52 protein-coding genes (2 of these 52 running past the window's edge) are annotated in these 57,671 nt (G+C 70.6%); 41 read left to right on the forward strand and 11 right to left on the reverse strand.

Annotated features, from left to right (window positions below):
* The 14 genes from RIF65_RS08940 to RIF65_RS09005 form a co-directional block, all read left to right on the forward strand.
* Positions 1–276: the 3' portion of a hypothetical protein gene (locus RIF65_RS08940; RefSeq protein ID WP_309065177.1), read on the forward strand. The gene continues 219 nt to the left of window position 1, outside the view; the window shows 276 of its 495 coding nt (coding positions 220–495); its start codon lies off the left edge, out of view; the stop codon is at positions 274–276.
* Positions 277–382: 106 nt separating this feature from the next.
* On the forward strand, positions 383–1,216 hold the full coding sequence (atpB, locus tag RIF65_RS08945; protein ID WP_309065178.1) for a F0F1 ATP synthase subunit A: 834 nt from the start codon (positions 383–385) through the stop codon (positions 1,214–1,216).
* A 42-nt stretch (positions 1,217–1,258) separates the two neighbouring features.
* Complete coding sequence (gene atpE, locus RIF65_RS08950; RefSeq protein ID WP_067198640.1) at positions 1,259–1,495, forward strand: ATP synthase F0 subunit C; 237 nt, start codon at positions 1,259–1,261, stop codon at positions 1,493–1,495.
* A gap of 27 nt (positions 1,496–1,522) precedes the next feature.
* Positions 1,523–2,080, forward strand: coding sequence for a F0F1 ATP synthase subunit B (locus RIF65_RS08955; protein WP_309065179.1), 558 nt, complete (start codon positions 1,523–1,525; stop codon positions 2,078–2,080).
* The gene (locus RIF65_RS08960; RefSeq protein WP_309065180.1) at positions 2,080–2,868 is read left to right on the forward strand and encodes a F0F1 ATP synthase subunit delta; all 789 of its coding nucleotides are present in this window, start codon (positions 2,080–2,082) and stop codon (positions 2,866–2,868) included. The genes RIF65_RS08955 and RIF65_RS08960 overlap by 1 nt, the downstream gene beginning before the upstream one ends.
* Before the next feature lie 54 nt (positions 2,869–2,922).
* Positions 2,923–4,563 carry a F0F1 ATP synthase subunit alpha gene (atpA, locus tag RIF65_RS08965; RefSeq protein WP_309065181.1) on the forward strand — a complete coding sequence of 547 codons (1,641 nt, stop codon included), beginning with the start codon at positions 2,923–2,925 and terminating at the stop codon, positions 4,561–4,563.
* A gap of 18 nt (positions 4,564–4,581) precedes the next feature.
* Positions 4,582–5,481, forward strand: coding sequence for a F0F1 ATP synthase subunit gamma (locus tag RIF65_RS08970; RefSeq protein ID WP_309065182.1), 900 nt, complete (start codon positions 4,582–4,584; stop codon positions 5,479–5,481).
* Between the two features lie 22 nt (positions 5,482–5,503).
* Positions 5,504–6,958 (forward strand): F0F1 ATP synthase subunit beta, encoded by a 1,455-nt coding sequence (gene atpD / locus RIF65_RS08975; protein WP_309065183.1) that lies wholly within the window; start codon positions 5,504–5,506, stop codon positions 6,956–6,958.
* A 2-nt stretch (positions 6,959–6,960) separates the two neighbouring features.
* Complete coding sequence (locus tag RIF65_RS08980; RefSeq protein ID WP_309065184.1) at positions 6,961–7,221, forward strand: F0F1 ATP synthase subunit epsilon; 261 nt, start codon at positions 6,961–6,963, stop codon at positions 7,219–7,221.
* Between the two features lie 98 nt (positions 7,222–7,319).
* Positions 7,320–8,066, forward strand: a complete 747-nt coding sequence (locus tag RIF65_RS08985; RefSeq protein WP_309065185.1) for a YaaA family protein — start codon at positions 7,320–7,322, stop codon at positions 8,064–8,066.
* A gap of 146 nt (positions 8,067–8,212) precedes the next feature.
* Positions 8,213–8,707, forward strand: a complete 495-nt coding sequence (locus RIF65_RS08990; RefSeq protein WP_309065186.1) for a DUF4870 domain-containing protein — start codon at positions 8,213–8,215, stop codon at positions 8,705–8,707.
* Between the two features lie 95 nt (positions 8,708–8,802).
* The gene (locus RIF65_RS08995) at positions 8,803–9,786 is read left to right on the forward strand and encodes an aldo/keto reductase (protein ID WP_309065187.1); all 984 of its coding nucleotides are present in this window, start codon (positions 8,803–8,805) and stop codon (positions 9,784–9,786) included.
* Positions 9,787–9,858: 72 nt separating this feature from the next.
* Positions 9,859–10,650, forward strand: coding sequence for a PP2C family protein-serine/threonine phosphatase (locus RIF65_RS09000; RefSeq protein ID WP_309065188.1), 792 nt, complete (start codon positions 9,859–9,861; stop codon positions 10,648–10,650).
* Between the two features lie 60 nt (positions 10,651–10,710).
* Complete coding sequence (locus RIF65_RS09005) at positions 10,711–13,392, forward strand: FtsK/SpoIIIE domain-containing protein (RefSeq protein WP_309065189.1); 2,682 nt, start codon at positions 10,711–10,713, stop codon at positions 13,390–13,392.
* Between the two features lie 7 nt (positions 13,393–13,399).
* On the opposite strand, the gene RIF65_RS09010 is transcribed toward RIF65_RS09005, so the two are convergent.
* The gene (locus RIF65_RS09010) at positions 13,400–14,395 is read right to left on the reverse strand and encodes an asparaginase (protein ID WP_309065190.1); all 996 of its coding nucleotides are present in this window, start codon (positions 14,393–14,395) and stop codon (positions 13,400–13,402) included.
* 39 nt (positions 14,396–14,434) lie between these two features.
* On the opposite strand from RIF65_RS09010, the gene RIF65_RS09015 reads away from it, so the two are divergent.
* Complete coding sequence (locus RIF65_RS09015; protein WP_309065191.1) at positions 14,435–14,935, forward strand: OsmC family protein; 501 nt, start codon at positions 14,435–14,437, stop codon at positions 14,933–14,935.
* On the opposite strand, the gene RIF65_RS09020 is transcribed toward RIF65_RS09015, so the two are convergent.
* Positions 14,904–15,683: a lysophospholipid acyltransferase family protein gene (locus RIF65_RS09020; RefSeq protein ID WP_309065192.1), complete on the reverse strand. Its 780-nt coding sequence runs from the start codon at positions 15,681–15,683 to the stop codon at positions 14,904–14,906. The two genes, RIF65_RS09015 and RIF65_RS09020, sit on opposite strands and share 32 nt — an antisense overlap.
* 123 nt (positions 15,684–15,806) lie before the next feature.
* Here RIF65_RS09020 and RIF65_RS09025 point away from each other — a divergent pair, with 123 nt between their 5' ends.
* Positions 15,807–16,751 carry an FKBP-type peptidyl-prolyl cis-trans isomerase gene (locus tag RIF65_RS09025; RefSeq protein WP_309065193.1) on the forward strand — a complete coding sequence of 315 codons (945 nt, stop codon included), beginning with the start codon at positions 15,807–15,809 and terminating at the stop codon, positions 16,749–16,751.
* Between the two features lie 28 nt (positions 16,752–16,779).
* A complete protein-coding gene (gene dxr / locus RIF65_RS09030) occupies positions 16,780–17,862 on the forward strand; it encodes a 1-deoxy-D-xylulose-5-phosphate reductoisomerase (protein WP_309065194.1) in 1,083 nt (360 codons plus the stop codon).
* A gap of 79 nt (positions 17,863–17,941) precedes the next feature.
* Here the strand turns inward: dxr and RIF65_RS09035 are convergent, their stop codons facing one another.
* Entirely contained in the window at positions 17,942–19,549 is a 1,608-nt protein-coding gene (locus tag RIF65_RS09035; RefSeq protein WP_309065195.1) for a Mur ligase family protein, read from the reverse strand.
* A gap of 90 nt (positions 19,550–19,639) precedes the next feature.
* Here RIF65_RS09035 and RIF65_RS09040 point away from each other — a divergent pair, with 90 nt between their 5' ends.
* On the forward strand, positions 19,640–20,923 hold the full coding sequence (locus RIF65_RS09040; protein ID WP_309065196.1) for a M50 family metallopeptidase: 1,284 nt from the start codon (positions 19,640–19,642) through the stop codon (positions 20,921–20,923).
* Between the two features lie 70 nt (positions 20,924–20,993).
* Here the strand turns inward: RIF65_RS09040 and RIF65_RS09045 are convergent, their stop codons facing one another.
* Together RIF65_RS09045 and RIF65_RS09050 are read right to left on the reverse strand one after the other, a co-directional pair.
* Positions 20,994–22,865 (reverse strand): chorismate-binding protein, encoded by a 1,872-nt coding sequence (locus RIF65_RS09045; RefSeq protein ID WP_309065197.1) that lies wholly within the window; start codon positions 22,863–22,865, stop codon positions 20,994–20,996.
* 164 nt (positions 22,866–23,029) lie between these two features.
* Entirely contained in the window at positions 23,030–23,653 is a 624-nt protein-coding gene (locus RIF65_RS09050; RefSeq protein WP_309065198.1) for a pyroglutamyl-peptidase I family protein, read from the reverse strand.
* A gap of 56 nt (positions 23,654–23,709) precedes the next feature.
* On the opposite strand from RIF65_RS09050, the gene ispG reads away from it, so the two are divergent.
* The 3 genes from ispG to RIF65_RS09065 are packed head-to-tail and all read left to right on the forward strand — an operon-like array spanning position 23,710 to position 26,453.
* Positions 23,710–24,861: a flavodoxin-dependent (E)-4-hydroxy-3-methylbut-2-enyl-diphosphate synthase gene (ispG, locus tag RIF65_RS09055; protein ID WP_309065199.1), complete on the forward strand. Its 1,152-nt coding sequence runs from the start codon at positions 23,710–23,712 to the stop codon at positions 24,859–24,861.
* Positions 24,858–25,733: a hypothetical protein gene (locus tag RIF65_RS09060; RefSeq protein ID WP_309065200.1), complete on the forward strand. Its 876-nt coding sequence runs from the start codon at positions 24,858–24,860 to the stop codon at positions 25,731–25,733. Before ispG ends, RIF65_RS09060 begins: the two co-directional genes overlap by 4 nt.
* 3 nt (positions 25,734–25,736) lie before the next feature.
* A complete protein-coding gene (locus RIF65_RS09065) occupies positions 25,737–26,453 on the forward strand; it encodes an alpha/beta fold hydrolase (RefSeq protein WP_309082541.1) in 717 nt (238 codons plus the stop codon).
* 104 nt (positions 26,454–26,557) lie between these two features.
* Here the strand turns inward: RIF65_RS09065 and RIF65_RS09070 are convergent, their stop codons facing one another.
* Both RIF65_RS09070 and RIF65_RS09075 read right to left on the reverse strand, forming a co-directional pair.
* Entirely contained in the window at positions 26,558–28,282 is a 1,725-nt protein-coding gene (locus RIF65_RS09070; RefSeq protein WP_309065201.1) for an HNH endonuclease signature motif containing protein, read from the reverse strand.
* A gap of 161 nt (positions 28,283–28,443) precedes the next feature.
* Entirely contained in the window at positions 28,444–29,880 is a 1,437-nt protein-coding gene (locus tag RIF65_RS09075) for an RNB domain-containing ribonuclease (RefSeq protein WP_309065202.1), read from the reverse strand.
* A gap of 101 nt (positions 29,881–29,981) precedes the next feature.
* Here RIF65_RS09075 and RIF65_RS09080 point away from each other — a divergent pair, with 101 nt between their 5' ends.
* Positions 29,982–31,739 carry a proline--tRNA ligase gene (locus tag RIF65_RS09080; protein ID WP_309065203.1) on the forward strand — a complete coding sequence of 586 codons (1,758 nt, stop codon included), beginning with the start codon at positions 29,982–29,984 and terminating at the stop codon, positions 31,737–31,739.
* Between the two features lie 33 nt (positions 31,740–31,772).
* On the opposite strand, the gene RIF65_RS09085 is transcribed toward RIF65_RS09080, so the two are convergent.
* Positions 31,773–32,162: a hypothetical protein gene (locus RIF65_RS09085; protein ID WP_309065204.1), complete on the reverse strand. Its 390-nt coding sequence runs from the start codon at positions 32,160–32,162 to the stop codon at positions 31,773–31,775.
* A gap of 177 nt (positions 32,163–32,339) precedes the next feature.
* On the opposite strand from RIF65_RS09085, the gene RIF65_RS09090 reads away from it, so the two are divergent.
* From RIF65_RS09090 to RIF65_RS09130, 9 genes are all read left to right on the forward strand, one after another.
* Positions 32,340–33,323: a response regulator transcription factor gene (locus RIF65_RS09090; RefSeq protein WP_309065205.1), complete on the forward strand. Its 984-nt coding sequence runs from the start codon at positions 32,340–32,342 to the stop codon at positions 33,321–33,323.
* A 30-nt stretch (positions 33,324–33,353) separates the two neighbouring features.
* Complete coding sequence (locus RIF65_RS09095) at positions 33,354–34,388, forward strand: TIGR00730 family Rossman fold protein (RefSeq protein ID WP_309065206.1); 1,035 nt, start codon at positions 33,354–33,356, stop codon at positions 34,386–34,388.
* A gap of 92 nt (positions 34,389–34,480) precedes the next feature.
* A complete protein-coding gene (locus RIF65_RS09100) occupies positions 34,481–36,547 on the forward strand; it encodes a PhoX family protein (RefSeq protein WP_309065207.1) in 2,067 nt (688 codons plus the stop codon).
* A 169-nt stretch (positions 36,548–36,716) separates the two neighbouring features.
* Positions 36,717–37,706, forward strand: a complete 990-nt coding sequence (nusA, locus tag RIF65_RS09105; RefSeq protein WP_309065208.1) for a transcription termination factor NusA — start codon at positions 36,717–36,719, stop codon at positions 37,704–37,706.
* Between the two features lie 50 nt (positions 37,707–37,756).
* The gene (locus RIF65_RS09110; RefSeq protein WP_309065209.1) at positions 37,757–38,047 is read left to right on the forward strand and encodes a YlxR family protein; all 291 of its coding nucleotides are present in this window, start codon (positions 37,757–37,759) and stop codon (positions 38,045–38,047) included.
* Positions 38,048–38,106: 59 nt separating this feature from the next.
* The gene (gene infB / locus RIF65_RS09115; RefSeq protein ID WP_309065210.1) at positions 38,107–40,923 is read left to right on the forward strand and encodes a translation initiation factor IF-2; all 2,817 of its coding nucleotides are present in this window, start codon (positions 38,107–38,109) and stop codon (positions 40,921–40,923) included.
* A 170-nt stretch (positions 40,924–41,093) separates the two neighbouring features.
* Complete coding sequence (gene rbfA / locus RIF65_RS09120; RefSeq protein ID WP_309065211.1) at positions 41,094–41,525, forward strand: 30S ribosome-binding factor RbfA; 432 nt, start codon at positions 41,094–41,096, stop codon at positions 41,523–41,525.
* Between the two features lie 256 nt (positions 41,526–41,781).
* Complete coding sequence (locus RIF65_RS09125; protein WP_309065212.1) at positions 41,782–42,240, forward strand: hypothetical protein; 459 nt, start codon at positions 41,782–41,784, stop codon at positions 42,238–42,240.
* 34 nt (positions 42,241–42,274) lie between these two features.
* Positions 42,275–43,696: a multicopper oxidase family protein gene (locus tag RIF65_RS09130; RefSeq protein ID WP_309065213.1), complete on the forward strand. Its 1,422-nt coding sequence runs from the start codon at positions 42,275–42,277 to the stop codon at positions 43,694–43,696.
* Positions 43,697–43,713: 17 nt separating this feature from the next.
* On the opposite strand, the gene RIF65_RS09135 is transcribed toward RIF65_RS09130, so the two are convergent.
* Positions 43,714–44,610, reverse strand: coding sequence for an A/G-specific adenine glycosylase (locus tag RIF65_RS09135; protein ID WP_309065214.1), 897 nt, complete (start codon positions 44,608–44,610; stop codon positions 43,714–43,716).
* A gap of 39 nt (positions 44,611–44,649) precedes the next feature.
* Here RIF65_RS09135 and truB point away from each other — a divergent pair, with 39 nt between their 5' ends.
* The 6 genes from truB (at position 44,650) to RIF65_RS09165 (ending at position 50,954) form a co-directional block, all read left to right on the forward strand.
* Entirely contained in the window at positions 44,650–45,543 is an 894-nt protein-coding gene (gene truB / locus RIF65_RS09140; RefSeq protein ID WP_309065215.1) for a tRNA pseudouridine(55) synthase TruB, read from the forward strand.
* Complete coding sequence (locus RIF65_RS09145) at positions 45,540–45,908, forward strand: hypothetical protein (protein WP_309065216.1); 369 nt, start codon at positions 45,540–45,542, stop codon at positions 45,906–45,908. Before truB ends, RIF65_RS09145 begins: the two co-directional genes overlap by 4 nt.
* Before the next feature lie 73 nt (positions 45,909–45,981).
* Positions 45,982–46,374, forward strand: coding sequence for a hypothetical protein (locus RIF65_RS09150; protein ID WP_375142143.1), 393 nt, complete (start codon positions 45,982–45,984; stop codon positions 46,372–46,374).
* Positions 46,371–47,318, forward strand: coding sequence for a bifunctional riboflavin kinase/FAD synthetase (locus RIF65_RS09155; RefSeq protein WP_309065218.1), 948 nt, complete (start codon positions 46,371–46,373; stop codon positions 47,316–47,318). The genes RIF65_RS09150 and RIF65_RS09155 overlap by 4 nt, the downstream gene beginning before the upstream one ends.
* Before the next feature lie 221 nt (positions 47,319–47,539).
* The gene (locus tag RIF65_RS09160; RefSeq protein ID WP_309065219.1) at positions 47,540–49,699 is read left to right on the forward strand and encodes a DEAD/DEAH box helicase; all 2,160 of its coding nucleotides are present in this window, start codon (positions 47,540–47,542) and stop codon (positions 49,697–49,699) included.
* A 226-nt stretch (positions 49,700–49,925) separates the two neighbouring features.
* Positions 49,926–50,954 (forward strand): ATP-dependent 6-phosphofructokinase, encoded by a 1,029-nt coding sequence (locus RIF65_RS09165; RefSeq protein WP_309065220.1) that lies wholly within the window; start codon positions 49,926–49,928, stop codon positions 50,952–50,954.
* A 63-nt stretch (positions 50,955–51,017) separates the two neighbouring features.
* Here the strand turns inward: RIF65_RS09165 and RIF65_RS09170 are convergent, their stop codons facing one another.
* The gene (locus RIF65_RS09170; RefSeq protein WP_309065221.1) at positions 51,018–53,120 is read right to left on the reverse strand and encodes a S9 family peptidase; all 2,103 of its coding nucleotides are present in this window, start codon (positions 53,118–53,120) and stop codon (positions 51,018–51,020) included.
* 194 nt (positions 53,121–53,314) lie between these two features.
* On the opposite strand from RIF65_RS09170, the gene RIF65_RS09175 reads away from it, so the two are divergent.
* From RIF65_RS09175 to RIF65_RS09190, 4 genes are read left to right on the forward strand one after another with little or no spacing between them, the layout of a single operon-like run.
* The gene (locus RIF65_RS09175; protein WP_309065222.1) at positions 53,315–54,652 is read left to right on the forward strand and encodes an inorganic phosphate transporter; all 1,338 of its coding nucleotides are present in this window, start codon (positions 53,315–53,317) and stop codon (positions 54,650–54,652) included.
* Positions 54,649–54,984, forward strand: a complete 336-nt coding sequence (locus RIF65_RS09180; protein ID WP_309065223.1) for a peptidase — start codon at positions 54,649–54,651, stop codon at positions 54,982–54,984. Before RIF65_RS09175 ends, RIF65_RS09180 begins: the two co-directional genes overlap by 4 nt.
* Positions 54,985–55,030: 46 nt before the next feature.
* Entirely contained in the window at positions 55,031–55,948 is a 918-nt protein-coding gene (locus RIF65_RS09185) for a phosphodiesterase (protein ID WP_309065224.1), read from the forward strand.
* Positions 55,949–56,004: 56 nt separating this feature from the next.
* A complete protein-coding gene (locus tag RIF65_RS09190; RefSeq protein WP_309065225.1) occupies positions 56,005–57,483 on the forward strand; it encodes an aspartate ammonia-lyase in 1,479 nt (492 codons plus the stop codon).
* Positions 57,484–57,544: 61 nt separating this feature from the next.
* Here the strand turns inward: RIF65_RS09190 and RIF65_RS09195 are convergent, their stop codons facing one another.
* Positions 57,545–57,671: the 3' portion of a fumarylacetoacetate hydrolase family protein gene (locus tag RIF65_RS09195; protein ID WP_309065226.1), read on the reverse strand. It continues 743 nt past the right edge of the window; only the last 127 of its 870 coding nucleotides appear in the window; its start codon lies beyond the right edge, outside the window; its stop codon occupies positions 57,545–57,547.

Here is a 57,671-nt window from a genome sequence, read left to right on the forward strand (position 1 = left end):
CCCATCTACGTGCAGCTGTTCTTCGCGATCGTGCTCGGCGGCTGGCTGCTCAAGCTCGGCATCTTCGTCGTCGTGATGATCGTGCTCAGCGGCCAGCCCTGGATCGTGCCGATGGTGTTCTTCCTGTCCATCGTCGCGGGCATCGCGATGTCGCTCGTGGTCGACGTGATCGTGCTGACCCGCATGCGTCTGCCCAGCGTCAGCGACATCTCCCTGCCCACCGAGGCGCCCGAGGACAGGGCCCCCGGGACCGGCCCGGGGGACCCCCGCGGCTGACTCGGCGCGCCGCCGATTCTGATAGGGTGGAGACCGTGCCCGCCGCTCGCCCTCGCGAGCGCTTGCGCTGTGAAGCACACGTCCGTCGTCGCCCCGGCTTCCGCCGGTGGCCCCGAAGCTGGAGCCCGCGCTGTCTAATCTCGCTGCGACCCTGATCCCTCGAACGGCCGCCGACAACGGCGGGTTCCACGGCCCGTCGATCGACGAGTTCTTCCCCGACGCGATCTTCACCATCGCCGGCATGGAGTTCAACCGAATCCACCTGGCGCAGCTGATCTCGACCATCGCCGTCGTGCTCATCCTGTGGCTCGGCACGCGCCGCATGACCGTGGTGCCCGGCCGGTTCCAGAGCCTCGTGGAGATGGGACTCGGATTCGTCCGCACGGGCATCGGCCACGACCTGCTCGGCCGCAAGGACGGCGAGCGGTTCGCACCGATCCTCGTGACGATGTTCTTCATGGTGCTGTTCATGAACATCACCGGCATCATCCCGTTCATCAACATCGCCGGCACCAGCATCATCGCCGTCCCGCTGCTGCTCGCCGTGATCAGCTACGTCACGTTCATCTACGCCGGCATGAAGAAGAACCCGCTCGGGTTCTGGAAGAACTCGCTGTTCCCGGCCGGTGTGCCGTGGCCGGTGTACATCATCGTCACCCCGCTCGAGTTCATCTCGACGTTCATCATCCGCCCGGTGACGCTCACCCTGCGACTGCTGATGAACATGGTCGTCGGGCACATGCTGCTGGTCCTCTGCTTCGCGGCCACGCACTTCTTCTTCTTCACCGCAGGCGGCGGGTGGGCGGCGCTCGGCGCTGGAACCCTCGTCTTCGGCGGCGCCTTCACGGTCTTCGAGATCCTCGTCGCCGTGCTGCAGGCCTACGTCTTCACCGTCCTGACCGCGATCTACATCCAGCTCGCGGTCGCCGAAGAGCACTGAGCGGGTCGGCCCCGGCCACCCACCCAACGAAAGGAAAAACCCGTGGACGCTACTACGGTTCTCGCTGACATCAACGGTCACCTCGCAGCGGTCGGCTACGGCCTCGCAGCCATCGGCCCGGCCATCGGTGTGGGCATCGTCGTCGGCAAGACCATCGAGGGTGTCGCTCGTCAGCCCGAGCTGGCCGGTCGCCTTCAGGTCCTGATGTGGATCGGTATCGCCTTCACCGAGGCGCTTGCGTTCGTCGGCATCGCCGTCGGATTCATCCCCTTCCCGTAATCCGCACCGACTTCTGAAGGAGACAGGATGCTGAACGCTCTTGTCACGAACCTCGCGGCGGAGGGGGAGCAGACCAACAACCCGCTCATCCCCGCCTGGTACGACATCATCTGGTCGGCGCTGTGGTTCGTCGTCATCCTCTTCGTGGTGTGGAAGGTCGCGCTGCCGCGTCTGACCGCCATGCTCGACGAGCGCTCGGCCGCCATCGAGGGCAACATCGCCAAGGCGGATGAGGCGCAGAAGCAGGCCGAGGCCGCGCTGGAGGAGTACACCCGCCAGCTCGCCGAGGCTCGCGCCGAGGCCGGTGAGATCCGCGAGGCCGCCCGCGAGGACGGCAAGAAGATCGTCGCCGAGGCGAAGGATGCCGCAGTGGCCGAAGCCGCTCGCATCACCGCGGCCGCTCACGCGCAGATCGAGGCGGAGCGTCAGGCGGCGTTCGTGTCCCTCCGCAGCGAGGTCGGCACGCTCGCGATCGACCTCGCCGGTGGCGTGGTCGGCGAGACCCTCTCCGACGACGCACGCGCCACGGCCGTCGTGGACCGCTTCCTGGCGGACCTCGAGGCCTCCTCGAAGGCGGCGCAGTAATGGGCAGCGCGACCACTCAGGCCCGGGCGGCATCCGTGAACGCTCTCGGCGCGACCTCGGGGATCACCCTCGACGGCGCGGCGGAGCTGTTCGCGGCCGCCCGCGCTCTCGGGGAGTCGTCCCAGCTGAGCGGCGCGCTGGCCGACCCCACGGCACCGCCTGCGGCCCGCACCGCGCTGATCGACAGCGTGTTCGCCGGCGCTTCAGCGCCGGTGCGCGCGGTGCTGACCGCCGTGGTCGCCGAGCGCTGGTCGTCCGCGTCCGACCTCATCGACGGCGTCGAGGAGCTCGCCATCCGGGCAGCCGCCATCGCATCGCCGGGTGAGGACGTCGCCGGGGAGCTGTTCGGCTTCTCTCGTACTGTCGCGGCGAATCCGGAGCTCGAACTCGCCCTGGGCAGTCTGGTCGGCGGAGCGGACGCCAAGCGCGCGCTCGTCGAGCGTGTCCTGGGCGGCGCGGCCGGACCGGCCGCCGTGCTCATCGTCACCTCTCTGGTCCGCCAGCCACGCGACCGCCGCGTCCGCCGCCTGCTGCGTCGTGCGATCGACATCGTCTCCGCTCAGGCGGGACGCACCGTCGCCACCGTGCACACGGCGACCGCGCTCACCGACGCTCAGCAGGCCCGCCTGCGCGACGCGCTCTCCCGCCGCTACGGGGGCGAGATCTCCCTCAACGTGGTGACCGACCCGAGCGTCGTCGGAGGCCTGCGCGTGCAGATCGCCGACGACGTCATCGACGGCAGCATCTCCGCCCGCCTCGCCGACCTTCGCCAGAAGCTCGCGAGCTGACAATGACTTGGCGCGGGGAACCGCGCGGACTCTCTCACATACAAAGGGAAGACAATGGCAGAACTATCGATCAGCCCCGACGTCATCCGTGACGCGCTGAAGGACTTCGCCGCCGCCTACGAGCCCACCGGGGCCGCGGCGACCGAGGTCGGCACCGTCATCGACGCCGCCGACGGCATCGCGCACGTCGAGGGCCTGCCCGGCGTCATGGCGAACGAGCTCGTCACCTTCGCCGACGGCACCAAGGGCCTCGCGCTGAACCTGGACGAGCACGAGATCGGTGTGGTCGTCCTGGGCGACTTCACCGGCATCGAGGCCGGCATGGAGGTCACCCGCACCGGTGAGGTGCTCTCGGTCCCGGTCGGTGACGGCTACCTCGGTCGTGTCGTCGACCCGCTCGGCAACCCGATCGACGGCCTCGGCACGATCGCCACCGAGGGTTCGCGTGAGCTCGAGCTGCAGGCACCGGGCGTCATGCAGCGCAAGTCCGTGCACGAGCCGCTGCAGACCGGCATCAAGGCCATCGACGCGATGATCCCGGTCGGCCGCGGTCAGCGTCAGCTGATCATCGGCGACCGCCAGACCGGCAAGACCGCGCTCGCGATCGACACGATCATCAACCAGAAGGCCAACTGGGAGTCGGGCGACGTCAACAAGCAGGTCCGCTGCATCTACGTCGCGATCGGCCAGAAGGGCTCGACCATCGCCGGTGTGAAGGGCGCGCTGGAAGAGGCCGGCGCCATGGAGTACACCACCATCGTGGCAGCTCCCGCCTCCGACCCCGCCGGCTTCAAGTACCTCGCGCCGTACACCGGCTCGGCCATCGGCCAGCACTGGATGTACGGCGGCAAGCACGTCCTGATCATCTTCGACGACCTGTCCAAGCAGGCCGAGGCCTACCGTGCCGTGTCGCTGCTGCTGCGCCGCCCGCCGGGGCGTGAGGCCTACCCGGGTGACGTCTTCTATCTGCACTCGCGTCTTCTCGAGCGCTGCGCGAAGCTGTCCGACGAGCTGGGTGCGGGTTCGATGACCGGTCTGCCGATCATCGAGACCAAGGCGAACGACGTTTCGGCGTACATCCCGACCAACGTGATCTCGATCACCGACGGCCAGATCTTCCTGCAGTCCGACCTGTTCAACGCCAACCAGCGCCCCGCGGTCGACGTCGGAATCTCGGTGTCCCGAGTCGGCGGTGACGCTCAGGTGAAGTCGATCAAGAAGGTCTCCGGAACGCTGAAGCTGGAGCTCGCGCAGTACCGCTCGCTCGAGGCGTTCGCGATGTTCGCGTCCGACCTCGACGCGGCATCGCGTCGTCAGCTGGCGCGTGGCGCCCGTCTGACCGAGTTGCTCAAGCAGCCGCAGTACTCGCCGTATCCGGTGGAGGAGCAGGTCGTGTCGATCTGGGCCGGCACCAACGGCAAGCTCGACACCATCGAGGTCGAGGACGTGCTGCGCTTCGAGCGCGAGCTGCTCGACTACCTGCGTCGCAACACCAAGGTGCTCGACACCCTGCGTGAGACGAACGTCCTCGACGACGACACCGTCGCGGAGCTGGAGAAGCACACCGACGCCTTCATCCTGGAGTTCCAGGGCGGCAAGGGGCACGCCATCGGCGCCCCGGGTCACGAGGAGCACGGTGCCGCCGACGCGGAGGATGTCAACCAGGAGAAGATCGTCAAGGGCCGCCGCGGCTGAGCGCCCTGAGGAACTGATATGGGCGCTCAACTCAGGGTCTACAAGCAGAAGATCAGCTCTGCTCAGACGACCAAGAAGATCACGAAGGCGATGGAGCTCATCGCGGCTTCGCGCATCCAGAAGGCGATGGCACGCGTCAAGGCGGCCACCCCCTTTGCGCGAGCCGTGACGAGGGCCGTCTCCGCCGTGGCCACGCACTCCAACGTCGACCACCCGCTGACCCGCGAGCCCGAGACGATCCGCCGTTCCGCGGTCGTGATCTTCTCGTCCGATCGGGGTCTCGCCGGAGCCTTCAACTCGCAGATCCTCCGTGAGGGTCTCGAGCTGGCCGAGCTCCTGCGCGAGCAGGGCAAGGAGCCGGTGTTCTACCTGATCGGCCGCAAGGCCGTCGGCTACTTCCAGTTCCGCGGCATCGCGTCCGCGGGGGAGTGGACGGGTGACACTGACACCCCGTCGTTCCACACGGCCGAGGAGATCTCGCAGTCGCTGCTCGACGCGTTCTCGCGCGGTGGCGAGGCCGGCGGCGTGGACGAGATCCACCTCGTCTACAACCGGTTCGTGAGCATGATGACGCAGACTCCGGAGAGCCTGCGCCTGCTGCCGCTGGAGATCGCCGAGTCCGACGAGTCGGAGGCGGGCAGCCAGATCTACCCGCTGTACGAGTTCGAGCCGGACGCCGAGACGGTGCTGGATGCCATCCTGCCGGTGTACATCCAGAGCCGCGTCTTCAACGCGCTGCTGCAGTCGTCGGCCGCAAAGCAGGCCGCGACGCAGAAGGCGATGAAGTCGGCCAGCGATAACGCGGACAAGCTCATCACCGACTACACCCGCCTGCGCAACAACGCGCGTCAGGCCGAGATCACGCAGCAGATCGCCGAGATCGTCGGCGGCGCCGACGCCCTGGCGTCGAGCAAGTAAGCCTCAAGAGAGAGACGAAGAAATGACCCCCACCGCTACGGCTGAGCAGCCCGCGACCGCGGTCGTCGGGCGCGTCGCACGCGTCAACGGTCCGGTTGTGGACATCGAGTTCCCGCACGACTCGATCCCCGACATCTACAACGCGCTCAAGACCACCATCACGATCGGCGACCAGTCGACCGAGATCACCCTCGAGGTCGCACAGCACCTCGGCGACGACCTGGTCCGCGCCATCGCCCTGAAGCCGACCGACGGCATCGTCCGCGGCCAGGAGGTGCGCGACACCGGCGAGGCGATCTCCGTCCCCGTCGGCGACGTGACCAAGGGCCGCGTCTTCAACGTCATCGGCGAGGTGCTGAACGCCGAGCCCGGCGAGCAGATCGAGGTGACCGAGCGCTGGCCGATCCACCGCAAGGCGCCGAACTTCGACCAGCTCGAGTCCAAGACCCAGCTGTTCGAGACCGGCATCAAGTCGATCGACCTCCTCACCCCGTACGTGCAGGGTGGAAAGATCGGCCTGTTCGGCGGCGCGGGCGTCGGCAAGACCGTCCTCATCCAGGAGATGATCCAGCGCGTCGCGCAGGACCACGGTGGTGTGTCGGTGTTCGCCGGTGTCGGCGAGCGCACCCGTGAGGGCAACGACCTCATCCACGAGATGGAGGAGGCGGGCGTCTTCGACAAGACCGCCCTCGTCTTCGGTCAGATGGACGAGCCGCCGGGGACGCGTCTGCGCGTCGCCCTGTCCGCGCTGACGATGGCGGAGTACTTCCGTGACGTGCAGAAGCAGGACGTGCTGCTGTTCATCGACAACATCTTCCGCTTCACGCAGGCCGGTTCCGAGGTCTCCACGCTGCTGGGTCGCATGCCCTCCGCGGTCGGTTACCAGCCGAACCTGGCCGACGAGATGGGACTGCTCCAGGAGCGCATCACGTCGACGCGCGGTCACTCGATCACCTCGCTGCAGGCGATCTACGTCCCCGCGGACGACTACACCGACCCGGCTCCGGCGACCACCTTCGCGCACCTCGACGCGACGACCGAGCTCTCGCGTGAGATCGCCTCGAAGGGTCTGTACCCGGCGATCGACCCGCTGACCTCGACCTCGCGCATCATGGACCCCCGTTACCTGGGCGAGGACCACTACCGCGTCGCGACCACGGTCAAGCAGATCCTCCAGAAGAACAAGGAGCTGCAGGAGATCATCGCGATCCTCGGTGTCGACGAGCTCTCGGAAGAGGACAAGATCATCGTCGCCCGTGCGCGCCGGATCCAGCAGTTCCTCTCGCAGAACACCTACATGGCGAAGAAGTTCACCGGCGTGGAGGGCTCCACCGTCCCGCTGAAGGACACCATCGAGTCGTTCGACGCGATCGCCCGTGGTGACTTCGACCACGTCGCCGAGCAGGCCTTCTTCAACGTCGGCCCGATCTCGGACGTCGAGGAGCGCTGGGCGCAGATCCAGAAGGAGAACGCCTGATCATGGCGCTCAACGTCCATCTCGTCTCCGCGGACGCGGAGGTCTGGTCCGGGCAGGCGAGCCTCGTCGTCGCGCGGACCGTCGAGGGCGAGATCGGCATCATGTCGGGCCACGAGCCGGTGCTCGCGATCCTCGCCCAGGGCGAGGTCCGCATCACCGAGCTCGACGGCTCGAAGGTGCTGGCCAACGCCCAGGACGGCTTCCTGTCGATGGAGGGCGATGAGCTCACCATCGTCGCCGGGAACGCGGCCCTGATCGCCTGATCCGCCAGATACGCAGTCGAAACGCAAGGCCCCCGAGCCGGCCCGCAGCAGCGGGTGACGCTCGAGGGCCTTGCGTTTCGTACGTCGCAGGAGAACGAATGAAGATCCTCCTCCCGCCGTCCGAGTCGAAGCGCCCCGGCGGCGACGACGCCGCGCTCGATCTCGGTGCACTCGCCCTGCCCCGGCTGCGCCCGCAGCGTGAGGCCGTGGTCGACGCGCTCGTGGCCCTGTCGGCCGACCGTGACGCCGCCCGGCGCGTGCTGAAGCTCAGCGCGCGCCAGCTCGGCGACATCGACGCCAACCGGATGCTGCGCACGGCGCCCACCATGCCCGCCGTGGACCGGTACACCGGCGTGCTGTACGACGCGCTCGGTGCAGACGCTCTCGGCGAGGCGGCCCGCCGCTGGCTGGGCGCGCACGTTCTCATCCATTCGGCGCCCCTCGGTCCGATCGGCGCCCTGGATCCGATCCCGGCGTACCGGCTCGCCGCGGGGACGTCGCTGCCCGGCATCCCGCCGCTGCGCCGGTTCTGGGCGGATGCCGTGACGGCATCCCTCGCCGAGGCGGCGTTCGTGCTCGACCTGCGCAGCGAGGCGTACGTCGCGCTCGGTCCCGTCCCGGCATCGGTGCCGTCGGCGTACGTGCGAGTGGTGACCGCGTCGGGGCGCGCCCTCAACCACTTCAACAAGCGCAGCAAGGGTGAACTGGTCCGCTCCCTCGCGGGTGACCCTCCCCCCGCCGGCTCGGGGCTCGACGAGCTGATCGCGTGGGGCGCCGCGCACGGTTGGACGCTGCGCCCCGAGCCCGGATCGGGTGGAGTGGTGGATCTCGTCATCCCCGGCTGAGTTGCTGGTGAGCGGACACGCCGTGTGGGAGAGTAGGGGTGCTCCGGCGCAGCCCGGTGCTTCACGAGGAAGGACCTTCCATGTCGAACGACGCAACCGGCCCCGCAGATCCGCGCCACGGTGATCCGTCCGGCGCGGCTCCTGGAATGCCGCCCGCACCCCCCACGAACTCCCAGCCGTCCGGGTCTCCTGTCCCGCCGCCCGCGCCGCCCGCGTACGGACAGTCCGCTCCCGGACAGCCCGCTCCCGGACAGCCCGGCTACGGCCAGCCGGCGTACGGGGTACCCGGCCAGCCCGGCTACGCCGGCCAGGTCCAGAGCAACATCACCATCAACCTCTGGCTGTCGGTGTTCTTCAGCTGGGTTCCCGCCCTGATCTTCTACCTGGTGGAGAAGGACAAGGTCCCGGCGAACTACCACCGCGCGAACGCTGCGAACCTGAACTACCAGATCGTGATCGTGATCGCGTATGCCGCGGTCGGCATCATCACGCTCCTCACGTTCGGGATCGGCGCGATCCTGTACCTGCTGCTGCCGATCGCGCAGCTGATCATCGGCATCCTGCACGCGATCAACGTGCCGGGTCAGCTCGCTGCCGGCCAGGAGGGCAAGTTCTACCTGGCTCCGAACTGGGTGAAGTGACACCGGCCGCCGCGGCGGCCTCCCCGAAGGACCCCCGGCTCCGGCCGGGGGTCCTTCCGCATTCCGACGGTGCGGGATTCGATAACGTGGTTGTCATGCTCACATCGCACCGCCGCGTCGGCGCCTCGGGTCTTGTCGTCTCCGCAGCGGGACTGGGCTGCAACAACTTCGGCAGATCAGGCACCGCCACCCAGACGCTGGATGGCACGCGCGAGGTGATCGACGCCGCGCTGGACAGTGGCGTCGTGTTCTTCGACACGGCCGACATGTACGGCGCCGAACCGGGCCTCAGCGAGACCCTGATGGGCGAGGTGCTGGTGGGACGCCGCGACCGGATCGTCCTGGCGACCAAGTTCGGTCACGACCGCGACATGGGCTACGACTTCCCCGGGGGCCGCGGCTCCCGCCGCTACGTGCGCCGTGCGGTGGAGGAGTCGTTGCGCCGGCTGCGCACCGACTGGATCGACCTGTACCAGCTGCATCTTCCCGACCCGCAGACACCGATCGCGGAGACCATCGACGCGCTGGACGAGCTCGTCGCGGAGGGCAAGATCCGGTACTACGGACACTCGAACTTCGCCGGCTGGCAGATCGCCGAGGCGGAGTTCACCGCCCGCGCGCGCTCCACCGGCCGGTTCATCTCGGCGCAGAACCACTACTCGCTGCTGGCCCGAGCCTCCGAGCGGGAGGTGCTACCGGCCGTCGTGCGCTACGACCTGGGGTTCTTTCCGTACTTCCCGTTGAAGAACGGTCTGCTCACCGGCAAGTTCACCCGCGAGGGGGGACCGGAGTCCAGTCGGATCATGGCCACGCGGAAGCACATCTGGGCTGACGCGCCGTGGGACGCTCTCGACGCCTACGCGGGCTTCTGCCGTGAGCGCGGCATCACGATGCTGGAGGCCACCTTCGGGTGGCTGCTCGCGCAGCCTGGCGTGTCCAGTGTCATCGCCGGGGCCACCTCCGCCGCGCAGGTGCAGGCGAACGCGAAGGCCGCCGACGCATGGAAGCCCACGCCCGAGGATCTGGCGGAGATCGACCGCCTCTTCCCGCTGCCCGAGGACCCGGCGGACCGGATGTGAGACCGCTGTCCACTACGATGACTTGGTACCTCGCCGTCGAATCGACGGCCGCCAGCGCGACGGAGACCGCCCTTGTCTGAAACGACCACGCAGACGCAGAGCGTCGGCGACGAGCTGCAGGTGACCTGGGCGGGCACCACCGACCGGGGGCGTCGCCGCGACAACAACCAGGACGCGTTCCTCGCCAAGTACCCGCTGTTCGTCGTCGCCGACGGCATGGGCGGGCATGCCGGCGGCGAGATCGCCAGCCAGAGCACGATCGCGCGCCTGGAGGCGATGGTGGATGCCGGTCAGGTGTCGCCCGGTGCGATCGAGGGCGCCCTGCAGCTGGCCGTGGACGACATCCACAGTCACCCGGAGACCACAGACGAGGGAACGGGCACGACGCTGACCGGCGTGTTCCTCGACCGCACCGAGGAGGGGGAGTGGCGCTGGATCACCCTCAACATCGGCGACTCCCGGGTGTATCTCAAGCGCGACGACCGGCTGCTGCAGGTCACCACCGACCACTCCGTGGTGCAGGAGCTCATCGCCTCGGGCAAGATCAGCCCCGAGGAGGCGGACGGGCACCCGTACAGCAACGTCATCACACGGGCGGTGGGCGCCAGCGAGCTCGTCCCGCCGGACTACGTCGCCGTGGACCTGCGCGCCGGCGACCACCTCGTGGTGTGCTCGGACGGGCTCACCAAGGAGCTCACCGACTACGGCATCCTGCACTTCCTGCGCGAGAACCCCGACCCCGCCGCCGCCGTCGACGCCATGATGGACGCGGCGCTGGAGAACGGCGGTCGCGACAACGTCACGCTGATCGTGATCCGTGTGGACGCGGCCGATTCGTCCTCCACAACGGAGCAGAACGACTGAATCCGGGTCGGGCCTGTGGACAGGCCCCGCCGCGCCGCCGGCGTGCGCTGCAATGGTGCGATGGACGCCACCACGATCGTGCTTCCGGCCGCGCCTGCCGAACCGCCTCGGCCTGGACTCCCGCTGCTCGCCGCAACCGTGCCGGTCATCGCAGGCGTCGTGCTGTGGCTGATCACGGGATCGCTGTACGCGCTCGGCTTCGCGGCGCTCGGGCCGCTCATGCTGATCGCGTCCTTCCTCGACGGCGTCCGCGGCCGGCGGCGGGAGCGCCGCCGCGCGGCGGCCGCTGCCGACGAGGCGTGGCAGCGCGCTGAGGCCGAGCTGCGGCGGCTGCATGCCGAGGAGCATGCGGCGCGCTGGCGTCGGGAACCGGATGCCGCCGGCTGCGTCATCGAACCGCCGCTGCGCGGCCACGAGGAACCGGGCAGGGACACCACCCTGGTGATCGGCCGCGGCACGCGGCGCAGCAGCGTGCGCGCCACGGGCGGAGACGACGATCGGTCGCGGGCATTCCTGGCGCGTGCCGAGGAACTCGACGACGCGCCCATCTCCGTCCCGCTCGGCGGCGGAGTGTTCATCCGCGCCGCGGAGCCGGTCGGCGCAGCGGTGGCCAGGGCGCTCGTCACGCAGCTCTGCCTGCGCTTCGGCGCCGGTCAGCTGGCGCTCGGCGGTGACGGGGCGGAGCGCTGGGGGTTGGCGGCGTTCCCGCACGCGCGGCGGCGTCGAGCTGCATTCGTGCTGCGCCTCGGCGACGGGGGAGCACCCGGCGACGCCGCCGTGCACGTCCGTCCTCCCGGTGAGGAGCCGCCGGACGGGGTGACCACCGTGCTCGACTGCGAGGACCCCTTGCACAGCCGCGTGCGCACGCCGGACGGAACGCGGGAGGTGTCGGTCGAGGCGCTATCCGTGCAGCAGGTCGCCGCGATCGCCGCGGAGTGCGCGGCGCGGACCGCGGAGGAGTCCGTGGTGCCCGACCGCATCGCGCTGTCCGACCTGACACCGGCGCGCCCCGGCGGACTCGCGGCGACAGTCGGGCGCGGTGAGCGCGGCGACCTCGTGCTCGACCTGGTCGAGGACGGCCCGCACGCGCTGGTGACCGGGATCACCGGCACGGGCAAGAGCGAGCTGCTGACGACCTGGATCACCGCGATGGCGGCCGGCCGGCCCCCGAGCGAGGTCTCGTTCGTGCTGGTGGACTTCAAGGGGGGTACCGCCTTCGAGCCGCTGCGCGCCCTGCCGCACGTGCTCGCGGTCGTCACCGACCTGGACGCCGCCGGTGCCCGCCGAGGGGTGGGCGGTCTGACCGCGGAACTGCGGCGCCGCGAGGCGGCCCTCGCCGCCGCAGGATCGCGGGATGTCGCGGAGTGCCCGGGGCTGGGGCGGCTGGTGATCGTGGTCGACGAGTTCGCGGCGCTGCTGCAGGAGCATCCCGACCTGGGGGCGGTGTTCACGGACATCGCCGCTCGGGGCAGGGCGCTGGGCATGCACCTGGTGCTCGGCACCCAGCGCGCCGGCGGGGTGATCAGGGACGCACTCGCCGCGAACTGTCCGCTGCGGCTCAGTCTTCGCCTCGCGGATCCCGCCGACAGCCGGTCGGTGATCGGATCGGACGCCGCAGCCCAGCTGCCGGGGGATGCGCTCTCGCGCGGGCTGGCGCTGGTCCGTCGCCCCGCGGACGCGGAGGCTCACGCCGTACGGATGGCTCTCGCATCCGAGGGGGACGTCCGCGCCGCGGCGTCCAGCTGGCGTGAGCACCCCGTGCCGGAGAGCCCGTGGCTGCCGCCGCTGCCCACCCGACTGCCGCTCGCCGCCGCGCGGACCGAACTCCGCGCGGGGACCGGTGCCGTGCTGGGCAGGGTCGACGAGCCCGAACGGCAGCGGCAGCCGTGGGTGCGGCTTGCCGCCGGCGACGGTCTCGCCGTCATCGGCGGTCCCGGTTCGGGCAAGAGCACAGCCGTGCGGATGCTGGCCGCCCAGCTGGCCGATGCGGTCGTCGTCCCCGCAGACCCGGAGGAGGCGTGGGATGCGGTCGCCGAGCTCGCGTCCGGTCGCCACGGCCCCGTGCTGTGCGACGACCTGGATGTGCTGCTGTCCACGTACCCGGCCGATCACTCGCAACTGTTCCTGGCCCGGTGGGAGACGATCGTGCGGGCGCCTGCCGGCGCGGTCATCACGCTGTCACGTGCCAGCGGTCCGCTCGGTCGACTCGTGGACGCCCTGCCACGGCGGGCGCTGCTCCGCCTGGCCAGCCGCGTGGAGCACATCGCCGCAGGCGGCGAGGCCGCCTCGTTCGACCGGGAACGCCCGCCCGGGCGCGCCGTGCTGGACGGCCGGGAGAGTCAACTGTGCTGGCAGCAGGAGCACGACGAGGCACTGCGCGCGGCTCCGGCGGTCACGGCAGCCTGGTCACCCCGCCGGGAGGTCACGGGCGTGGTGACCCCCGCCGTGCGCGACACCGTCGCGCTGCTCGCCGCCGCCCATCCCGGAAGCCGGGTGTGCCCGCTCGCCGACGACCCGGACGGCGGCGGCATCCTGGTCGCCGACGCGGAGGAGTGGCGGGCGCGGTGGGCGCAGCTGCAGCGCGTGCGCAGCACGGGGGAACTCGTGGTGGTCGCCGAGTGCGCTCCGGAGCTGCGTCAGCTCGCCGGAGTGCGGGATCTGCCCCCGTACGCACGGACGCACGCCGGGCGGGCGTGGGCGGTCGAACCGGGGCGGCAGCCCCGGCGGGTGCTGCTGGCGTGATGCGCGGTCAGAGACGCGGGCTGACCCGGATCCGGCCGACCGGCTCGCCGCCGCCGAGGATGTCGAGCCGCAGGTTCGCCTCCAGCTCGGCCACCTGGGTGTCCCCGAGGGCGCCGGCACGGGCCAGCAGCGTCGCCGCGACCACGGTGACCGCACGTCCGGAGCCGTCCAACATCTTGAGGGCGACTGTCGTGCCATTGGGGGCGACCATCACCATCACACCCTCCGCGCCATGCTTGGCGAACACGCCCAGCGACTCGATGGCGACGGTGTCCGGCGCCCCGGGCCCGGCGATGGTCCACGGGTGCTCCCGCACCGCGCGGACCAGTGTCCCAGCCACCCGGTGCAGGGCGAACGGTGACCGTTCGGAGGCGGAGCCGATGCGGTGGACGCCCCGGGCGAGGCCGGTGAGGCTCATGGCGTGCACGGGTGCGCCGCAGCCGTCGATGGCGGTGTGCGCGATCTTCTCACCGGTCAGCCGCTCCACCACCTCGCGGATGTGCACCTGCAACGGGTGCGCCGGGTCCAGGTATCCCTCGGTCGCCCAGCCGGTGGCGACGCACGCGCGCAGCATGAGGGCGTGCTTTCCGGAGCAGTTCATCCGCAGGCGGGACTTGTCGGCGTGGTCGCGGACCAGCTCGCGCCGGGTCGCCGAGTCGGACGGCCAGGCGGGCGGGCACCCGAGGTCGTCCTCGGTGAGTCCACCAGCGGCGAGGATCTCGCGCACCACCTCCACATGGCGATCCGTGCCGGTGTGGCTGGCGGTGCCGAGGGCGAGCTGCTCGCCCTCCAGAGCTGCGCCCGCGGTGACGGCGGCTACGGCCTGCAGCGGCTTCAGACTCGACCGGGGCAGCACCAGCGCCTCGGCGTTGCCGTGTCGGGCGACGACGTCGCCGTCTGGCGACAGCACGACCGCGGCCCCGGCGTGGCGGGATTCCACGAAGCCGCTGCGCTCCACGACGGCGAGTTCGACGGCATCCGCAACAGTCAGGGTCTCCAGCACCCCTCCAGCCTATCGCCGCCGTCGTGACAGACTGTCGGCATGGCTCAGCATCCGCTCGGTGAGCACCACTACGCGCTCACCGCCACCTGGACCGGCGATCGCGGCAGCGGCACCAGCGGCTACCGCGACTACGCCAGGGACGTGACCATCAGCATCGCAGGCAAGCCCGACCTGCTGGCGTCGTCGGACAAGCCGTTCCGCGGCGACCCGACCCGGTGGAATCCGGAGGATCTGCTCCTCGCCGCGCTGTCGGAATGCCATCTGCTGTCCTACCTGCACGCGTGCGTCACCGCGGGAGTCGTCGTCACGTCGTACCGCGACGAGGCGACCGGTGTCATGCGTGAGGACGGCGCCGGTGGTGGGGCGTTCGCGGAGGTGACGCTGCGGCCGCAGGTGACGGTCGCGGAACCGGACATGGTCGAGGCGGCGCAGCGCGCGCACGAGCAGGCTCACCAGTGGTGCTTCATCGCCAACTCGGTCAACTTCCCGGTCCGGCACGAGGCGACCGTCACCGCCGCTCGTGCGGAAGGACCTGCTTGATCTTCTCGATGGGCGTCTGAGCGGGCGGCTCGTTGTACACGCCGGCGAGCTCCTGCTCGCTGAGCCGGTGAATCGCCGCCATGATCTCGTCGGTTGCGAACCGGCGGGCGCGTCCGCTGGACGCAGCGCCGTGCCGGGACAGATCCAGAGGCTCGCCGAACCTGACTGTCACGCGTTCCCGCAGCGACGGCATCTTCGCACCGACCGGCATCACCCGGTCGGTGCCGATCAGGCCGACCGGCACGACCGGCGCGCCGGTCTGCAGAGCCAGGAACGCCACACCGGTGCGTCCCTTGTAAAGGCGGCCGTCCGTCGACCGGGTGCCCTCCGGATAGAGGGCGACCGCCAGCCCCTGCTCGAGCAGCTGGCGCTGCTGGTCGAGGGCGTCGAGCGCCGCCTGCCCTGCGCCGCGGCGCACCGGGATCGCCCCCACCGAGGTGAAGAAGTCACGCGACAGTGCTCCCTTGAACCCGGTGCCCTCGAAGTAGCTGGACTTCGCCAGGAAGTGCACGGGCCGCGGCGCGGCGATCGGGATCGCCATCGAGTCGATGAACGACAGGTGGTTGCTCGCCAGGATGACCGGGCCGTCGAGCGGGACGTTCTCCCTGCCCTCCACACGAGGACGGTAGACGGCGCGGGCCAGGGCGCTGGCGACCAGGCGGCCGACGGCGTAGCGCAAGCCGGCCTGACGCGGTGCGGTGGTCTCCGGTGACGCGATCGCGGGCTCAACCGACTCATCAGAGGTCATTCGAGAATCCTAACGACCGCGGCATGCCAGATCCGGCATGGGGACGGGCCGGTCGCGTTCAGCCGCGACAAAGCCGGATGCGGGAGGATGGGACCTTCTCGTCCGCTATCCAGAGGTCTCATCGTGCGCCTGCGTCCCCTCGCCCTCCTGTCCACCGTCGCCGTCGCCGGTCTGCTCCTGACGGGATGTGCCGGCCAGCCGGACGCCGCGTCCACCACACCAGGAGCCGACACCAAGGATCAGTGCGCCGCGGCCGCCGAGCCGGGCGCGGTCTCCGAATCGGTGAAGATCGAAGGCGAGTTCGGCACCGCGTCCACCGCCACCTTCGAGCTGAAGCAGAAGATCGAGAAGGTGCAGCGCACGGTCGTCACCGAAGGGGACGGCGAGCGGATCGGCGAGGGCGACTACGTCTCGTACGCGGTCAGCGGCTTCGACGCCACCACCGGTGAGAAGCTCGGCGACGCCGGGTACACCGAGGGGCAGATGCTCCCGCAGAACGTCCTCGCCAACCCGAACCTCGCGGAGCTCATCGGCTGCGCGACGGTCGGATCGCGCCTCGCCGTGGCACTCCCCGGCGACCAGCAGAACAGCGCGCAGGTGTACGTCGTGGACGTGCTCGACACCGTCCCCACTGCCGCCTGGGGCGAGGCGAAGCCCGCCACGGAGGGCATGCCGAAGGTCACGACCGCCGAGAACGGTGAACCCGACGTCGCCATCCCGAACACCGACGCGCCCGCGGAGCTGAAGATCGCGGTGCTCAAGGAGGGCGACGGGCCCGCTGTCGCCGACGGCGACACCACGCTGCTGCAGTACTACGGCGTCGACTGGGAGACCGGCGAAAGCTTCGACTCGTCCTGGAGCAAGGGCGAACCGCTCGCGCTGCCCGGCAACACCTACGTCCCTGGTTTCGTGCAGGCGCTGGCCGGCCAGAAAGCCGGATCCCAGGTGCTCGTCGTGATCCCGCCGGCCCTCGCCTACGGCGAGGACCCCGAGGCGCACGACCTGGGCGGCAAGACCCTGGTGTTCGTCATCGACATCCTCGCCACGCAGCACGCTCCCGCCCAGTAGGACCGGCGCGACGGCCTAGGCTGGCGGCATGCGTCGCGTCATCGTCCTCGGCTCCACCGGCTCCATCGGCACCCAGGCGCTGGACGTCATCCGCGCGAACCCGCGCCGGTTCGAGCTGGTGGGCGTGGCCGCCGGCTCCAACGCCGAGCTGCTCGCGCGCCAGGCGGAGGACTTCCACGTCGAGCACACCGCGCTCGGCGCCGCAGAGGCCGAGCAGCTGGTGCGGGACGTGGAGACGGATGTCGTCCTGAACGCCATCACCGGATCCATCGGTCTCGGCGCTACCCTCGCGGCGCTGCAGGCGGGGCGGACGCTGGCACTGGCGAACAAGGAGTCTCTCATCGTCGGCGGTGAGCTCGTGCTCGCCGCAGCCGCACCCGACCAGATCGTGCCGGTGGACTCGGAGCACTCCGCGCTCGCGCAGGCGCTGCGCTCCGGCGGTCCTGGGGAGGTGCGCCGGCTCGTCGTCACGGCGTCGGGGGGACCGTTCCGCGGACGCACCCGCGCCGAGCTGACGGCGGTGACGCCCGCCGAGGCCCTCGCGCACCCCACCTGGGACATGGGCCGCGTGGTGACGACCAACTCCGCGACGCTGGTGAACAAGGGGCTCGAGGTGATCGAGGCGCACCTGCTGTTCGGCGTACCCTACGACGACATCGAGGTGGTGGTGCACCCGCAGTCGATCGTGCACTCCATGGTCGAGTTCGTGGACGGCTCCACCATCGCCCAGGCGTCGCCGCCCGACATGCGGCTGCCGATCTCGCTCGGTCTGGACTGGCCGCACCGCGTCGGTGGGGTGGGCCGGCCGCTGGACTGGACGACCGCGACGAGCTGGACGTTCGAACCGCTCGACGAGGAGGCGTTCCCCGCTGTGGCACTGGCGAAGGCGGTCGGCCGAGCCGGAGGCACGTTCCCCGCCGTGTACAACGCGGCGAACGAGCAGGCCGTCGACGCGTTCCACGACGGGCGGCTGCCGTTCCTCGGCATCGTCGACCTGATCGACCGAGTCGTCGACGCGCACGACGCCCCTGACCGGCTCACGCTCGACAGCCTCGCCGAGGCGGAGCGCTGGGCGCGGGAGAAGGCGGACGCCCTGATCGCCGCCGGGTGACGACAGGGCCGGATGCCGTCGGCCGGCGTGCACGTGCGCACCGGTGCCTCACCGCCGACTTGGCGCCGTACGGCAACCGTCAGTCGTCGTACGGGACGGGCCAGCGCGGCTCGGGCACCGGCCATCCGGCATCCCGCAGCGCCCGCCGGGCGAGCTCGCGCGCCGAGTACGGCGTGCGCACCCCGCGGATGTCGCGGTAGTCCTGATGGCCGGGCCCGGCCCACAGGATCGCGTCGCCCTCGCCGACCATGCCCACGGCGGCGACGATGGCCTTCTCCGGCGGTGAGAACTCGTGGATCTCGGCATCCGGCCTGGCGCGGCGCGCGCCCTCGACGAGGGTGGCGCGGATCGACGCCGGGTCCTCGAAGCGGGGGTGGTGGTCGGTGACCACCAGGATGTCGCTGCCCTCGACCGCGGTGCGGGCCATGTCGAACCGCTTGGTGGCGTCGCGGTCGCCGTCGGCGCCGAACAGCATGAGCACCTTCCCGGGCGTGACCCGCCTGACCGCGGCCAGAGTCTTCTCGAACGCGTCGGGGGAGTGGCCGAAGTCGACGTACACGGCCGGGCCACGCTCGCCGGAGATGAACTCGGTGCGGCCGGGCAGGTGCGCGCGGATCTGTCCATCGCGCTCGAGCGCCGCCGTGATGCGCGCCCAGTCGTAGCCGCCCTCCAGCAGCATCACGATCGCCAGTCCGGCGTTCGCGGCCATGTGCGGTCCGATGACCGGAACCATCGTGGTGATCCGGCGCCCCTCCGGGCCGGTGAGCGTGAACACGGTGCCCTGCTGGCGCTCGTCGTCGATCGTCACCACCCAGTCCGCGCCCGCGGCGGCGTCAGGGTCGACGGCGATCGCCGGCGTGCCGATGGTGACGACCGGGACGCCGGAGCGCTCGACGACGCGGGCTCCGGATGCGGAGTCCAGGCTGACCACGCCGCGGCGGGCGCGCTCGGGGGTGAACAGCGGCAGCTTCGCCTCGAAGTACTCCTCCATGTCGGCGTAGTCGTCGAGGTGATCGTGGGACAGGTTGGTGAAGCCGGCGACGTCGAAGACGATGCCGTCCACGCGGTGCCGGGAGAGCGCCTGCGCGCTGACCTCGACGGCCACGGCCTCGACGTGGCGCTCGCGCATCAGGGCGAGCAGGGCGTGCATCTCGGATGCCTCGGGCGTGGTGAGCCGGGACACGATGACCTGGCCGGCGATGTGGCGCTCGGCGGTGGACGACAGACCGTTGACGACGCCGAGCTGGTCGAGGATCCCCTGCAGCAGATGGGAGACGCTGGTCTTGCCGTTGGTGCCCGTGGTGCCGAACAGCAGCGGCAGCGGATCGCCGGCCCCGGTGCCGTACACCCAGGCGCTCAGCGCGCCCAGCACTCCGCGCGGGTCGTCGACGACGACGACCGGCAGCCCGGATGACGCGGCGAGATCGGCGCCGGCCTCGTCGGTGATGATGGCGACCGCGCCCTGGTCGGCGGCGGTCTGCGCGAGCTCCGCACCGTGCCTGTTCACCCCCCGGATCGCGACGAACGCCTCGCCGGCCCGGAGGTCGGCGGTGGCGAGGGTGATGCCGCTCAGGTGGACGTCGGCGATGTCACCGCGGACGTCACGGGCGAAGCGGTCGGCGAGCTCGGTCAGGGCACGACGGGGTGGGTCGGCGGGACGGAGCACGGGAGGCAGGTGATCTGTCATGTTGGCTCCATGATCTCACGCGGCGGTGGAGCGCCCGCGGCGGCACGTCGGCACAGCGGATTCCTACCCCGCGGGCACTAGCGTGGTCGGGTGGAAACCCTGCTGTACGTCGGCGGCATCCTGTTCATGCTCATCGGCCTCGCGCTGTCCATCGGGCTGCACGAGGTCGGCCACCTCGTGCCCGCGAAGCTGTTCGGGGTGCGCGTCGGCCAGTACATGATCGGTTTCGGGCCGCGGCTGTGGTCGAAGCGGATCGGCGAGACCGAGTACGGGTTCAAGGCGCTCCCGCTGGGCGGGTTCATCTCGATGTCCGGCATGTACCCGCCGTCGCGCGGCCCCGCGAAAGGACTCTTCCGCGCGCTGGTGCAGGACGCCCGATCGGCGAACGACGAGACGATCGCCGAGGGCGAGGAGCACCGCGTGTTCTACCGGCTCCCGGTGTGGAAACGCGTCGTGGTGATGCTGGGCGGCCCGCTCATGAACCTCGTGCTCGGGATGCTCGTCTTCACGGTCGTCGCGTCGGGCATCGGAGTGCAGCAGGGGACGACCACCGTCGCCTCGGTGAGCGAGTGCGTGCTGCCCGCCGGTTCCTCGAAGACCGAATGCGCGCCGGACGATCCTGCGGCGCCCGCGGCCGAGGCGGGCATCCTGCCCGGCGACGTGCTGCTGAGCGTCGGCGGGAAGCGGATCTCGACGTTCGCCGAAGCGTCTGAGATCATCCAGGCGTCCCCCGGGCAGGCGCTTCCCGTCGTGGTGCGGCGCCACGGCGCGGAGGTGCCGCTGACGCTCACCCCCGTGCGCGCCGAACGCGAAGTCCTCGGCGAGGACGGCACGCCGGTGGTCCGCGAGGTGGGGTACGCGGGAGTCTCCGCTCAGGTGGCGTACGTGCGGCAGCCGATCGGCACCGGTCCCGAGCTGGCGATGCAGCAGGCGGGCGCCGTGACGGAGCTGATCGTGCAGCTGCCGGTGCGGCTGTGGGACATCGGCGTCGCGCTGTTCACCGACCAGGAGCGCGACCCGAACGGCCCGCTCAGCGTCGTCGGAGTCGGCCGGATCGCCGGGGAGGTCGCCGCGACGGATGCCCCGGTGCTGAACCGGCTGGTGGTGCTGCTGAACCTGCTCGGCGCGCTGAACATCGCGCTGTTCGTGTTCAACCTGATCCCGCTGCTGCCGCTGGACGGCGGTCACATCGTGGTCGCGCTGTGGGACGGCCTGCGGCGCGCATGGGCGCGGTTGCGCGGCCGGCCCACGCCGGCGCCGGTGGACGCCACGCGCCTCGTGCCGCTCACCGTGGTGGTCGCGGTGCTGCTGATCGGCATGGGGGTGCTGCTGCTGATCGCCGATCTGATCAAGCCCGTCAACCTCTTCGGTTGAGTCCTGCCGCGCTTTTCCCGGTCGTTGAGCGAGCCCCGCCGCAGGCGGAGCGAGACGAAACGGCGCAGCGTCACCCCAGGGCGTGCGCCACCAGCCGCTCGAGGGTGCGGATGCCGTCGCGCGACAGGATCGACTCGAGGTGACCCTGCACGCTCGCGAAGCGCTCGCCGCGCAGCGCGTACACGTCGCCGCTGGCCGCGTCCGCGGACACCTGGGCGGCGCCCGCCGTCGTCGTGCCGGGGGCCACCCGCGCGGTGAACGTGTTGTAGAACCCGATCGAGGCGTCCTCGCCGAAGACCGGCACTGTCTTCTGCACGCCCTGATGCGGTGCGTCCAGCGGAACCAGCTCGACCCCGAGACGGTCCGCCAGGATCTGGTGGCTCAGGCACACCGCGAGCAGCGGCTTCCCGCCCTCCAGGCGGCGGGCCACCACCTGCTGCATGCGCCGGATGCGCGGCGAACCGGCATCCCGCGGGTCGCCGGGACCGGGCCCGGCGACGACCAGATCGGCGCCGTCCACCTGCTCGTCGGTGACTTCGCTCCAGTCGGCGATCCGCACGTCGAGGCCGAGGTGGCGCAGCTGGTGCGCGAGCATCGTGGTGAAGCGGTCTTCGGCGTCCACCACCAGCGCGCCGGTACCGACGAACGGGCCGTCGCCCGCTGCATCCTGCGGCTGGATCCAGAATTCGGCGAGCCTCGTGTTGCGCGAGGCGAGCAGCGCCGCGATCTCGGGGTCCTCGGCGAGGGGTCGGGCCACTGCGGGGGCGTCCGGGTCGGCATCCGGTGGCGCGGGCAGGTCCCGCTCGATCGCGCCGATCGCGCCCAGGACGCCGGCGGCCTTGCCGTGGGTCTCGCCGACCTCGCCGAGCGGGTCGGAGTGCCGCACCAGGGTCGCGCCGACCGGAACACGCACCCGCCCGTCCTCCAGATACGCGGTGCGGATCAGAATCGGCGCGTCCAGGTCGTGTCCGCCCTCGGCGTTCGGGGTGAACAGGGCCGCGACGCCCGAGTAGTAGCCGCGTGGCGTCTTCTCGTGCCGGCGGATCACGGCGCACGCGTTCTGCATGGGTGAGCCGGTGACGGTGGGAGCGAACATCGTCTCGCGGAGGATGTCGCGCGGATCGAGCCTGCTGCGCCCGCGCAGCATGTACTCGGTGTGGGTGAGCCGCGACATCTCCTTCAGGTGCGGTCCGGTGATGCGTCCGCCGTCGGAGCACACGGCGCTCATCATCTTCAGCTCCTCGTCGACGACCATGAACAGCTCCTCGGTCTCCTTCGTGGAGGAGAGGAACTCGGTGAGCGATTCAGCGGTGGCGCCGCCGGCGGGATGCCGGAACGTGCCCGAGATCGGATTCATCGTGACGATCCCGTCGCGCGCGACGACGTGCGCCTCGGGGCTCGCGCCGACCGCCACCAGGCCGGGGGTGACGACCGCGAACGTCCAATACGCGCCGCGTTCGTGCTCGAGCAGCGCCCGGAACCAGGTGAGCGCGGCCGCGCGCTCCGCGGCGTCGAAGGATGCCGTGTAGTCGCGGCGAATGACGAAGTTGGCGCCTTCGCCCCGACCGATCTCGTCGGCGATCACGCGCTCAACGATGCCCGCGTACTCGTCGTCGGTGATGTCGAAGCCGCCGTCGCGCAGCGGGATCGGCGTCGACGGCAGTTCCGCCACGAGGGCGGCCGCGTCGAGGTGCTCGTGACGGTCCACCAGCAGGCAGCGCAGCGGAGCGCCGTCATCGCGGGCTTCGAAGCCGCGCTCGCGTACCTGCCGGAACGGCACCATCGCGAACACCTCGCGGGCCTCAGCTCCCTCGCCGAGGGGGATGTCGGCGAGCACGTCGACGTCGACGACTTCACCGGTCAGCAGCTCCACCGTGTCGGCGCCGTCGCGCGCGATGAGGACGAACGAGTCGGTGTCCGTCAGGTCGGCCAGCTGTGTCATCGATTCTCCTGAGCTCCGGACGGCCAGACGAAAAGACCGCCCCATGGGCGGTCTGTGTTCCGTGGGATCGCGAACGCACCGCCTAGCAGGCGGGCCACCAGCTGCGGTGCGCGATCATGCGCCGAAACTACCATATGGCGCGCGCCCGATCCGCGGTCGTGACGTCACCAGATCGACCCGCCGGCGGTGCGCTCCTCGTCGTCGAACACGTGGTCGACCACGATCCGCACGGCGCGGAGCAGCTCGACGTCCGGCAGTGCCGTGGCGCCGTCGGGTGCGGTGCTGGTCGACCACGGCAGGTGCACGAATCCGGCTCTCGCGCCAGGAGCCGCGGACAGTGCCGTGTAGAAGACGTGGTTGCACACGTAGGAGCCGGCGCTGAGCGACGCGTGCGACGGGATGCCGGCATCCTGCAGCTCGCGGACGATCCGCTTGACGGGCAGCGTCGCGAACCGCGCGGCGGGCCCGCCCTCCTCGCTGGGCCGGTCGACCGGCTGCGCGCCGTCGTCGTCGGGGATGCGCGCGTCCATCAGGTTCACCGCGACGCGCTCGACCGCCACGCGGGTGCTTCCCCCTGCCAGACCGGTGGCGATGACGGCATCCGGCCGGTGCTCCTCGGCCAGTTCGCGAAGGCGCGCGGCCGAGCGGGCGAAGGAGACCGGGAGGGTCTCGGCCACCAGTGTGTGCGGGCCGTCGTAGCCGGCGGCGACCGCCTCGACCGCGTCGGCCGACGGGTTGCGCGTGGCGCCGTCGAACGGGCCGAATCCGGTGAGCAGGATGACGGGCATCCGCCCAGCCTACGGACATCCAGCCTCCGTCGATCCACGCGTCGTAGGCTTGAGGAGTGCCAGCTGTGAACCTTGGGATGCCGCGCGTCCCCGACGTCCTCGCCCCTCGCCGCAAGTCCCGTCAGATCCGGGTCGGCAAGGTGCTCGTCGGGGGAGACGCGCCGGTCAGCGTCCAGTCGATGACGACCACTAAGACCACCGACATCAACGGCACGCTGCAGCAGATCGCCGAGTTGACGGCATCCGGCTGCGAGATCGTGCGGGTCGCCGTCCCCTCGCAGGACGACGCGGACGTGCTGCACATCATCGCGAAGAAGAGCCAGATCCCGGTCATCGCCGACATCCACTTTCAGCCGAAGTACGTGTTCCAGGCCATCGACGCCGGTTGTGCGGCGGTGCGCGTGAACCCGGGCAACATCCGCAAGTTCGACGACCAGGTGGGTGCGATCGCCAAGGCGGCCGCTGATGCCGGCGTGTCGCTGCGCATCGGGGTGAACGCCGGGTCGCTGGACCGCCGGCTGCTGGAGAAGTACGGCAAGGCCACCCCGGAGGCGCTCGTCGAGAGCGCCGTGTGGGAGGCGTCGCTGTTCGAGGAGCACGACTTCCACGACTTCAAGATCTCGGTCAAGCACAACGACCCGATCGTGATGGTCAAGGCCTACCGGCTGTTGGCGGAGCGCGGCGACTGGCCGCTGCACCTCGGCGTGACCGAGGCAGGCCCCGCGTTCCAGGGGACCATCAAGAGCGCCACCGCATTCGGCATCCTGCTCGGCGAGGGCATCGGCGACACGATCCGCGTCTCGCTGTCGGCGCCGCCGGCGGAGGAGGTCAAGGTCGGGCACCAGATCCTGCAGGCGCTGAACCTGCGTGAGCGCAAGCTCGAGATCGTGTCCTGCCCGTCGTGCGGTCGCGCACAGGTGGACGTGTACTCGCTCGCCGAGAACGTCACCGAGGGTCTGAAGGACATGACGGTCCCGCTGCGCGTCGCGGTGATGGGCTGTGTCGTGAACGGCCCCGGCGAGGCGCGCGAGGCTGACCTCGGGGTGGCGTCCGGCAACGGCAAGGGGCAGATCTTCGTCAAGGGTGAGGTCATCAAGACCGTCCCGGAGGCCGACATCGTGCCCACGCTCATCGAGGAGGCGAACCGCATCGCCGCCGAGATGGGGCCCGACGCTCCGCTCGGCACGGCTCAGGTCGTCACGGCGTGAGCGCGTCGGCCACTCTCGTCTCCTTCCCGGCAGGCGAGCTGACCGGTCGCGGTGTCGTCACCCACGTGCATCCGGACCCGTCCGGCGCCGTGGTGGTGACGGACGCGACGCCCTTCCACCCGGTGGATCACACCTGGCCCGACCAGCCGGGTGACTCGGGGACGATCCGTTCCGCGGACGGTTCCTCGGTTGCGGTCGCGGAAGCCGTCATGGCGGCGGTGAGCGAGGACGGGTCGTTCGCGGTGGGATCGGAGATTCCCGTGAAGCGCGGCGCGGAGGGCTGGACCTGGCTGGTGGGCCACCGGCTCGAGTCCGCCGCCGCGCCGGACTGGCTCGCGCCGGGTGCGTCGGTCGAGCTGAGGACGGATGCCGACCGGCGAGCCGGTCTGAGCCGCGGGCACACCGCGTGTCACCTCGCGTCGCTGGCGCTGGATGCCGCGTTGGCGGATCTGTGGCGCAAACCGGTCGCGGTCGATCCGCTGGGCAATCCGGACTTCGAGGGGCGCGCGAACCAGTCCAGCCGGATCCACGCGGACGGCAGCGTCGACGAGTACCGGCTCGGCAAGAGCCTGCGCAAGGCGGGTTTCGATTCCGAGTCGTTCGCCGCCACGCTGGCCGAGCGGGTGGAGCGCATCAACGCGCGCCTCGCCGAGTGGGTGGCGTCGGGTGCGTCGAGCCGGGTGGATGCCGACGGGCCGACGATCGTGGACCGGAGGCACTGGCGGTGCGTGCTGCCCGAGGGCGAGGTGGGCTTCCTGTGCGGCGGGACTCACGTGCGCTCGCTCGCGGAGTTCTCGTCCATCAGGGCGTCGCTGGATCTGTCCGACCCGCAGCTGCTGGTGATGACGACGACGGCGGTGGCGGCGGGCTGACCGGTGCTCCTCAACGTTCGCGTCGACGGCGCTGGCGCTCGCACTGTGGTGCTGTTGCATGGCATGACCGGATCGGCGGAGAGCTGGTGGCGCGTCGCGGAGCGACTCGTGGCAGTCGGTCACCGGGTGCTCGCCATCGACTTACCCGGTCACGGGCTTTCTGCGCGGGATTCGCGTCTGACGATCGATTCGGCGGCTCGCTCTGTCGTGGAGACGGTGCACGCGTTCGCGCCGGGTGAGCGGGTGCTGGCGGTGGGGCACTCCTTCGGCGGGATGGTCCTCGCCGCGGCTCACGACGACCTGCGGCCGGCCCTGGCCGTGCATGTGGACGCGCCGTTGCGGTTGGCCGGAGGGCAGCAGCGTGGTCAGCTCGTCGGGTTCTACGAGGAGAGCCGGCAGCAGCGGACCGTCGAGCGGTTGCGCGCCACGCGCCCTCACTACAGCGAACGTGACGTCGCGGTCGAGGCTCGGGCGGCCGAGAGGTTCGACCCGGCGACCGCCGCCGCCGTCTCGTGCGGGCCCGGCGGGCTGTGGCTGCCGGGGCCCGGCTCCATCGTGCTGCGTGCGGACCCGAGCGACTACGTGTCGTCGGAGGATGTGCGGCTGCTCGAGGCGCGCGGCGTCGACGTGCGCAGTGTGCCGGGCGCTGCGCATACGCTCTGGTACAGCCATTTCGACGAGTTCTGCGCGGCGTTGCCGGAGGTCTTCACAGTGGGTTGAATGACCCGGGCATGGGGCGGCCTCGCCCTCGCTGCCGGACGAATGGGGAACGTTCGCACAGCAGTGAGCAGCCCGTAGGCCGGCGTCGTTCGATTTGAAGGCACTCACGCGGCGGTGGGGTGGAAGCGTGGGAGTGGCGGGTCGATGCCGGCCCAGGCGTAGGTGAGTGCGGCGCGCGGGTAGAGAGTGATGGTTTCTCCGCTGGGATGGTGCAGGACGAAGTCGTCTGTGCCGTCCCGTGTGATGCGCCATCCGTTGTGGTGCAGTTCCATATGGTGGAATCGGCAGAGCAGGATGCCGCGGTCGATGTCAGTGCGGCCGTGGTCGGCGGCCCATTCGTCGATGTGGTGGGATTCGCAGTACGACGCCGGGCGGTCGCAGCCTCGCCATCGGCATCCGCCGTCCCGGGTGGCGAGCGCGACGCGTTGCGCGGGGGTGAACAGGCGCTTCTCCCTTCCGACGTTCAGCGGGTTCCCGCCCGGGTCGATCGTGATCGGGAGTGTGCCGGTGTCGCAGATGCGCTGCTGGACGGCGGCTTCCGGTACGGGCTGCAGGCCGTCTTCGGTGTGGGCGATTGGGGCGAGGGAGCCATCGCCGTCGCTGATGGTGATGATGCGGACGCCGGCCTGGCGGGCACCGAACACAGTGCGCACGTCGGCGAGGACCCCGGCGTGCAGCAGGTCCAGGATCAGGTCGTAGGCGAGTTGGTCGAGGCTGCGCGGGTCGTGTGCGAGTTGTTGGGCGCGAGTCTTGTCGGCCGGGTCGACGAAGCGCGGCCCGCCGCGGCGCGGGCGCAGCGCGGCACTGAGCAGCGTGTCCAGGAACGCCCCGCCCTCGTCGTCGCACACCATCGACGCGTGCCGGATGCCGTCGCTGTCGCGCCAGGTGCGGAACGATCGGCGCGCGTAGCGTTCCAGGAACCGGCGTTCCGCGCCCTCCGGATCGAGCCGGTCGCGGATCAGCCGGGCCGCCGCGCCGAGCTCTTCCACGGTGCGTTCGCTCGCCTCGGCGATGAGATGCTCGGCCGCGGCACGCCACGCCTCGATCGTCGCCGCGTCCGGACCTGACGGGGGACCTGCGTTCGGCTCGTCGGTGGCGTCGTCCCTGGCGGCGGGCGGCGTGCCGAGGCCGCGGAGGATCGCGTCATGCTGCGCCGGCGTGATCGTCCCGTTCAGCAGTGCCGCCCCCAACGGGGCGTGCCACGGTAAGGGCGCCTCAGACCGGGTGCCGGACGCGGAGCCGGCTTCGCCCGCGCCAGGGGCGTCGTCCGAGCCCGACCCGGCACCGGGACCCTCGCCGGGGCCGTTGTCGGCGTCCGGGTCGTCACCGCCCAGCGGCCCGCTGCTGGCGGCCGTGTCACTGTCCGCGGTACCGCCGGCGCCTCCGTCCCCGACGTCCGGTCCGTCGCCGAAGAGCCCATCGGAACCCGTCGTACCGTCGGTTCCTGCCGGGCCGTCGCCTTGCTGACCGGCATCCGTCAACCCGGCGCCCTCCAACAGCGACGTTCCCAGGCGGACCTGGCGGGAGGCTTCGGCCTTCGTGGCCCCGGTGGTCTCCTGTACGAACGAGGTCGGGTTGCGGTGCCCGCGGGACTGCGCGAACCCGTCGTGTCCGGCATCCCGACCCGAACGGGCCGCGACCACGCCGGCGCCGATGATCTCCAAGCGTTCCGCACACTGCCGCAGCACACCCGCAGCCGCGAGCACCTGCGTGACCGGCCCGTCGGGCATCGCGAACACGCGGTGGAGCAGATCCTCCGGGCGGGCGTCGTCTCCGAGCAGCTGCCGCAGCACCGCGACCTGTTCATCAACCTCGGGGAAGAACGCCATAGTTCATGCTCCCGCTGGCCACCGACATTGAACCCCTGAGAACCGGGGATCCACGCGGGTGAGAGATCTCGGAATCATAACGAAACCGCGGGATGGGGATCCGGTCGAGGTGCGGTGCGTTTCGTCTCGGTCGCTGCGCTCCTCGCTCAACGACCGGGGGCTCAACGACCGGAAACCGGCACGAAGGTGACCGTGCCGGTGCGGATGTCCGCCGCCTCCAACCGGATACGAACGGTCGAGCCGGGCTTCGTCCCGTCGGGCACCGGTGCCCTGACCGTCACCGCCGGTTCCGCGATCTGCACGGTCGCCGTGCCGTCGCCGCCCCCGTTCCCGCCGAGGCGCACCACGGCCGCCTCGAACACCTCACCCACCCGAGGAGCGAGCAGTGCCGCCTCGACCAGCGCGATCGTCTGCGCGTTCAGCTGCGAGGCGCGTGTCGATGACTCCTGCATCAGCCGCGGCAGCTCGGACAGGCTCTCGCGCACCCACGCGTCGACCTCACGGCCCTCCGCCACGGCCAGGCAGATGCTCAGCGACCAGCGGTCCACCAACCGTCGCAGAGGCGCGGTGGCGTGCGCGTACGGCGCCCCGATCGCCGCCTGCATCCGCTCCTCCGGCACTTCTCCGTCGAATGCGACGTACCCGGCGCCGCGGAACAGCGCGCTGGCCGCCTCCAGCACGGGGAGCGTGAGCGGGTCCGCGCGATCGAGCCCGCGCAGGTAGGCACCGTAGCGACCCTCCGTCCACGGACGGCCGAGCGCCACCGTCTGCCGGCGGAACGTCTCGAACGCCTCGTCGTCCGGCTGCGGCATCGTCCGCAGCACGCCGACCCGCGCCTCGAGCATCGCCTCCGCCGCGGCCATCCCCGTCATCAGCGACAGCTGCGCGTTCCAATCCTCGACGGGGAGCGGATGCCGGCGCTCGAGCCCGTACGTGCCGTCCGCGCTGCGCACCACCTCCGCGTCAGGCAGATTCAAGCTCGCGCCACCGCGCGCCGCCTCCTGCTCGAGCCGCAGCCGTCCGATCTCGGGCAGCAGCGCGGCGGGGGAGTCCTCACCCCGGTCCAGCGCCGCCTGCACGGCCACGTAATCCAGCTGTGCCCGCGACCGGATCAACGCGCGCTCCAGCCGCCAGTCCGCCACGGCCCCCGCGGCATCGAGCGTGAACGTCCACACCAGCGCCGGTCGCTCCTGCTCGGGAAGGAGCGATGCACTGCCCTCGCTGAGCGCGCGCGGGTGCAGGGGGATCGATCCGTCGGCCGCGTACAGCGTCTGACCACGTTCCCGTGCGGCGGCATCCAGCGCGCCGTCGGGAGTGACGAAGCCCGGTACGTCCGCGATCGCGTACCGCACGATGTACCCGCCGCCGGCCCTCTCCAGGTGGAAGGCCTGGTCGAGATCGCGGGAGCCCTCCGGGTCGAGTGTCACGAACGGGACGTCGCGCAGATCCAGTCCCGCCTCGGGCGCGAACGCGTTCTCCGCCTCCTCGAGCGCGGCAGGCGGGAAGGGCACCTCGAACTCCGCCCGCAGTTCGGCCAGTGCCTCGGCGAGCTCGCTCTGCTCGGCGGACGGGGCGATGTGCGATCGGCGTTGAAGCATGCTGCCAGCCTACGCACGGCCGCCGCGACGGCGGCGGCACGCACTGTGCCGGCACGGCCGGCGGAGCAGGGCCGTTCCGTGCCGGTCACTAGACTTGCCCCGTGGTCACACGTCTCTCGAACTTCTTCCTGCGCACGCTCCGCGAAGACCCCGCCGACGCGGAGGTCACCAGTCACCGGCTCCTCGTCCGCGCCGGCTACATCCGCCGCACCGCCCCCGGCATCTTCACCTGGCTGCCGCTCGGACTGCGGGTGAAGGCGAAGCTGGAGCAGATCATCCGTGAGGAGATGGCAGCCGCCGGCGCGTTCGAGGTGCACTTCCCCGCACTGCTGCCGCGAGACCCTTACGAGCAGTCCGGACGCTGGGAGTCGTACGGCGACGGCATTTTCCGCCTGCAGGACCGCAAGGGCGCCGACTACCTGCTCGCCCCCACACACGAGGAGATGTTCACCCTCCTGGTGAAGGACCTGTACTCCTCCTACAAGGACCTGCCCCTGACGATCTACCAGATCCAGGACAAGTACCGCGACGAGGCCCGCCCGCGCGCCGGTCTTCTGCGCGGCCGCGAGTTCACGATGAAGGACGCCTACTCCTTCGACGCCAGCGACGCCGGACTCGAGGCCAGCTACCAGGCGCAGCGCGACGCGTACGAGCGCATCTTCCAGCGCCTGGGCCTGGAGTACGTCATCGTCGCCGCCGACAACGGTCTGATGGGCGGCGCCCGCAGCGAGGAGTTCCTGCACCCGACCCCCGTCGGCGAGGATTCCTTCGTCCGCTCGGCGGGAGGCTACGCCGCGAACGTCGAGGCCTTCACCACAGTCGCGCCCGAGCCCGTCTCGTGGGACGACGCACCGCCCGCCACGATCTTCGACTCGCCCGACACTCCCACCATCGACACGCTCGTCGCGCACTCGAACAAGGTGCTCGAGGGGGAGTACACCGCGGCGGACACGCTGAAGAACGTGGTCCTCGCGCTCACCCACCTCGACGGCACCCGTGAGCTCGTGATCGTCGGCATCCCCGGCGACCGCGAGGTCGACGAGAAGCGCGCCGAGGTCGCCTTCGCTCCCGCCGCGGTCGAGCAGGCGACGGATGCCGACTTCGAGCGTCACCCGCTGCTGGTGCGCGGCTACATCGGCCCGTGGTCGGAGACCGGTCCGATCCTCGGCGAGGAGTCCGCCACCGGCATCCGCTACCTCGTCGACCCTCGGGTCGCCGACGGCACGCGCTGGATCACCGGCGCCAACATCGATCAGAAGCACGTGCACTCGGTCGTGGCCGGACGCGATTTCGTGGCCGACGGGACCGTGGAGATCGCGAACGTGCGCGACGGCGACCCCGCACCCGACGGCTCGGGGCCGGTCGAGATCGCCCGCGGCATGGAGATCGGGCACGTGTTCCAGCTGGGACGGTTCTTCGCCGAGACCCTCGGGCTCAAGGTGCTCGACGAGACCGGCAAGCTCACCACGGTGACGATGGGCTCGTACGGCATCGGCGTGACCCGCATCCTGGCGATCCTCGCCGAACTGAACAACGACGACAAGGGCCTGATCTGGCCCGAGTCGGTGGCGCCGTTCGACGTGCACGTGGTTGCCACGGGCAAGGACCAGACCGCCTTCGACCTCGCCGAGCGCATCTCCTCCGAACTGGAGGATGCCGGCCTCGACGTGCTGTTCGACGATCGGCCCAAGGTGTCGCCCGGCGTCAAGTTCGGCGACGCCGAGCTGGTCGGTGTGCCGCGCATCCTGATCGTCGGCCGAGGCGCCGCCGATGGCCAGGTCGAGCTGTGGGACCGCCGCACGGGCGAGCGGGACACCGTCGCGGCGGAGGACGCCGTCGCGCGGCTCAGCGCGCGATGACGACCGCGGGGATGAGTCCGGCGCGTGCCGGAGTCACCCCCTCCGCGCCGACGGTGCGCACAGCAGCAGCGCAACCGCGCCGACCACGGCCAGCACCGCATCAGGCACCCACGTGCCCAGCGCCGCCACATGCCACACGAAGAACGCCGGCAGCGCCCACAGCGCCCACCACAGCGTCGGCGCGCGGCGCAGCGACCAGGTGGCGGCGGCGCCGAGCACGGCGGCGAGGCACCCGAACGATGCGATGAGCACCACGGCGGACGCGTCGAACGGGTCGTCCGCGAACATCGTCGACAGCGACACGGCGGCACACATCGCGAACAGAATGGTCAACAGCACCTGACCGACCCTGATGCGTGTGGATGCCCGCCGGTCGGGCACTCCGTCGGTGCGAACGGCGGAGTGAGAAGCAGGGGTCGTCATGGCAGGTCCTTCCGATCAGGCCGGCGACCCGCGCCGGCGTTGCGCCGACCGTACGCTCCGACCCGCCGGTAGCGCACTGCGGGCGCCCGCAGACCGGGGTGGGGTTGACCGCATTTCCGCAGGGGTGGGCGTCAGCACCCCTCCCGCGGGGTCCCCGCCGCTGGTCATACTGAGCACGTGACCATCCACCTCGCCCGCACCGGGACGCTCGCCGCAACCATCGCCGCCGCGGTGGTCTCCGCCGTAGCGCTGGTGTATGCCGGAACGCGGGTGAGCGATGTGGAGTCCGCGCTGTTCGTCCCCGCGCTGTTCGTCGCGGCGGGACTTCTCGGCCCCCTGTGGCGGGCCGCGCCGTTCACCTGCGCGCTGCTCGCCGGTATCGGCGCCGCTCACCTGCTGGCGTTCGCCGCCTCGGCGGCGGCGAGGGGCGAATCACCGGCATCCGCCTGGTGGCATCTGCTCTCGCAGCTGGTGTTCGTCGTCGGCTTCGCGCTGCTGGTGGTCCTCGCCGCGGGCTATCCCTCTGGCCCCGCCCCACGCGCGGCCCGGTGGTCGTTGCTCGGATGCGTCCTCCCCGTGCTCGCCGCCGTCTCCGCGGCGACGCCGGCCGTGCTCGGCAGCGGCGAGCTCGGCCCGATCGCCGCAGTGCTCCCCGCATCCTGGGCGACCGCTTCGATGCTCGTCTTCGCGCTGCCCCTCCTCGCGGCCGTCGTCGCGGCGGTGCGCTTCGTCCGGGACGGTCGCGACATCCGCGGGCGGCTCACCCTTCCCCTGGGGGCCCTGGTGCTGGTCGGGCTGCTGCTCGCCCTTGGCGCGGTCGCACAGGGCGGACTCGCGACGGCGGCGTTCCTGCTCGCCGCACCGCTGCTCCCGGTCGGGCTCATCGCCGGGAGCCGACCGAGTACTGCGGCGTCGCCACCGTCCCCACCGCCTGAGTCCGCCGACACAGCACTGGCCCTGCTGACGCCGCGCGAACGGGAGGTGCTCGCCCTGATGGCGGAGGGGCGCTCGAACACCGAGATCGGCCGTGCCCTGCACATCTCCCTCTCCGCCGTCGAGAAGCATTCCACCGCGATCTTCACCAAGCTCGGGGTGAACCGCGACGAGGGCACCCATCGCCGTGTCGCGGCCGTGGTCGCGTACCTGCGCGGCATGCGCTGACCCCCTCCCGGGTCATGACAGGCTGGAGCCATGACCGACGCCTCCCTGCCTGAAGGCCTCCGACAGGACCTCGCCGCACTGCTCGACGACGCCGGCATCCGTGTCGACCGCCCCCTGGTCGCACGGATGCTGCAGACCGCGCTCATGCTGGGGATCGAGCACACCGGTCGACTCGACCTGAAGATCGCGTCCTCGGCGCTCAGTGAGATGCGCGACGCCTTTCTGCTGTTCCAGCCGTTCCACGAGGTCCCCAAGGTCACGGTGTTCGGCTCCGCCCGCACACGTCACGACGACCCGCTCTACCTCCAGGCACGGGACGTCGCCGCGGCGCTCGCCGCGGACGGCTGGATGGTCGTCACCGGCGCAGGTCCGGGCATCATGCAGGCCGCGGCCGAGGGTGCCGGCGCCCGGATGTCGCTCGGGGTCTCGATCCGCCTGCCGTTCGAGGAGAAGGCGAACTCCATCGTCTCCGAGGACGCGCACGTCGTCTCGATGAAGTACTTCTTCACCCGCAAGCTGATGCTGATGAAGGAGTCCCGCGGGTTCATCTGCCTCCCCGGCGGATTCGGAACCCTCGACGAGATGTTCGAACTGCTCACGCTGCAGCAGACCGGCAAGGCCGAGCCGATGCCGATCGTGTTGCTGGATGCCGACGGCGGCGGCTTCTGGGACGGACTGCGCCGCTTCGTCGAAGACCACATGATCCCGTCGGGCGTGATCTCGCCGGACGATCTCGACCGTGTGCTCATCACCGACTCCGTCGAGCGCGCCGTCTCCGAGGTCACCGGATTCTGGCGCAACTACCACTCCCTGCGATGGGTGGGGGACCGACTCGTGCTGCGGCTGGTGCACGAGCCGACGGATGCCGAGATCGACGGCCTCAACGAGCGGTTCGCCGACATGTGCGCCGAGGGTCGGATCGAACGCAGCGGCCCGCTCCCGGTGGAGACCGCGGACGACGACGCGGTCGACCGGCCGCGCCTGGTGCTCACGCTCAAGCAGCGCGCGGTCGGCTCGCTGCACACGCTGATCCGAGCCCTCAACCAGCTGCCGTCGGCCGGCTGACCGCGCACCACCGGAGAGTTCAGGCCGCGTTCACCGGGCCGTCACCCCGGTGGAGGAACGTGCCTCCTGCCCAATCCGCCCTGGAGGTACCGATGCCATTGACCGACGAACTCCGCCGCCGCCTGCCGCTCGTGGCCGCCGGCGCCGACCACGCCCGAGGCAAGCGCTCGCCTGTGACGTGCGCGCTCAAGTGCGCGAACGCCTGCCTCGGTCCCGAGTGCAACACCTCGCCCAACGAGCACTTCCGCTCCATCGCATCCGCCGTCTTCTCCCGGCGCTCGCTGCTCGGTCTCGGCGTGGCCGGCGCGGTAGCCGCCGTCGTGGGCGTCGGGCGCGAGCTTCCGGCATCCGCTCCGCTCGCCGCGGGCGCGACCGGCGCGGGTGCGTCGTTCGGGCGCCCCGGGACGGCCGGTCTGGAGTTCCGGCCCATCGCGCCGGTGCCCGCGACCATCGACGCGTTCTCGGTGCCGTCCGGCTACACCTGGCAGCCGCTGATCCGCTGGGGCGACCCGCTGTTCTCCAGCGCACCGGCGTTCGACATCCACGCACAGACCCGCGAGGCCCAGGCCGGCCAGTTCGGCTACAACAGCGACTACCTCGACATCCTGCCCGACCCCAGCGGCAAGACCGGCGTGCTCGTCAACAACCATGAGTACGTCAACCCGAACCTGATGTTCCCCGCCACCACCGACCCGGCCGAGCTACGCCGCCGTGGCGACATCTACAAGGCCGCGCAGGGGATGTCCGTCGTCGAGATCCGCCGAAACCGGGTCGGCGAGCCGTGGGAGTACGTCGTCGACGGCCGCCGCAACCGCCGCATCACCGTCGAGACGGTGTTCGAGCTGACCGGTCCCGCCGCGGGCTCCGACCTGGTCAAGACCGCCGCCGATCCGGAGGGCCGCTGGGTGCACGGCACGCTCGGGAACTGCGCCGGCGGCACCACCCCGTGGGGTACCGTGCTCTCCGGCGAGGAGAACTTCAACGGCTACTTCGCCTGGGCTGCCGACACCGCGCAGCAGAAGCGCTACAGCGGCAGTGCGACTTCGGCCACCTCGACCGGCTGGGAGGCGTACGACCCGCGGTTCGACGCCCACGATCCGGGATACGTCAACGAGCCGAACCGCTTCGGCTACATCGTCGAGATCGACCCGCAGGACCCCACCTCGACCCCGCGCAAGCACACCGCGATGGGTCGCATGAAGCACGAGGGCGCCAACGTCCACGTCGCCGAGGACGGCCGGGTCGTGGCGTACATGGGCGACGACGAGCGCAACGACTACCTGTACAAGTTCGTCTCCAAGAACCGCATCTCCGGCTCGCGGAAGAAGAACCTGCAGCTGCTCAGCGAGGGCGACCTGTTCGTCGCGAAGTTCCGCGGCAACTCGCCGGCCGCAGAGATCACCGGGACCGGCGCGCTCCCCGCCGACGGCGCGTTCGACGGCACGGGGGAGTGGATCCCGCTCACCCGCGACGGCGAGAGCGTGGTGCCCGGATTCACCGTCGAGGAGGTGCTGGTGTACACCCGCCTCGCGGCCGACGCCGTCGGCGCCACCAAGATGGACCGCCCCGAGGACGTCCAGCCGCACCCGAAGACTGGCAAGGTGTACGTCGCGCTGACCAACAACACGCGCCGCACCGCGGTCGACGAGGCCAACCCGGTCACCGGCAACCGCTACGGACACGTGCTGGAGCTGACCGAGACCGCAGGGCAGGCCGGTACCACGTTCGGATGGAACGTGCTGCTGCTGTGCGGCGACCCCGCCTCGTTCGAGAACGCGTACTTCGCCGGATTCCCGAAGGAGCTCGTGTCGCCGATCTCCTGCCCCGACAACCTCGCGTTCGACTCCGAGGGCAACCTGTGGATCTCCACCGACGGCGCGCCCAGCACCATCGGGCGCAACGACGGCTTGTTCAAGGTGCCGCTGGAGGGCGAGCACCGCGGGCACGTGCAGCAGTTCCTCGCCGTGCCGCGCGACGCCGAGACCTGCGGCCCGGTGATCCACGACCGGGAGGGGCTCGTGTTCGTCGCCGTGCAGCACCCCGGCGAGGACGGCGAGTTCGACGCACCCCGCTCGCTGTTCCCGGACTACGGCTCGTCCGCGCCGGGCGACGTGCCGAACGCGCCGCGTCCGTCGGTCGTGCAGGTGTTCCGCTCCTGACCATGATGAGGGTGTGCGGGTCCGACGGCCCGCACACCCTCGACGCCTCCGGCCCGGGGACCGCCGCCGCCCGAGCCCCCGCCTGCGTGCACCCGCCTCGCGTCGGCTATCCTGTACGGATGCCCGCGGCGAAGTCTGCCCGCGGTGAGAGCTGAATAGGGAGGCCGCTATGGACATCGAACTGGGGCTGCTGCGCGGGATCGAGAAGGAGAAGGAGATCCCCTTCGACGAACTCGTCGCGATCATCGAGCAGGCCGTTCTGACGGCATACGGCAAGCACGTCTCGGCCGACGGGTCGGTGCCGGAGGGCGTGCGGGTGGAACTCGACCGCAAGAGCGGCCACGTCGCCGTGATGCAGCCGGTCCGTGACGACGAGGGCGCGATCATCGGCGAGGAGGAGACCACACCCGAGGACTTCGGCCGCATCGCCGCCTACGCCGCCAAGCAGGTCATCAGCCAGCGACTGCGCGACCTCGCAGACGACGCCGTGCTCGGCGAATTCCGCGGCAAGGAGGGCGACATCGTCGCCGGCGTCGTGCAGCAGGGACCGAACCCGCGCATGATCCACGTCGATCTCGGATCCGTCGAGGCCATCCTGCCTCCCGAGGAGCAGGTCCCCGGCGAGGAGTACACCCACGGCTCCCGCCTGCGCGTCTACGTGACCAGCGTCGCGAAGGGGGCCAAGGGGCCCTCGATCACCGTGTCGCGCACGCACCCCGGACTGGTCCGCAAGCTGTTCGCCCTCGAGGTGCCCGAGATCGCCGCCGGTCTGGTGGAGATCGTCTCCCTGGCCCGCGAGGCCGGACACCGCACCAAGATCGCCGTCAAGGCGAACGACCCGTCGGTGAACGCCAAGGGCGCCTGCATCGGCGAGATGGGGCGGCGAGTCCGCGCCGTCACCGAGGAGCTCGCCGGCGAGAAGATCGACATCGTCGACCACCACCCCGACCTGGCGACGTTCGTCGCGAACGCACTGTCGCCCGCCAAGGTGACCTCCGCCTTCGTGCTCGACGCCGGTACCAAGGCCGTCCGCGCGCTCGTGCCCGACTACCAGCTGTCGCTGGCCATCGGCAAGGAGGGCCAGAACGCCCGCCTGGCGGCGAAGCTCACCGGTGCGAAGATCGACATCCAGCCCGACAGCGTGATGGCGGATGGCTGATGCTGCGCCGGCGGGCGCGTTGAGGCGGTCCCACAGCCGCGAGGTGTAGGATGGATCCCGTACGAACGTGTGTCGGTTGCCGCGGTCGTGCCCCTCGTGCCGCTCTGATCAGAGTGGCGGTCCAGAACGGTGAGCTCGTCTTCGACGAGCGGGCGGTTCTGCCCGGCAGGGGCGCATGGCTGCATCCGACATCCGAATGTCTGGATACCGCGTTGCGGCGACGGGCTTTCGCACGAGCACTCCGTGTGGCCGCCGACCTTCCTTTCCCGGAGGCGGAGGACACGCAGATCATCGAGAAACGGCTGAACGGCTATGGAAACAAAGTGAACGGCTCGAAATGAGACCCGTCCGCGACTAATGGTCTGCCCTGTCTGGGCCGACCGACCCAGACAGGAGAATTGTGGCTGCCAAACCACGTGTGCACGAGATCGCCGCTGAACTCGGCGTCGACAGCAAGTTCGCACTCGCGAAGCTCAAGGAGCTCGGCGAGTTCGTGAAGAGCCCGTCATCGACGGTGGAGCCTCCGGTGGCGCGCAAGCTGCGCGCCGCGATCGAGGCCGACCCCGCGGCGAAGCCCGCCGCCAAGGCCGAGGCGAAGCCCGCGGCCAAGAACCAGGGTGCCGCGAAGCCCGCCGCGCCCGCTCCCGGACCGAAGCCCGGCCCGGCCAAGCCCGCGCCTGCCCCGCAGGCGCAGACCGAGGCACCTGCTCCGGCGCCCGCGGCACCCGCCGCGCCGGCCGCCGAGAAGCCCGCTGCATCGGCGCCCGCCGCACCGGCATCCGCCGCACCGGCACCCGGCCCGACGAAGCCGGCCGCGCCGAAGCCCGGCGGCAGCGCACCCAAGCCCGGCGCAGGCGCGCCGAAGCCCGGTGCTCCGCGCCCCGGCAACAACCCGTTCTCCTCCGCGCAGGGCATGGGCCAGCGCCCGGCGGGTCCCCGCCCGGGCAACAACCCGTTCTCGTCGCAGCAGGGGATGGGTCAGCGCCCGACCCCCGGCAACATCCCGCGGCCGCAGGCTCCCCGCCCCGGCTCGCCCCGTATCGGCGCTCCGCGTCCCGGCGGTCCCGGCCGTCCAGGCGGCGCTCGCGGTGGTCAGGGCGGTCGTCCCGGCGCGCCGTTCCAGCAGCGCTCCGGCGGCCCCGGCCGTCCCGGCGCAGGTGCCGGTGCCGGCGGCGGCTTCCAGCGTCCCGGGGGCGGTGGTGGTCCCGGTGGCGGCTTCGCCGGTCGTCCCGGTGGCGGCGGCGGTCGTGGCCGTGGTCCCGGTGGGGGTACCGCCGGTGCGTTCGGCAAGGGCGGCGGCAAGAGCAAGCAGCGCAAGTCGCGGCGGGCGAAGCGGCAGGAATTCGAGATGCGGTCGGCGCCGGTCGTCGGCGGCGTCAACGTCCAGAAGGGCAACGGCGAGACGATCCGTCTGCGTCGCGGCGCATCCATCGCGGACTTCGCGGACAAGCTCGAGGCGCTGAACGGTTACACCGTGCAGCCCGGCACGCTCGTCACCATCCTTTTCAACCTCGGTGAGATGGCCACGGCCACCGAGTCGCTCGACGAGGCGACCTTCGAGGTGCTCGGCGCCGAGCTGGGCTACAAGATCCAGATGGTCTCGCCCGAGGATGAGGACAAGGAGCTCCTCGAGGGCTTCGGTCTCAACCTGGAGCAGGAGCTCGAGGAGGAGGACGAGGACGACCTCGAGATCCGTCCCCCGGTGGTCACCGTCATGGGCCACGTCGACCACGGTAAGACCCGACTGCTCGACGCGATCCGCCAGACCAACGTCGTGGCGGGCGAGGCCGGCGGCATCACCCAGCACATCGGTGCCTACCAGGTGTGGACCGAGCACGAGGGCATCGAGCGCGCGCTCACCTTCATCGACACCCCGGGTCACGAGGCGTTCACCGCCATGCGTGCCCGTGGTGCGCAGGTGACCGACATCGCGATCCTGGTGGTCGCCGCCGACGACGGCATCATGCCGCAGACGGTGGAGGCGCTGAACCACGCCCAGGCGGCCGGCGTGCCGATCGTGGTCGCGGTGAACAAGGTCGACAAGCCCGAGGCGAACCCGGCCAAGGTGCGCCAGCAGCTCACCGAGTACGGCCTGGTCGCCGAGGAGTACGGCGGCGACGTCATGTTCGTCGACGTGTCGGCACGTCAGGGCACCGGCATCCAGGAGCTCCTCGACGCAGTCCTGCTGACCGCCGACGCGGGTCTGGACCTCACGGCCAACCCGAACAAGGCGGCGCGCGGTGTCGCGATCGAGGCGAAGCTCGACAAGGGCCGCGGCTCGGTGGCCACCGTGCTGATCCAGTCCGGAACCCTCCGGGTCGGCGACGCGATCGTGGCGGGTACGGCATACGGCCGCGTCCGCGCCATGCTCGACGAGAACGGCGACCCGGTCGAGGCCGCGGCTCCGTCGCGTCCCGTCCAGGTGCAGGGTCTGAACTCGGTGCCCCGCGCCGGTGACGTGTTCATCGTCACCGACGAGGACCGCACCGCTCGTCAGATCGCCGAGAAGCGCGAGGCCGTCGAGCGCAACGCGCAGCTGGCGAAGGCCCGCAAGCGCATCTCGCTCGAGGACTTCACCCGCGCTCTGGAAGAGGGCAAGGTCGAGACGCTCAACCTCATCATCAAGGGCGACGTGTCCGGTGCCGTCGAGGCGCTCGAGGAGTCGCTGCTCAAGATCGAGGTCGACGACTCCGTGCAGCTGCGGATCATCCACCGCGGCGTCGGTGCGATCACCGAGTCGGATGTCAACCTCGCGACGATCGACAACGCGATCATCGTGGGCTTCAACGTCCGCCCCGACACCAAGGCCCGCGAGGCCGCTGCCCGCGAGGGCGTGGACGTGCGGTTCTACTCGGTGATCTACGCCGCGATCGAGGAGATCGAGAACTCCCTCAAGGGCATGCTCAAGCCGGAGTTCGAAGAGGTTCAGTCGGGCGTCGCCGAGATCCGCGAGGTGTTCCGCTCCTCCAAGTTCGGCAACATCGCCGGTGTCATCGTCCGCTCGGGAACGATCACGCGCAACGCCAAGGCGCGCGTCATCCGCGACGGCGTCGTGATCGCCGATGGCCTGGCCATCGAGTCGCTGCGCCGCTTCAAGGACGACGTCACCGAGGTCCGCACGGACTTCGAGGCCGGTATCGGACTGGGCAAGTACAACGACATCCAGATCGGCGACGAGATCGAGACGACCGAGTTGGTCGAGAAGCCTCGCGGCTGATCCCTGCAGCGGCGGCTTCGGCGGCCGACGTCCCACCCCTCGCAGAGAAGGGGCCCCGCCCGCTTCGCGGGCACCCCGATGCTCGGGGTCGGGACGTCGGCCGCCTCCGCCTCTGTTCATCACTCCCTGCCGCTGTACTGTGCGGGGTAGGTAGGAAAGAGGAGTAGGAAATGGCTGGAGAACGACAGGCGCGACTCGCCGACCGCATTCGGGTGATCCTGGCTGAGCGCCTCGAGAAGGGGCTGCGCGACCCGCGGCTCGGGTTCGTCACGATCACCGACGTGCGCGTCTCCGGCGACCTGCAGCACGCCTCCGTGTTCTATACCGTGCTCGGCTCGGACGAGGAGCGCGTCGCCAGCGGCGCCGCGCTGGCCTCCGCGACGGGTCTGTTGCGCAAGGAGGTCGGGCGTCAGCTCAACGTGCGTCTGGTGCCGACCCTCGAGTTCATCCCGGACGCACTGCCGGAGTCGGCCGGGCACATCGCCGACCTGCTCCGCGAGGCGCGGGAGCGGGATGCCGAGGTGGCACGGCTCGCGTCGTCCGCGACGCACGCGGGTGAGGCCGACCCCTACCGCCGCGACGAGGCCGACGAAGAGGCCTGATCCGACGAGGGGCGTGCGAGCGGCGCTGCGCATCCGTCCGCGCTGATCCCGAGGGCCTGCTCGCGTAGATTCGGCGCCCCTGGCGCACGCCGAATGGGATCCCGAAATACCCGTTCAAGAGTCGAATCTGGGCGATCGCGCCAAAACTGTTGACACGCGTAGATTTGCGGAGTCTAATTGGCTCTGTCCGTCGGCGACGTGGCCGGCGGCGAGACCGGCGGATGCTCCGACCGGCCGATGACTCTGGGGGTTCATCGTGCGAACTGCGTATCGCGTCCTCGCGTATCTGGTGTGCGGCCTCGTCGCTGTGCAGGCGGCCACCCACGCGTGGGCTTCAGCGGGTCTGTCCGCGTACATCTTCGGGGGTGGCACCATCGACCCGACGGCCTCCGCGCCGCCGCCGGTGCCGGAGTTCCTCGGCATCATGATCCACGGCATGAACGGGATGTACGTCATCCCGCTCGTCGCGCTCGTGCTGCTGGTGGTCTCGTTCTTCACGAGGACGCCGGGTGCCGTGCCGTTCGCCGCGACCGTGCTGGGGCTGGTCGTGCTGCAGGTGACGCTGGGTCTGATGGGGCACGGAATGACCTTCCTTGCGCTGCTGCACGGTCTGAACGCGCTGGCGATCTTCGCGGTCGCCCTGATCGCGGGCACCAGGATCGGCAGGGTCCGCTCCGAGCGCTCCGCGCCGGAGCGGGTCGGCGCGACGGCCTGAGATGACGGGCACGCGGAGCGTTCGCACGCGCCTCGTGCCGGTCGCGCGTATCGTCGCCGTGCTCCTTCTGGGGGTGCTCGTCGCGACGGCGGGCGTGCTGTGGTGGCAGAGTCTGCGGCCCGGCGCGTACGCCGTCACCGGCGGTCACGGGGAGCACGGCGCTGCTGGGGAGGGGACGGTCAGCGTCACGTCCCTCGTCACCGACGAGGGGCGTGACGCCGACGTGGTGTTCGAGCTCGTCGCGCGCCGTGAGACCGTGCGGATCGCCGGCGGGCGCGCGTTCACCGGCTACACCCTGAACGGCAGCACCCCGGGGCCGACGATCCGCGCCACGGAAGGGCAGCTGATCGAGGTGCACCTGCGCAACGACAACATCCCCGAGGGGATCACCCTGCACTGGCACGGGCTCGACGTGCCCGCCGCCATGGACGGGGTCGCTGGGGTCACGCAGGACGCCGTGCCCGACGGCGGCACCTTCGTGTACCGGTTCGTCGCCGGTCAGGTGGGCACGTTCTGGTACCACTCCCACCAGGTGTCGCATCAGCAGGTGATCGCGGGACTGTTCGGCGCGTTGATCGTGGACCCGGCCACAGGCCCGGATGTCGCCGTGCACGACGTCATCGCCACGGTGCACACCTACCCGGACGGAATCCGGTCCATCGGCGATGCCGGTGCGGAACTGCGCGCACCGGCCGCACCGGGGGAGCGCGTCAGGGTGCGGGTGGTGAACACCGACAACGCGCCGATCTCGGTCTGGGCGTCCCAGCCGTACTGGGTCGCCGCCGTCGACGGCACCGACCTCAACGAGCCGTCGCCGGTGCAGGATGAGCGGGTGCTGGTCACTGCCGGCGGGCGGGTCGATGTCGAGCTTCGGATGCCGGACCGCGGCGGCGCTCGCGTGCACGTGCCGGGCGGTTCGGTGATCCTGGGTGACGCGCCGCCGCCGGCACCGCAGCCGCAGCGCGAACTCGACCTGCTGAGCTACGGGGAGCCGGCCGCCGTGGCGTTGGACGCGGCGCACCCCGACCGCGAGTTCCGGTACGAGATCGGCCGCATGCCGGGCTTCCTGGACGGTCGTCCCGGGCTGTGGTGGACGGTGAACGGGAAGACCGGCGCCGATGCGCCGATGTTCCCGGTCGCGCAGGGGGACGTGGTGCGGATGAGGATCTCGAACGCGAGCGGCGAAGTCCACCCCATGCACCTGCACGGTCACCACATGCTCGTGCTGTCCAGGGGCGGAGTGCCGGCGAGCGGAAGTCCCTGGTGGGTCGACTCGCTGAACGTCGCCCACGGGGAGACGTACGAGGTCGCATTCCTCGCCGACAACCCCGGCATCTGGATGGACCACTGCCACAACCTGCCGCACGCCGCGGAGGGGCTGCTGGCGCACGTGATGTACGAGGGCGTCCACACCCCGTTCCTGCTCGGTCACGAGACGGGCAACGTCCCGGAGTGACGCCCGCCTGCGACGTGTCAGCGTGGCAGCCGCAGCATCCCGTCGACGGACTCGGCGAGGCCGTCGGCGATGAGCGAGTCGATCGCCCGGTCGCGCTGCAGCGGATCCGGCCATGCGGCGGCCGCCTCGTGCAGCGGCACGGCGTGCATCGTCGCGTCGCGCAGCCACTTCAGGATCGCCCCCCGCGCCTGCCGGTCGCTGCCCTCGTAGCGCGCCTGCCGGCGTCGGTCGTCGCCGGTGTCCGGACACCCGGCCGCCCGCCAGGCGCACAGTTGCGCGATCGGGCAGGCCGCGCAGCGCGGTGCACGCGATACGCACACCGTCGCGCCCAGCTCCATGGCCGCAGCGTTCACGACGGCTGCGTCGTCATGCGCGGCGGGCAGGATCTCGGCCATCGCATTGAGATCGCGACGCGACGGGGCGCCGGGCTGCGACCGTGCGTGCAGGACGCGTGCCAGCACACGCCGCGTGTTCGTGTCGACCACCGGATGCCGCTCACCGTACGCGAACACCGCCACCGCCCGTGCCGTGTAGTCGCCGATGCCGGTCAGCGCGAGCAGCGCGTCCAGGTCGCGCGACACCTCGTCTCCGTGCCGGTCGCGGATCTCCACCGCGGCCCGGTGCAGCCACAGCGCCCGCCGTGGATAGCCGAGGTTCGCCCACTGTCGCACCGCTTCGGCCGGCGCCTCCGCCGCGAGGCCCGACGGGCGCGGCCACCGCTCCAGCCACGCCTCGAGATGCGGGATCACTCGCGTCACGGGGGTCTGCTGCAGCATGAATTCGCTCACCAGCACGCCCCATCCGCCGAACTCGGCGTGGAACTCCGCGCGCCGCCAGGGCAGGTCGCGGGCGCTCAGCCGATACCAGTCGGCGAGCCCGGCGGCGAGAACGGGGGTCGCGGACGCGGTGGGCACCGGGTCAGCATAACGACCCCGGCCGCGTAGGCTGAACGGGTGGTATCGCCCGGCATCCTGCTCATCGACAAGCCCGGTGGGCTGACCAGTCACGACGTCGTCGCGCGCATCCGCCGCGCGTTCGGGACCCGCAAGGTCGGGCACGCGGGCACGCTCGACCCGATGGCGACCGGTCTGCTCGTGGTCGGGGTCGAGGGCGCCACACGGCTGCTCACCTACATCGTGGGGGCCGACAAGACCTACACCGCGACGATCCGGCTCGGGCAGTCCACCACCACCGACGACGCCGAGGGCGAGATCGTCGCGACGGCGGGCGACGCGGCGTGGACGGCTGTCGACGAGGACGCGATCCGCTCCGGCATCCGACAGCTGACCGGCGCCATCGCGCAGGTGCCCAGCTCGGTCTCCGCCATCAAGATCGACGGCCGGCGCGCCTACGACCGGGTCCGTGCAGGGGAGGACGTGCAGCTGGCCGCCCGCCGGGTGACCGTCTCGCGTTTCGACGTGCTCGACATCCGCCGTGGCGACGGCGTGCTCGACCTGGACGTCATCGTGGACTGCTCGTCCGGGACGTACATCCGCGCGCTCGCCCGCGATCTCGGCGCAGCCCTCGCGGTCGGCGGCCACCTCACCGCGCTGCGCCGCACCCGCGTCGGCGGGTTCGACATCGCTGATGCCGCGGGGCTCGACGACCTGGCCCACGCCACAATGCTCGACCCGGCCGAGGCGGCCGCGCGCGTCATGCCGGTGCTGCGGGTGAGCGCCGACGAGGCGCGCGACCTGCGGCACGGCAAGCGGTTGCATGGCCAAGCCGCCCGCCTCACGGCCGCGGAGGTCGCCGCGGTCGACCCGGACGGGCTGCTGGTCGGCATCGTCGAGGCGCGTGGGGACGACGTCAAGAGCGCGATGAACATGCCGGAGGGGGAGCGATGATCGCCTGGTACACGACGCTGCAGATCGTGATGGCGTGCGCCTCCGGGCTGTTCTGCCTCATCGCCGGGTTCGCCGGACGCCGTCCCAGCGACTACACCGTTGGCAGCCTCGCGCTGGTCGAAGCGCTGCTGCTGGTGCAGGTCGTGATCGCCATCGTCGCCCCGCTGGCGGGCAACCCGCCGACCGGCGACCTGCTGGAGTACTGGGTGTACCTGGTGTCGGCCGTGCTGCTGCCGGTCGGCGGCGTCGCGTGGGCGCTGATCGAGCGCAGCAGGTGGAGCACCGTCATTCTCGGCGTCATCGGGCTCTCCCTGGCGATCATGCTCTGGCGCATGCAGGTGATCTGGACGGTGCAGGTCGCCTGACCTCGCGCGCGGTCGCCCCGACCCGCGCCCGTAGGATGGAGGGGCAATGTCTCACACAGTCCAGCGCGCCCGGATGACCGGCATCGGTCGTGTCCTCGTGATCGTCTACGCCGTGATGGCGCTGGCCGCCTCCGGCCGCAGCTTCGTGCAGATCGTGCGCCGCTTCGACGAGGCGCCGCTGGCCTACACGCTGTCGGCACTGGCCGCGGCGGTGTACATCCTGGCCACCCTCGCGCTGGTGCTGGCGGGACGCCGCGGGTGGTACACCGTCGCCTGGGTGGCGATCCTGTTCGAGCTGGCCGGCGTGCTCGTGGTGGGCCTGCTGAGCCTGACCGCCCCTGCGCTGTTCGCGCACGACAGCGTCTGGTCGTACTTCGGCATGGGCTACCTGTTCGTCCCGCTGGTGCTGCCGTTCTTCGGACTGTGGTGGCTGCGCACCCACCGTCCCGCGGAGGGCGCCGCATGATCGTCTTCCGCGACCCGGCCGAGATCCCCGCCGATTTCGGCCGCACGGTCGTCGCGATCGGCAAGTTCGACGGCGTGCACCTCGGGCACCAGGCGGTGATCCGGCGGATGCTGGAGGACGCCGCGAGCACCGGCGCACGCGCCGTCGCCGTCACCTTCGACCGCAACCCGCTGGCCGTGATCCGTCCGGACCGCTGTCCGGAGAGCATCGTCGACGTGGAGCGCAAGCTCGAGCTTCTCGGCGAGCAGGATCTCGATGCGACCCTGGTGCTGACCTTCGATGAGCAGCTGGCCGCGCGTCCCGCCGAGGACTTCGTGGCGGACATCCTGGTGTCGGCGTTGCGTGTGCAGATGGTGCTCGTCGGACGCGACTTCCGGTTCGGGCGCGGCGGTGCCGGCACGCCCGAACTGCTGGAACGCCTCGGACGCGAGCACGGCTTCGAGGTCGAGGTGGTCGCTGACGTCTATCTGCCCGGGTCCGACCGTCGCGTGTCCTCCACCTGGATCCGGGAACTGCTCGCCGCCGGCGACGTCGCCGGAGCCGCGCGCCTGCTCGGGCGCCCCGTGGACGTGCGCGGAGAAGTGGTGCACGGCCTCAAACGAGGTCGCGAGCTGGGCTTCCCGACCGCGAACCTCTCTGAGCTGGTCGACTCGCTCGTGCCCGCCGACGGCGTGTACGCCGGCTGGCTGCGCGACCACGACACCGGCATCCGGCATCCCGCCGCCATTTCGGTCGGCACCAACCCCACCTTCGACGACGTCCACCGCCGCCAGGTGGAGGCGCATGTCCTGGGCGCGGAGGACCTCGACCTGTACGGCCACAGCGTGACGGTGGAGTTCACCGAGCACCTGCGAGGGATGGTCGCGTTCGAGGGGATGGACGCGCTGCGCGAGCAGATCGCCGCCGACGTGGCAGCCGCTTTCGCGGTGCTGTCGCGCGACTGATCACCCTCCGAGCGGATGCCGTCCGCCGGCCAGCCCACGCCGCAGGCGTCATCTTCCGGTGCGCCGGGTGCGATGGCGTAGAATCGACCTCGGGCACCCGCAGTCACACGCGATGAGTCGCGCGAACGCAGCCCAGCCATCCGTGGTGTCACGGCACGAGCCGCGCACGGAGAGCCCTGATCGCCGGCCACCGGCGACTGACACTCACGCTCAGGAGGAGCATGCCGACTACGGCAACCGCCGCATCGCGGCGCAGGAAGACGTCCCGTCGAGACGACGAGGCGCCGCTGATCCCGATCCTCGCCCGCAAGGTGCGCGAGATCGAGGCGAAGGCCCAGCGCGGGAAGCTGGGCCCCACGAACCGCGTCAAGTTCCAGGTGATCGCGTTCCTCGTCCGCGAGGAGCGCGCCAGGGTGAAGGCCGATGCAGAGCTGGCCGACGCCGCACGCGCGGAACTGCTCAAGCGACTCGACGGCGTGGCGACCATCCTCGCCAAGACCGCCGCACGGGACACGTCGCTGATCCAGCTGCTCGAGGCCGACCAGGCCACCTCGCCCGTGGCCAAGCGGATGCGCCGCGACTGGCTGCTGGAATCCGGGGCGGAGCTGCCGCCCGAGGAGCTCATCATCACAGACATCGCGCCGGTGCAGGCTCCGGTGGTGCCACCGGCGCTCGCCGAGCGCCAGGTCACGCCCCCTTCCGTCGAGGCCCGCCAGCTGGCGAACCCGTTCCTCGCCCCCGACCTGACCCCGCGTCCCACCACGGTGCCGCGGCGCCGGCTGGACGGCTGGGAGCTGATGGGTCCGCTGTACAAGGCGTTCGAGACCGGCGCGGGTGGGGGAGCGGCGACCATGCCGCTGCCGCCGGCACCGGAGTACGACCACGTGTCGCCCAAGGGCCGCGAGGTCATGGCGCACCAGGCACGCTTCCTCGAGGCGGTGCGCGCCGGACATCGAACGTTCCTCCTCGCCGACGAGCCTGGGCTCGGGAAGACCGCGCAGTCGGCGCTGGCCGCCTCGGTCGCCGGGGCCTACCCGCTGCTCGCCGTCGTGCCGAATGTCGTGAAGATGAACTGGGCGCGCGAGGTGGAGCGGTGGACTCCGCAGCGACGCGCGACCGTCATCCAGGGCGACGGGGACGACATCGACGCGTTCGCCGACGTGTTCATCGTCAACTACGAGATCCTCGACCGGCACCTGTCGTGGCTGAGCACGATCGGCCTGAAGGGCATGGTCGTCGACGAGGCGCACTTCATCAAGAACCTGTCCTCCCAGCGCTCGCAGAACGTGCTCGCCCTCGCCTCGCGCATCCGTGAGCGCGAGCGCAACCCGCTGATGCTCGCCCTCACCGGGACGCCGCTGATCAACGACGTCGAGGACTTCGACGCGATCTGGCGTTTTCTGGGCTGGACCAACGGGGAGAAGCCCGGGCCGGAGCTGATGGAGAAGCTCGACGCGACCGGGCTGACACCCGCCGACAAGTCGTTCTACGCCGAGGCGCGCGAGGCCGTCATCTCGATGGGCATCGTGCGGCGCAAGAAGAAGGACGTCGCCGCCGACCTGCCGGACAAGCTCATCGCCGACCTTCCGGTGCAGCTGGACGACGAGTTCGGACGCAGCATCCGTCTGGCCGAGCGGGAGCTCGGCGAGCGGATGGCCGCGAAGTACCGCCGCATCGTGGAGGCGCGCACGGCGACTCACGGCGCATCGGATGCCCTGACCGGGTCGCACGGCGCGATCGACGAGGACATCGTCCGTCTGGTCGCACACAACGAGCTGGAGGAGTCCAAGGCGGCGGGCACCGGCGGCGACAACGTCTTCACGATGGTGCGCAAGATCGGCCAGGCCAAGGCGCAGCTCGCCGCGGACTACGCCGCGCAGCTGCAGCGTTCCGTCGAGAAGGTGGTGTTCTTCGCCAAGCACATCGACGTCATGGACCAGGCCGAGGCGCACTTCGCGGCATCCGGCATCAAGGCGGTGTCCATCCGCGGCGACCAGACCACCCCGGTGCGTCAGCAGGCGATCGACGCCTTCAACACCGACCCCGAGGTCGGCATCGCGGTCTGTTCGCTCACAGCGGCCGGCGTCGGCGTCAACCTGCAGGCGGCGTCGAACGTGGTGCTCGCCGAGCTGAGCTGGACGGCCGCCGAGCAGACCCAGGCCATCGACCGCGTGCACCGCATCGGTCAGGACGAGCCGGTCACGGCGTGGCGGATCATCGCCGCCCACACGATCGACACGAAGATCGCCGAACTGATCGACCAGAAGCAGGGGCTGGCCGCCCGTGCGCTCGACGGCGAGGCGGTCGAGGAGAGCGCCGGCGAGACCGTCCAGATGGCGGCGCTCATGCACCTGCTGCGGGAGGCGCTCGGCGGCGCCTGAGCACGGTGTCGGACCCACAGCCACAAAGGGGCGTTAAGAACCGAAGTTCTTGACGCCCCTTTCCGGCGCAATGGCGGCCCGGATCCAAAGAAGCGCGATCTGTGGCGGTCTCGTCCGTAAGATTCCGGGTTTTCGCGCCACGGGAATGGCATCCGCGATCCAACCCCACTAGGGTCGATGTCAGGCAGCGTCGCCGTTCCTCTCCCACCCGTACGAAGGCAGCAGCATGAAGATCGGCATCCTCACCAGCGGCGGCGACTGCCCCGGATTGAACGCAGTCATCCGCGGCATCGTGCTCAAGGGCACCACCAACTACGAGCTCGAGTTCGTCGGCATCCGCGACGGATGGCGTGGCGTGGTCGACGGCGACTTCTTCCCGCTCACCCGCCACGAGGTGAAGGGCCTGTCCAAGGTGGGCGGCACGATCCTCGGCACCAGCCGCACCAACCCGTACGACGGCCCACGCGGCGGCGCCGAGAACATCGCCCGGACGCTTGCCGCCCACGGCATCGACGGCATCGTGGCGATCGGCGGGGAAGGCACGCTGGCCGCGGCCGACCGCCTGTCGAAGGACGGCATCAAGGTGCTCGGCGTGCCGAAGACGATCGACAACGACCTGCGCGCCACCGACTACTCGTTCGGCTTCGACACCGCGGTGAACATCGCCACGGATGCCATGGACCGTCTGCGCACGACCGGCGACTCGCACCAGCGCTGCATGGTCGCCGAGGTGATGGGCAGGCACGTCGGCTGGATCGCCCTGCACGCAGGCATGGCCGCCGGGGCCCACGCGATCTGCATCCCCGAGGTCCCCATGTCGATCGACGAGATCTGCGCGCTGGTGAGCAGCGCGCACGATCGCGGTCGCGCACCGCTCGTCGTCGTCTCGGAGGGCTTCAAGCTGACCGGGATGGACGAGGCCTACAGCGACAAGGGCCTGGACGCCTTCAACCGCCCCCGCCTCGGCGGCATCAGCGAGATCCTGGCGCCGGAGATCGAGCGGATCACCGGCATCGAGACGCGATCCACCGTGCTCGGTCACATCCAGCGCGGCGGGTCGCCGTCCGGATTCGACCGCGTGCTCGCCACCCGCCTCGGTCTGAACGCCGCCGACGCCCTGGTGGACGAGGCGTGGGGGCAGATGGTCGCCATGCGCGGCACCGACATCGTCCGGGTGCCGTTCGCTGAGGCGCTCGGCGAGCTGAACACGGTGCCGCTGGAACGCTACGAGGAGGCCGCCGCCCTGTTCGGGTGACGCCGCTCGGGTGTGACGCCGTTCGGGTGACGCCGTTCGGGTGACGGGACGGGCGCGCGGCGGCTACGCCAGGCCGAGCACGTCCGACATCCACGCCAGTTCGAACGCGCGCTCCCGCCAGGCGTTGTAGCGGCCGCTCACACCGCCGTGCCCCGCCGACATCTCGCACTTCAGCAGCACGTCCGAGGCACCCGCCTCGCGCAGCCGCGCCACCCACTTGGCGGGCTCCACGTACAGCACGCGCGTGTCGTTCAGTGAGGTCATCGCGAGGATCCGCGGGTATTCGGCACCCTCGCGCACATTCTCGTAGGGGGAGTACGACTTCATGTACGCGTACACCTCCGGGTCGTGCAGCGGGTCGCCCCACTCGTCCCACTCCACGACGGTGAGCGGCAGCGACGGGTCGAGGATCGACGTGAGCGCGTCGACGAACGGCACGGCCGCCAGGATGCCCGCGAACAGCTCGGGCGCCATGTTCGCGACCGCCCCCATCAGCAGCCCGCCGGCGCTCCCGCCCTCCGCCACCATCCGATCGGGCGTGGTGACGCCGGTGTCGACCAGGTGCTGTGCGCAGGCGATGAAGTCGGTGAACGTGTTGCGCTTGTTCAGCTCCTTGCCGTCTTCGTACCAGTGCCGCCCCATCTCACCGCCCCCGCGGACGTGCGCGACGGCGAACACCACCCCGCGGTCCAGCATCGACAGTCTCATCGCCGAGAATCCGGGGTCGATGGAGTGCTCGTACGACCCGTACCCGTACAGGTGCACTGGTCGCGGTTCGACGCCGGGCTCCCCGAACGACGTGCGCCACACCAGCGAGATGGGCACCCTCGCGCCGTCCGGCGCGGTCGCCCATGCGCGCCGCTGTCCGTAGTCGGCCGGGTCGTAGCCGCCCAGCACCGGCTGCTGCTTGCGCACGTGCCGCTCGCCCGTGACGAGATCGAGCTCGAGCACGGTCGCGGGGGTCACGAACGAGGTGTACGACATGCGCAGGAAGGGGGAGTGCCACTCCGGGTTCCCACCGAAGTACGCCTCGTACAGCGGCTCGTCGAACTCGACCTCGTCGAGCGCGCCCGTCCGGTACGAGAGCACGGCGGCGCGGGGGAGACCGTCGCGGCGATACTCCACCGTCGCGAAGTCGCGGAAGCAGTCGACATCCAGGATCCGCCTGCCCGGCGTGTGCGGGATCAGCACTGTCCGCTCGCCGGTCGGATCGGATGCCGGCACCGAGACCAGCTCGAAGTCCAGCGCACCGTCGTTGTGCAGGATCAGCAGCCTGTCCTCGCCGTCCACGACGGCATGATCCACCGAGTACTCCACACCGTCACGGCGGGGCCACACCACGCGCGGCGGTGCGGTCAGGTCGGACAGATCCAGCAGCAGCTCCTCGCTGGTGATCTTCGATCCCAGCCCGATCACCAGGTAGCGCTTGCTGCGGGTGATCCCCGCACCCAGCCAGAACCGTTCGTCAGGCTCGTGGAACAGCTTGCTGTCCTGCGTAACCGGTTCGCCGATGCGGTGCAACCACAGCGTGTCCGGCCGCCACGCGTCGTCGCGGGTGGTGTAGACGATCGCCGTGCCGTCCGGGGTGAAGAACGCCTGGCCGGTGTTCTCGATCACGTCCGCGAACCGCTCTCCGGTGGTGAGGTCCTTCACGTGCACCGTGTACACCTCGTCACCGGTGACGTCGACCGACCACAGCAGTCGGGTGCCGTCGTCGGAGACGTCGAAGGCCCCGAGGGAGAAGAACTCGTGACCGTCCGCCTCGACGTTGCCGTCCAGCAGCACCTGCTCGCCCGGCACCGGCACCCCCGGTTCGAGGCTCGGCGGGGTCCAATCGTCGCCCTCCGCCCTGGTGCGGCACTGGATGCCGTACTGCGCGCCCTCCTCGGTGCGTCCGTAGTACCACCAGTCGCCGCGCCGCGTGGGCACAGACAGGTCGGTCTCCAGCACCCGGCCCTTCACCTCCTGGAACAGCTGCTCCCGCAGCGACGCCAGGTGGGCGGTGCGCGCCTCGGTGTAGGCGTTCTCCTGCTCCAGGTGCGCGATGACCTGGGGATCCTCCTTCGCGCGCAGCCATTCGTACGGGTCCTCCACGGTGTCGCCGTGGTGCGTGCGGATGACGGGGCGGCGCGCCGCGACAGGCGGCAGGGCGGTGGTTTCGGTCACCGTCTCACGCTACCCGAGCACGCGCCGGCGGCGCCCGCGGCCCGCACCCCACAGCCGCGCGAGTTGACCGGCGCGGGGGAGGATGGGAGGATTCCGGAGGGCCCGTAAACGGATCATGAACCCACGGTGAACTCTTCGTTCGTCACGCCGCATGCCGGCATCCCCCTCACTCGCAGTCCCAACGAAAGAGAACGGTGGAAACCGCAGCCCTCATCGTCGTGCTGGTCATCCTTCTGGCACTGTTCTTCGACTTCACCAACGGCTTCCACGACACCGCGAACGCGATGGCGACCCCCATCGCCACCGGCGCGCTGAAGCCCAAGACCGCCGTGCTGCTGGCAGCGATCCTGAACCTGGTCGGGGCGTTCCTGTCCACCGAGGTGGCCAAGACCGTCTCGGGCGGCATCGTCCGCGAGGATCAGATCGGGCACGATCTGCTTCCCTCGCTGATCTTCGCCGGTCTCATCGGCGCGATCACCTGGAACATGCTCACCTGGCTGCTCGGCCTGCCCTCCAGCTCCTCGCACGCGCTGTTCGGTGGACTCATCGGCGCCGCGCTGGTCGGCGTCGGCATCGGCGGCATCGACTTCGGCGTCGTGATGTCGAAGGTGATCCTGCCCGCCGTCATCGCGCCGCTCACGGCCGGCATCATCGCGTTCGCTGCCACGAAGATCGCGTACTCCGTGACGCGCCGCTACGACGGCAAGCCGGACGGCCGCTCCGGGTTCCGCTGGGGGCAGATCTTCACCTCCTCGATGGTCGCCCTCGCGCACGGCACCAACGACGCGCAGAAGACGATGGGTGTCATCACCCTGGCGCTGATCACGGTGGGATGGCAGTCCGCGGCGCACCACGAACCGCAGCTGTGGGTCATCGTCGCCTGTGCCGTCACCATCGCGCTCGGCACGTACCTCGGCGGGTGGCGCATCATCCGCACCCTCGGCAAGGGGCTCACCGACGTCAAGCCCGCCCAGGGCTTCGCGGCCGAGAGCTCCACGGCCGCCACCATCCTCGCCTCGAGTGCGTTCGGCTTCGCGCTGTCCACCACCCAGGTGGCGTCCGGCTCGGTGATCGGCTCCGGACTGGGGCGCCGCGGGTCCACGGTCCGCTGGCGCACGGTGGGGCGCATCGCGGTCGGCTGGCTGCTCACCCTCCCCGCTGCCGGCGCCGTCGGCGGATTCGCCGCACTGCTCGTAGTGTTCTGGGGCGTCGGCGGAGTGATCGTCGACGCGGTGTTCGCGGTCACCGTCATCCTCGGCCTGTTCCTGTACTCGCGTCGCAACGCGGTCACCCACGCCAACGCGATGAGCGACGTCGCCGAGTCGGGCCTTGCCGTCGACCTGCCCGAGAACCCGCCGCCCACTCGCCGGCAGCAGCGGATGCTCGAGGCGAAGGCCAAGGCCAAAGCCAAGGCGAAGGCGCGCTCCGACGCGCGCGCGGCCAAGAAGGACGCCGCCGAGGCTCGACGCAACGGCGGGCAGAAGCCCGACGCGCCGCGCACGGACGTCAGCGACAAGGAGACCGGACGATGAGCCTCGCGATCAACTGGGGCGCCTTCCTGCTCGTCTTCACCGCCGCGCTGGTCGGCGCCGGCGCGACCGTGCTGTTCTACGCACTCGGACTGCGGATGCTGGTGCGCAGCGGCCGCGTCCCGGTGGTGACCCCCGCGGAGTTCACCGACGCCATCACCGTGCTCTCCGAGAAGGAGATCAAGAAGGCCGCGAAGCAGGCGGCCAAGGCCGCCCGCAAGAGCCCGCTCACCGAGGGGCAGAAGCAGCTGGCGTTCGTCGCCGCGATCGGATGCTTCGTGCTGTGCGGCGCGGCCGTGCTCGGCGGCATCCTGCTCATCGTCATCGGGTTCTGACCGGCGCCGACGCGGATCGTCGGCGGCGCCCGGTTAGGCTGGGCGCATGCTCGACCTCCCCGCCTTCGGTCGGCACCAGCCGGCATCGCACACGATCGTCCATCTCAGCGATCCGCACTTCCTGGCCGGTGGCGCGCGGCACGCCGGGGGAGCGGACACCGAGCGCAACTTCGCGCGGACGCTCGACGCCGTCCGCCGGGTGCACCCGAGTCCGTCGGCGATCGTGTTGACGGGGGACCTGACCGACCTCGGCGAACCCGACGCGTATGCACGGCTGCGTCGTGCCGTCGAGCCGGTGGCCGCCGAGCTGGGCTGCCCCGTGGTGTGGGTGGCGGGCAACCACGATGAGCGCCCCGCCCTGCGCGCCGGGCTGCTGGACGACGTCGCCGGCGAACAACCAGTGACGGGGGTGTGGGACCTCGACGGGCTGCGCCTGATCGCCCTGGACACCAGCGTCCCCGGTTGGCATCACGGCGACCTCGACGACGGGCAGCTGGACTGGCTCGGCGGGCTGCTGCGCGAGCCAGCGCCGCACGGCACGCTGCTCGCCATGCACCACCCGCCGCTTCCCGCGCACGTGCCATTGTTCGACATCCTGGAGCTCCGCCATCAGGACGAGCTCGCCGACGTCATCCGGGGGACGGATGTGCGCGGCATCCTGGCGGGGCATCTGCATTATTCGTCCTCCGGCACGTTCGCCGGCATCCCGGTGAGCGTCGCCTCCTCGACGTGCTACACGATGAACCTGGCGCGACCGGCGGCAGAGGTCAACGGCATGGATGCCGCCCAGTCGTTCCAGCTGGTGCACGTGTACCCGGACACGATCACGCACACCGTCGTGCCGGTGGACGACGCCCCCACCGCCGATTTCTTCACCGAGGAGTGGCTGCGCGACATGGCGCGCCTGTCGTCGGAGGAGCGGCTGGAGCTGTTCTCGCGCAAGAGGGCTCCGGGCGACGCGTAGACTGGAGGGCAATCCCCCGTCTCGTACCCGCCCGCACCACCCCACAAGGAAGTGACATGGCCGCAGACGCGCCTGCCCTCACCCGCACCGAGACCGATTCCCTCGGAAGCATGGAGATCCCCGCCGATGCCTACTGGGGCATCCACACCGCGCGAGCGGAGGCGAATTTCCCGATCACCAAACGTCCGATCTCGGTGTACCCGGATCTCGTCCGCGCCCTCGCGATGGTCAAGCAGGCCAGCGCCCGCGCCAACAAGGAGATCGGTGTCATCGACGCCGAGCGCGCGGACCTGATCGACCGTGCCGCGCAGCGCGTCATCGACGGGGAGTTCCACGACGAGTTCCGCGTCGGCGTCATCCAGGGCGGCGCCGGCACGTCGACGAACATGAACGCGAACGAGGTCATCACCAACATCGCGCTTGAGATGGCGGGCCGCGAGAAGGGCGACTACGACTTCCTCTCGCCGATCGACCACACCAACCGCAGCCAGTCCACGAACGACGTGTACCCGACGGCCGTGAAGATCGGTCTGTCGTTGAACCTGCGCTCCCTGCTCGACGAGCTCGACCTGCTGCGCCGCTCCTTCCTGGACAAGGCGACCGAGTTCCACGACATCCTCAAGGTGGGCCGCACCCAGCTGCAGGACGCCGTCCCCATGACGCTCGGGCAGGAATTCCATGGCTTCGCCACCACCCTCGGCGAGGACCACAGCCGGCTCACCGAGAACGCGTCGCTGCTCACCGAGATCAATATGGGCGCCACCGCCATCGGCACCGGCATCACCACCCACCCGGACTACGCGCCCACCGTGCTCAAGCACCTGCGCGAGATCGCAGGTCTCGACCTCAGCACCGCCACCGACCTGGTGGAGGCAACGAGCGACACCGGCGCCTTCATGTCGTTCTCGTCGTCGCTGAAGCGCAACGCCATCAAGCTGTCGAAGATCTGCAACGATCTGCGCCTGCTCTCCTCCGGTCCGCAGGCCGGCCTGGGCGAGATCAACCTGCCCGCGAAGCAGGCCGGTTCGAGCATCATGCCGGGCAAGGTCAACCCGGTCATCCCCGAGGCCGTCAACCAGGTGGCGTTCGCCGTCGCCGGCGCCGACGTCACCGTCACCATGGCGGTGGAGGGCGGTCAGCTGCAGCTGAACGCCTTCGAGCCGGTCATCGCGCACTCGATCTTCCAGTCGATCACCTGGATGCGACAGGCGATGTGGACGCTGCGCGTGAACTGCGTCGAAGGCATCACGGCCAACCGCGACCGGCTGGGCGCGATGGTCGGCGCCTCGGTCGGCGTGGTAACCGCGCTCACCCCGTTCATCGGTTACGCGGCATCCGCGGCGCTGGCGAAGACCGCGCTGCTGACCAACCGCAACGTCGCCGACCTGGTCGTCGAGGCCGGCCTGATGTCGCGCGAAGAGGTCATGAAGCAGATCTCGCCGGCACGACTGTCGGGTCTGGAGACCGTCACGGCGGCGATCCCGGTGATCGCCGCAGAGGACCTGCCCGCGGACGACGTTCCCGCCAAGGGCTGATCCGCATACGAGAAGGCGCCTCCCGCTCGGGGAGGCGCCTTCTCGCTTTCCTGACCGCGTGTCAGTCGGTGATACGGCAGTGCGTGGTCAGCTCGCCGATCCCGTCGATGCCGACGGTGACGGTCGAGCGGTCGCGCAGGAAGATCTGCGGGTCGCGGGAGTAGCCCGCACCACCGGGGCTGCCGGTG

Source organism: Microbacterium sp., from assembly GCF_031180975.1.
GTDB lineage: Bacteria > Actinomycetota > Actinomycetes > Actinomycetales > Microbacteriaceae > Microbacterium.

Excerpts from the sequence above, each read along its gene's own strand:
- RIF65_RS08955 (WP_309065179.1), top strand. The coding sequence starts at position 1,523 with ATGCTGAACGCTCTTGTCACGAACCTCGCGGCGGAGGGGGAGCAGACC.
- RIF65_RS08960 (WP_309065180.1), top strand. The coding sequence starts at position 2,080 with ATGGGCAGCGCGACCACTCAGGCCCGGGCGGCATCCGTGAACGCTCTC.
- atpA (WP_309065181.1), top strand. The coding sequence starts at position 2,923 with ATGGCAGAACTATCGATCAGCCCCGACGTCATCCGTGACGCGCTGAAG.
- RIF65_RS08970 (WP_309065182.1), top strand. The coding sequence starts at position 4,582 with ATGGGCGCTCAACTCAGGGTCTACAAGCAGAAGATCAGCTCTGCTCAG.
- atpD (WP_309065183.1), top strand. The coding sequence starts at position 5,504 with ATGACCCCCACCGCTACGGCTGAGCAGCCCGCGACCGCGGTCGTCGGG.
- RIF65_RS08980 (WP_309065184.1), top strand. The coding sequence starts at position 6,961 with ATGGCGCTCAACGTCCATCTCGTCTCCGCGGACGCGGAGGTCTGGTCC.
- RIF65_RS08985 (WP_309065185.1), top strand. The coding sequence starts at position 7,320 with ATGAAGATCCTCCTCCCGCCGTCCGAGTCGAAGCGCCCCGGCGGCGAC.
- RIF65_RS08990 (WP_309065186.1), top strand. The coding sequence starts at position 8,213 with ATGCCGCCCGCACCCCCCACGAACTCCCAGCCGTCCGGGTCTCCTGTC.
- RIF65_RS08995 (WP_309065187.1), top strand. The coding sequence starts at position 8,803 with ATGCTCACATCGCACCGCCGCGTCGGCGCCTCGGGTCTTGTCGTCTCC.
- RIF65_RS09005 (WP_309065189.1), top strand. The coding sequence starts at position 10,711 with ATGGACGCCACCACGATCGTGCTTCCGGCCGCGCCTGCCGAACCGCCT.
- RIF65_RS09015 (WP_309065191.1), top strand. The coding sequence starts at position 14,435 with ATGGCTCAGCATCCGCTCGGTGAGCACCACTACGCGCTCACCGCCACC.
- RIF65_RS09020 (WP_309065192.1), bottom strand. The coding sequence starts at position 15,683 with ATGACCTCTGATGAGTCGGTTGAGCCCGCGATCGCGTCACCGGAGACC.
- dxr (WP_309065194.1), top strand. The coding sequence starts at position 16,780 with ATGCGTCGCGTCATCGTCCTCGGCTCCACCGGCTCCATCGGCACCCAG.
- RIF65_RS09035 (WP_309065195.1), bottom strand. The coding sequence starts at position 19,549 with ATGACAGATCACCTGCCTCCCGTGCTCCGTCCCGCCGACCCACCCCGT.
- RIF65_RS09045 (WP_309065197.1), bottom strand. The coding sequence starts at position 22,865 with ATGACACAGCTGGCCGACCTGACGGACACCGACTCGTTCGTCCTCATC.
- RIF65_RS09050 (WP_309065198.1), bottom strand. The coding sequence starts at position 23,653 with ATGCCCGTCATCCTGCTCACCGGATTCGGCCCGTTCGACGGCGCCACG.
- RIF65_RS09070 (WP_309065201.1), bottom strand. The coding sequence starts at position 28,282 with ATGGCGTTCTTCCCCGAGGTTGATGAACAGGTCGCGGTGCTGCGGCAG.
- RIF65_RS09075 (WP_309065202.1), bottom strand. The coding sequence starts at position 29,880 with ATGCTTCAACGCCGATCGCACATCGCCCCGTCCGCCGAGCAGAGCGAG.
- RIF65_RS09085 (WP_309065204.1), bottom strand. The coding sequence starts at position 32,162 with ATGACGACCCCTGCTTCTCACTCCGCCGTTCGCACCGACGGAGTGCCC.
- RIF65_RS09095 (WP_309065206.1), top strand. The coding sequence starts at position 33,354 with ATGACCGACGCCTCCCTGCCTGAAGGCCTCCGACAGGACCTCGCCGCA.
- RIF65_RS09100 (WP_309065207.1), top strand. The coding sequence starts at position 34,481 with ATGCCATTGACCGACGAACTCCGCCGCCGCCTGCCGCTCGTGGCCGCC.
- nusA (WP_309065208.1), top strand. The coding sequence starts at position 36,717 with ATGGACATCGAACTGGGGCTGCTGCGCGGGATCGAGAAGGAGAAGGAG.
- RIF65_RS09110 (WP_309065209.1), top strand. The coding sequence starts at position 37,757 with ATGGATCCCGTACGAACGTGTGTCGGTTGCCGCGGTCGTGCCCCTCGT.
- rbfA (WP_309065211.1), top strand. The coding sequence starts at position 41,094 with ATGGCTGGAGAACGACAGGCGCGACTCGCCGACCGCATTCGGGTGATC.
- RIF65_RS09145 (WP_309065216.1), top strand. The coding sequence starts at position 45,540 with ATGATCGCCTGGTACACGACGCTGCAGATCGTGATGGCGTGCGCCTCC.
- RIF65_RS09150 (WP_375142143.1), top strand. The coding sequence starts at position 45,982 with ATGACCGGCATCGGTCGTGTCCTCGTGATCGTCTACGCCGTGATGGCG.
- RIF65_RS09155 (WP_309065218.1), top strand. The coding sequence starts at position 46,371 with ATGATCGTCTTCCGCGACCCGGCCGAGATCCCCGCCGATTTCGGCCGC.
- RIF65_RS09160 (WP_309065219.1), top strand. The coding sequence starts at position 47,540 with ATGCCGACTACGGCAACCGCCGCATCGCGGCGCAGGAAGACGTCCCGT.
- RIF65_RS09165 (WP_309065220.1), top strand. The coding sequence starts at position 49,926 with ATGAAGATCGGCATCCTCACCAGCGGCGGCGACTGCCCCGGATTGAAC.
- RIF65_RS09180 (WP_309065223.1), top strand. The coding sequence starts at position 54,649 with ATGAGCCTCGCGATCAACTGGGGCGCCTTCCTGCTCGTCTTCACCGCC.
- RIF65_RS09185 (WP_309065224.1), top strand. The coding sequence starts at position 55,031 with ATGCTCGACCTCCCCGCCTTCGGTCGGCACCAGCCGGCATCGCACACG.
- RIF65_RS09190 (WP_309065225.1), top strand. The coding sequence starts at position 56,005 with ATGGCCGCAGACGCGCCTGCCCTCACCCGCACCGAGACCGATTCCCTC.